We start from the raw sequence: 55,868 nt of genomic DNA on the forward strand, positions 1-55,868 counted from the left end.
CTCGCCGTGGGAGCGCTTGCCGTAGCCGGTACGGTCACCAATGGCGGGCGTGGGGCCGCCGAAGGAGGGACACAGTGGACAGCAGCGCCTGGGACACCCGGTACGCCAGCACACCGGGTCTGGTCTGGAGCGCCGAACCGAACCGGTTCGTGGTCGAGTCGGTCACGGGGCTCACTCCGGGCGCCGCCCTGGACCTCGCCGCGGGCGAGGGGCGCAACGCGGTCTGGCTGGCCGAGCAGGGCTGGCGGGTGACCGCGGTGGACTTCTCGCCGGTCGCCGTCGCCCGGGGACGCGAGCTGGCCGCCGGCCGGGACGTCCCGGTCGAGTGGCGGGTCGCCGACGTCACGGCGTACCGGCCGGTGCCGGGCAGCTACGACCTGGTGCTGATCAGCTACCTGCACCTGCCCGCCGACGACCTCGCCGGGGTGCTGGCCGCGGCCAGGCAGGCCCTGCGCCCCGGCGGCACCCTCGTCGTGGTCGGCCACGACCTGGCGAACCTGACCGGCGGCACCGGCGGGCCGCAGGACCCGGCCGTCCTGCTCACCCCGGAGGCGGTGGTCGACGGCCTCGCCGGGCTGCACATCCGGCGCGCCGAGACGGCCCGCCGACCGGTGTCCACCACCGACGGCGGCACCGTCGACGCGCTCGACACGGTCGTCGTGGCCACCCGGCCCGCCGACTGACCCGCCCCACCGGCCGGCGTGGGCGCGGACGGGTAGCCGGCGGCCGGCTCACGGACGCAGGATCAGCCGGATCGGGTTGCCCTCCTTCTCGTGCACCCGTCGCACCGCCTCGGGCGCGTCCGCCAGCGGCAGCACGTCGCTGACCGACCCGGACAGGTCGAGACGGCCCAGCCCGGTGAGCGTCACCAACTGCCCGACGTGCTCGGCCTCGGAGCCGTAGTGGCCGAGCACCGCCTGCCGGTTGTAGGTGAACCGGCTGTCCGAGGGGATGCTGATCGGCTGGTTGGCGATGCCGGCGAGCACCAGCCGGCCGTGCCGCCCGAGCACGGTCATGGCCTGCTCCCGGACCGCGTTGACGCCGGCGAAGTCGAACGCCACGTCGAGCCCCCGGGTGCCGACCAGTTCGAGCACGGCGTCCTTGAAGCCGTCGTCCGCCGGGTCGATGGCCAGGTCCGCGCCGAGGGCGAGCGCCCGGTCCCGGGCCGCGGGCAGCGGGTCCACGGCGATCACCGGCGCCGCGCCGACCAGCAGCAGCAACTGCACCGCGTGCGCGCCGAGGCCACCGACGCCCCACACGGCGACCGCCTCCGCCGGCCGCACCCGCCCGGTCTCGGTCACCGCCGCCCATGGCGTGGAGACCGCGTCGGGGATGATGCAGGCCTGCTCGAACGAAATCAGATCGGGAACCGGGACCAGGGTGTCCTCGCGGGCCAGGGCGTATTCGGCCCAGCCGCCGTCGTAGTCGACGCCGCGGGTGAGCACGAGCCCGAACCGGTCCCGCTCCCCCGCCTGGAGCAGCACCCGCTGGCCCGGATCCCAGCCCCGCACCCCGTCACCGAGCGCGTCCACCGTCCCGGCCACCTCGTGGCCGAGGGTCACCACGTCCCCCGCCAGGTGGAGCGGGGTCAGGGTCCCGTCGATCAGGTGCACGTCCGACAGGCACACCCCGGCCGTGGCGACCCGGATCCGCACCTGGCCGCGCTCCGGCTCGGGCACCGGCACCGATTCCATCCGCAGCGCCCGCTCCGCCACGTGCAGCCGTCCGGCCAGCATCTCCGCCACGCTCGCTCCCCTCCCCGGGTCCTCGACCGGCGACGGCTCCAGTGGGGCACGCCGAGCCGGAGTCGTCGGGGGGCGTACCCGCCGCCGGCCCGCCGATGCGCCCCACCGGGAAAAACGCCCCGCGCCGCCCATAACCGCGGGCCGCCGGGCGGCCGGCCGGTAGCATCCGGTCACGGACCGGCGGAGAGGACACCCGTGGGCACACGCTTCGAGGAACTGGCCTGGCGGGAGACGCCGATCGGTGAGATAAGCCTGCGCCGGCGCCGCGACCCGTCGCTCGACGTCGACGTGTACGAGGTGAAGCTCGACGACGAGTTCCTGATGTCCAGCCTCTTCCCGGTCGCGGAGATCGAACTCGCCCGGCTCGGGCTGGCCCCGCTGACCGCCGGGGACCTGGACGTGGTGGTGGGCGGGCTCGGCCTCGGTTACACGGCGCGCACCGCGCTGGAGGATCCCCGGGTGCGCTCGCTGCTGGTGGTCGAGGCGATCGAGGACGTCATCGACTGGCACCGGCGGGACCTGCTGCCGTTCGCCGCCGGGCTGGCCGCCGACCCGCGTACCCGGTTCGTCCGGGCGGACTTCTTCGCGGCGGTCGCGAGCGGCGCGGGGTTCGATCCGGAGGCGCCGGAGCGGCGGTTCCACGCGGTGCTGCTCGACGTGGACCACTCACCGCGCCAGGTGCTGCACCCCAGCCACGCCGACTTCTACACGGTGGAGGGGCTGCGCCGGCTCGCCGCGCTGCTGCACCCGGAGGGGGTGTTCGCGCTCTGGTCGAACGATCCGCCGGACCCGGCCTTCCAGCGGACGCTGACCGAGGTGTTCCCGACGTCGGTGGCGCACGTCGTCCGCTTCCCCAACCCGTTGCAGGGCCGGGAGGCCGCCAACACCGTGTACGTGGCCCGGCACTGACGGGGCCGGGGCAGGCATGGCGGGAGCCGGAGCGGGAAAGCGGGCGGCCAACCGTACTCCCGGGAGGGTGACATGCGGGCGTTGCTCTGGATCGTCGGCGTCGTGGCCGGCGTGCTCATCCTGCTCGGGCTGCTCCTGGAGGCAGCCCGCTGGCTGATCATCATCGGCGCCATCGCGGTGGTCGTCCTCCTCGTGCTGGCCTTCCTGCGGGGGCGCGGAGTGGCGCAGCGCCAGGGCGGCCCACGTCGCTGACCCACTGCCGTGTGACGAAGTCAGCAACTTACGCCGGCGTAGGTTACCGGTTGGTTAAGTTAGGCTGAGGACCGTCATCCGGCAGCGAGGAGACGGTGATGGACGCGACCGCGGAGCGGCCCTGGACGCGCAGCTACGCCCCCGGCGTACCGGCCGAGATCGCGGAGCCGACCGGCTCGCTCGTGGACCTGCTGACCGACGCGGCCCGCAACTTCGGCCCCCGGGTGGCCCTGGACTTCTACGGCGCCACCACCACCTACGCCGACCTGGCCGATCAGGTCGCCCGGGCGGCCGAGGCGCTGCGCCGGCTCGGTGTCGGCGCCGGCGACCGGGTGGCGCTGGTGCTGCCGAACTGCCCGCAGCACGTGGTCGCCTTCTACGCGGTGCTGCGCCTCGGCGCGGTGGTGGTCGAGCACAACCCCCTCTACACCGCCGACGAGCTGGCCCACCAGCTCACCGACCACGGCGCCCGGGTCGCGGTGGTCTGGGACAAGGTCGCCCCGCTGGTCGCGGGGCGGGGCGCGGTGGAGACGGTGCTGGCCGTCGACCTGACCGGGGCGCTGCCCCGGCTCAAGCGCTGGGCGCTGCGGCTGCCGCTGCCCAAGGTCCGCGCCGCGAGGGCCGCCATGACCGCCCCGGCCCCCGGCGCGCTCTCCTGGTCGGCACTGGTCGCCGACGCCGCCCCGCTGGCCGCCGACCACCCCGCGCCCCGGCCCGCCGACACCGCGCTGCTCCAGTACACCGGCGGCACCACAGGCGTCCCGAAGGGCGCCGTCCTGACCCACCGCAACCTGCGGGCCAACGCCGCGCAGGGCCGCGCCTGGGTGCCCGGCCTGCGCGACGGCGCGGAGACCGTGTACGCCGTGCTGCCGCTGTTCCACGCGTACGGGCTGACCCTCTGCCTGACCTTCTCGGTGAGCATCGGGGCCACCCTGGTGCTCTTCCCCCGCTTCGACCTCGACCAGGTGCTCGACGCGGCGCGCCGCCGCCCGCCGACCTTCCTGCCCGCCGTCCCGCCGATCTACGCGCGGCTCGCCACCGCGGCCCGGGAACGCGGCGTCGACCTCACCTCCGTCCGGTACGCCATCTCCGGCGCCATGGCGCTCCCGCCGGCCACCGTGCAGCTGTGGGAGTCGGTGACCGGTGGCCTGCTCGTGGAGGGCTACGGGATGACCGAGACCTCCCCCATCACCCTGGGCAACCCGGTCGCCCCGACCCGCCGGCCGGGCACGGTCGGGGTGCCGTTCCCCTCCACCGAGGTGCGCCTCGTCGACCCGGAGGACCCGACCCGGGACCGCGCCCCCGGCGAGGCCGGCGAGCTGCTGGTCCGCGGCCCACAGGTGTTCGCCGGCTACTGGAACCGCCCCGAGGAGACCGCCTGCGTGCTGCTGCCTGACGGCTGGCTGCGTACCGGGGACGTGGTCACCATGGACGCCGACGGCTTCGTCACCGTGGTCGACCGGATCAAGGAGCTGATCATCACGGGCGGGTTCAACGTCTACCCGTCCGAGGTGGAGGAGGCGCTGCGCCGCATCCCCGGTGTCCGCGAGGCCGCCGCGGTGGGCCTGCCCACCGCCGACGGCGAGGAGGTGGTGGCCGCCGTGGTGCTCGACCCGGGGGTGGGGGCCGACTGTGACTCGGTCCGCTCGGCCTGCCGCCGGCACCTCGCCGGCTACAAGGTGCCCCGCCGGGTGGTGGTGGTCGACGACCTGCCCCGCTCGCAGATCGGCAAGGTCCTCCGCCGCGAGGTCCGCGACCGCCTGCTCGCCGAGGGCTGACCCGGCCTCAGGACTCCCACAGCCGGCCGGGGCGACCGTCAGCGCGCGAGGCCGGCGTGCGTGCCGTGTTCCGAGGCCAGGATGGCGGCGCTCAGCTCGCTCACGAATTCCCGGACCTCGTCGCCCCGGCCCGGATCGGTGTCCGGACCAGACCCGTACCACCAGTCGCGTGCCCAGACGATGAGGTCCGCCCACCGGGGGCGGGCGGCGACGGTCTCGTCGGCGGCCCGCCGCTTGGACAGCTGCCTGCCGTGCTCAAGGCGCTGCAGGGCCCGGCAGAGGGTGAGCACCGCGTAGGACTGGGCTCCGGGAGTGGTCATCCGGGTCACCCAGGTCGGCCAGTCGCGGACGTGGTCCAGCAGGGCCGAGCGGACGAGGTCGGCGTCGACCGCGGGCAGCAGTTCCTCGGCCGGCGGTCCCAGCAGGCTGCGGCCGTGGTCGTGCACCGTGGACCAGGTCACCACGCGGTGCCTGGTGGCGGGCAGCAGGTGCAGCGACTCACCGGGGCTGACCCGGGCGATGACGTGGTCGTGACCGGTGCGCCCCTGCGCGGCGTCGCGCACGGCGGCCAGTGACACGTACTCCACCTCGATCCTGCCGGCCCACCGCGGATGCCGCCCGTCGAGGTCCGCGTGCAGGCCGGCGAGCACGTCGAGAAGGCTCTCGTCCGGGTCGGCGCCCAGCACCGCGAGCAGATCAAGGTCGCTGCGGTCCGCCGCGAAGTCGCCGGCGATCAGCGAGCCGTGCAGGTAGAGGCCCAGGAGCCTGCCGGCCAGGGCAGCGTTCCACGCGTCACGCAGATCCGACAGGACCGTCTCGGGCGTCGTCACCGGGTCATCCTGCGCCGCAGGCGGCCGCTCCGCCACCGGGTAAACGCGCGCGACCGCTCACCAGACCCGGAGGCCCGCGGCGCCGCCACCACGGCCCTGGACGACATCGAGCTGTTCCTCCATCCCCGACGTGCCAGGTGGCGGGGCCGCCTGTGGAGAGTTCTCCGTCCCTGGACCTGGATCTGACGTCACCCCGGTCCGGTGCCGGCCATCGGTGCCACGGCGAACAGGGGCGGCGCCGGATCGGCTGCCTGGATCGCCGCGACGACCTCCGTCAGCTGCTGGTAGCCGCCGCCGGCCGCCCTGATGAGGGCGTCGGCGTCGGCGTGGTTGCCGAGGTGGCACTCGGCGACGGCCCGCAGGAGGAACGCGACGCCGCACAGGTCCGGCGGGTCGACGCCCGGCCGGACGTCGACAAGCAGCGACCGAGCCGGCTCCGGCCGGTGGTTGAGCAGGTGAGCCAGGCTCATGGCGACCCGAGCGGACGACAGGTGCGGCTGCACGTGGAAGGCGATCTGCGCCAGCTCTTCGATCTCCAGCACCTCTCGGCGATCGACCGGCGAGCCGTTCACCACCGCGGCGTACAGGTACCACAACCCGAACTGGACGGTGAGCACCTGCCCGATCGCGGCGGCGACCACGGGATCGGTGGTGTCGGCGCGAGCCAGCGCCGCGAGCCGCTCGGCTTCGGCGACGAAGTCCGCCGCCGACTGCGCGCGTCCCGTGCCCCAGCGCTGCTGGAAGGCGGCGAGCGCGACCCGGGGGTCCTCGCCGTCGCCAACAGGATGGCCGAGCGGAGGGCTGATCGTTCGCAACGCCCTGCTGATCTCCTCCTGGTAGTAGGCCGCCCGCAACCCGGCGCGGGTGGCCGTCGGCGCCGAGAGCCAGCGGAGCAGGTTGCGGCCGTCGCTGCGGGGCGACGTCCCGGGGATGAGATTGACCAGCCCGAGCAGCGCCGCGACAAGCGCCGCCCCGAGCAGTGCGAGGCGTGTCGACGGAGTGCCCGTCGACGCCCCCGCGGCGGCGAGCGCCGCCGCGGCGCACAGGTTCGCCGTCGGGCCAGCGAGGTAGAACAGCACCATCCGCAGCGGCAACGCGGTCGCCGACGGCGCCGGCCGGACCGCCACCTCGTTCCGCCACCCGGTGAAAGGCGCGATTCGGACCGCGATGACCGGCAGGCGCAGCAGCTTCGCCGCGACGAGGTGCCCGCACTCATGCAGGACGACGTGCACCCACAACGACAGGCAGGTGAAGCCGACGGCGGCGATCGCACCCGTCACGGACTCCGTGACGAACAGCGCGAACGCCACCGCCTCCAGCACCAGGAGGACGGCCGCGGCGACCAGCCGGCGGGAGGAGATCACCGCCAGATGGTACGGCCGGACGAATAGAGCCGTGTAAGCACGGAGGGCACGACAACCCGGGTGCGGGCGTCGACGGACTGGTGTTGACTCTGCCGGTGGATCGTCAACGGCTCAGCAGCATCGCGCACACGCGCCACCCGATCGCGGCTCCGATCTTCGGCGTGAACGTCAACCGCCTCCTGCGCCGGGCGGGCCGCCAACCGACGGCTCGTGTCCTCGACCTCGGCTGCGGGGAAGGCGCCTGGGCGTTGCAGGCCCTCGCCCACTACCCCGACGGGCACGCGGACGGCGTGGACGTCAGCTCGTACGCCCTCGAACGTGCCGCCGGCGCCGCCGCCGCACGCGGCCTCGCCGACCGGCTCACGCTGCACGAGCGCGACGCCCGGACGTACGTGCCCGACGGCGACTACGACCTGGTGCTGTGCGTCGGGTCGACCCACGTGTTCGGCGGGTTCGGCCCGACGCTGGAGCTGGCCGGCCGCCACGTGAACCGCGACGGCATCCTCATGGTCGGTGAGGGGTTCTGGCAGGTGCCGCCGACCCCGGAGGCACTCGCGGCGCTCGACGCGAAGCCGGAGGAGTTCACCGACCTCGCCGGCCTGGTCGACGCCGCCGAGCGGGCCGGCTGGACGCCGGTGTACGCCCATGTCAGCGACGCCGCCGAGTGGGACGACTACGAATGGTCGTGGGTGGGCTCGCTCACCGAGTGGGCGTTGGACAACCCCGGCCACCCGGACGCCGCCGAGGCGCTCACCGTCGCCCGGGAGCACCGCGACCAGTGGTTGCGCGGGTACCGCAATGTCCTGGGCTTCGTGACGCTGGCGCTACGCCGCATCTGATGAAGGCAGCCGGTCGGGCTCGGGCAGAGAACGAACCAGTGCCGCCATGTCGCCATGCACGAGGGGAAGACCGTCCAGCTCGCTGATCCCGACCCAGGCGATGTCGTCATGCTCGTCAGGTGCGCGGTTGGTCGGAGCGCCAACCCAGTCTCGGATGTGCCAGACGCCCACCTGAACGGCGTCCTCACCACTGCCGGCATGCCAGTCGCCCACCCGTGAGGAGGACTCCGCCACAATCTGGACACCGAGCTCTTCGCGCATCTCACGCGCGAGGGCTTGGAGTTCCGACTCACCCGCTTCGACATGCCCCCCGGGCAGATCCCAGAGATCCGGGTATGCCCGGCGGGTCGGGCTGCGGTGGACCAGCAGGACCGCGCCGTTCTCCACGAGTGCGCCTGTGACGACGACATGCATGGCGGGATTAGAGCACAGGGATGGGACAAGCTCGCTCCGGCCAGAGGGGACGCGCAGGACAGTCAGCCGAGACCGCGGTGAGCGGCCCACAGCGCACCGGCGCGGCTGGCGGCCCCGTCGACCAGGGCCACCAGCTCGGACCGCTCGGGCACGGGGAACGAGACGTAGGTGCCCCGCCCGCCGGCGGTCGGCCGGCCGTAGGCCTTCGCCGCGAGGCGCCCGTCGGGCAGGAGCCGGACGTTGAGCGTGCTCAGCGTGAACTCCACACCGCGTCGGGTGTCGGTCCAGCGGAGCCCTTCGGGGATCGTGACGTTGATGGCCAGGGCGCTGACCTCGAGGGGGACGTCGCTGCTCATGGGACGCATGTTCGCATGCGGGCCGGCACACGGAATGCGGTGCTCACCACCGCTCCACGAGGTGCTCGCGGCCCTGCGGCGGCTCGTACGGTTCGGGCCAGTAGTCGACGATCCGGCTGATCAGTCCATGCTCGGTCACGTCGAGCCAGACGCACGCGTCCTGCCGCTCGTCGCCCACCCGGACGTCGAGCCACAGGGCGGCCATCGGGCCGTCCGCGACCAGCCGGCGCACCCGCAGGTGCCAGTCACCGGGGTATTCGACGTTGAACCGCAGGAACGCGTCCCTGCCACGGATGCGCTCCCGGGTCTGCGGCATCTCGTAGATCACGTCGTCGGTGAGCAGGCCGGCCAACCCGGGCCAGTCGCGGCTTTCCAGGCGGTCGACGTAGTCCTGGGCGGTCTGTCGGGTCATGGCGGTGTCGCTCACGGGGCGGACCCTACCGCCCGGCACCGACGACCCCGGACGGCGGGATTTGCCGAAACGGCAAGAAGGTTTGGCAGCCGAGGGGGAACATCGAATGCTGGTGGCGTGGACAGCAACGAGCCCGACGCGGAAGGAAGCCGCCGCATGAGTGGACACGGACACCAGCACGCCGAGGACGACGCGCAAGCCATCTTCGAGCCGCCGGCCTGGGACGAGCGGTACTCCGGTGCGGAGAAGATCTGGAGCGGGAACCCGAATCCGCAGCTCGTCGCCGAGGTGGCCGGGCTGACGCCGGGCACCGCGCTCGACGTCGGCTGCGGCGAGGGCGGCGACGTGATCTGGCTGGCTCGCCAGGGCTGGCGGGTCACCGGCGCCGACTTCTCCGCCAACGGCCTGGCCCGGGCCGCCCGGCACGCCGAGGAGGCCGGGGTCGCCGACCGCACCGACTGGTGGCAGGTCGACGCCCGGACCTTCACGGCGGACGGCCGGTCCTTCGACCTGGTCACCAGCCACTTCCTGCACCCGCCGGACGGCGGGATGGTGGAGGTGACCCGCCGGCTGGCCGGGGCCGTGGCGCCCGGCGGGCACCTGCTCGTCGTCGGCCACGCGCCGCACGAGGCGTTCAGCCACCTGACCGCGAGCCAGAGCCGGGCCATGTTCGTCGCCGAGGAGCTGCTGCCCGGCCTGCCGGACGGCTTCGAGGCCCTCGTGGTCGAGCAGCGGCCGCGGACGGTGACCCGCGACGGCGTGACGGTCGACATCGAGGACTCCACGCTGCTCGCTCGCCGCACGTCCTGATCGCCGCGCCCGAGACTGCAACACTCCCGAGCCGGTCCCGGAAGTTTCAGGGGATGCCACTGCGCGACACCCACCCTCCTCCCTTCACCACACTCGACGGTCTTCCCGCACGGAGTCAGCGGAACTGCTGGCGGACGGAGGAACTCACCGTCACGTAGCCGCGAAGCGGGTTTCGGAAGTGTTCCGGAACTTGTTGTTTCCGTGGTGTTGCCGTGCCAGCATGACGTGGCATTGAAGTCCATCGTTCATCGGTTCGGCTCGCGTGGTGCTCGGCGATCGGGACGCAGAACCGAGAGAGGAGGCCATCGTGGCAACGAGTTCCCCCGTCCACTCCCCCGGCTCCCCGCGGAGTCGCTCGTTACGGGTGCGACTGCTCATCAGCGGCACCGTCGCCGCCGTCGCGGCACTCGGTGTGGTGATGGTGATCCCGAACGCGAACGCCGCGGCGAGCACCCTGGGCGCGGCGGCCGCGCAGTCGGGCCGGTACTTCGGCACGGCGATCGCCGCGGGCCGGCTCGGCGACTCGACGTACACCACGATCGCCGGGCGCGAGTTCAACATGGTGACCGCCGAGAACGAGATGAAGCCGGACGCGACGGAGCCCCAGCGGGGCCAGTTCACGTTCAGTTCCGGCGACCAGATCTACAACTGGGCGACCCAGCGCGGCATGAAGGTCCGCGGTCACACCCTCGCGTGGCACTCGCAGCAGCCGGGCTGGATGCAGAGCCTCAGCGGCAGCAGCCTGCGCCAGGCGATGATCGATCACATCAACGGCGTGATGGCCCACTACAAGGGCAAGCTCGCCTACTGGGACGTCGTCAACGAGGCCTTCAACGAGGACGGCAGCCGCCGGCAGTCCAACCTGCAGGCCACCGGCAACGACTGGATCGAGGTGGCGTTCCGCACCGCCCGCACCGCCGACCCGTCGACCAAGCTCTGCTACAACGACTACAACATCGAGAACTGGTCCTACGGCAAGACGCAGGGCGTCTACCGCATGATCCAGGACTTCAAGTCCCGCGGCGTGCCGATCGACTGCGTCGGCCTGCAGACCCACTTCACCGGCGGCAGCTCGCTGCCGAGCAACTTCCAGACCACCCTGTCCAGCTTCGCCGCCCTCGGCGTCGACGTGGCCCTGACCGAGGTCGACGTCACCAACGCCTCCACCACGCAGTACGCCGGCCTGACCCAGGCCTGCATGAACGTGCCCCGCTGCGTCGGCATCACCGTGTGGGGCGTACGGGACAGCGACTCCTGGCGATCCAGCGAGAGCCCGCTGCTGTTCGACGGCGGCGGCAACAAGAAGGCCGCCTACACCTCGGTGCTCAACGCCCTCAACGCCGCCGGCCCGACGGCCACGTCCTCGCCCACCCCGACCGGTGGCACCGCCTCCCCGTCGCCCACGGTCACGCCGGGTGGGGCGAAGCGGATCATCGGCGCCCAGTCCGGCAGGTGCGTCGACGTGCCGAACGCGTCACGCAACAACGGCACGCGGGTCCAGCTCTACGACTGCAACGGCCAGATCAACCAGGCGTGGACCCTCACGTCGAGCAGGCAGCTGACCGTGTACGGCAGCATGTGCCTGGACGCCGCCGGGTCCGGCAACGGCTCGGCCGTGCAGATCTACAGCTGCAGCGGGCAGGCCAACCAGCAGTGGAACGTCAACGGCAACGGCACCATCACCGGTGTGCAGTCCGGACGCTGCCTGGACGTGTGGGGCACCGGCAACGGACAGCAGATCCAGATCTACGACTGCAACGGACAGGCCAACCAGCGGTTCAGCCTGAGCTGACCGGAGGCGTCGATCGCGGTGTGGCGGCGATTCCGTCGCCACACCGCGCCGCCGGTCAGAACCAGGCTTCCCGGGTGTCCAGGGTGGTCCGGTCGAGGCTCTCCAGCAGGTCGAACTGCGGGCCGGTGCGGGGCAGCTCGTAGCGGAAGAAGTACCGGGCGGCCTGCCGCTTGCCGGCGAGGAAGTCGGCGTCCGGGCCGTCCGGGTCGCCCAGCGCCTCGACGGCGAGAAGCTGCTCCAGCCACATCCAGGCGATCACCACGTGCCCGACCGCCTCCAGGTAGACGCTGGCGTTGGCCAGGGCCAGCTCCGGGTCGCCGGCGCCGTGCAGCCGCCGGGTGACCACGGCGATCCGGTCGACCGCCGCGCCGAGCCGGCCGGCCAGCTCGGCCGCCTCGCCCTCGGCCTTCCAGGCCCGGGTCACGGTGGCCCGGATGGTCTCCAGCAGCAGCTCCAGCCCGGCGCCCCCGCGCATGGTGACCTTGCGGCCGAGCAGGTCCAGCGCCTGGATGCCGTGGGTGCCCTCGTGGATGGGGTTGAGCCGGTTGTCCCGCCAGTGCTGCTCGACGTCGTAGTCGCGGGTGTAGCCGTACCCGCCGTGCACCTGGATGGCCAGGTCGTTCGCGGCCAGGCACCACTGCGACGGCCAGCTCTTGGCGATCGGGGTGAGCAGGTCCAGCAGCAGGTGCGCCCGGCCGCGGTCGGCCTCGGCCGGGGCGGTCTTCTCCTCGTCGAGCAGCCGCCCGCAGTAGAGGATGAGGGCGAGCGCGCCCTCCACGTAGCTCTTCTGCGCCAGCAGCATCCGGCGTACGTCGGGGTGCGCCACGATCGGCACCTGCGGCGCGGTGGGGTCCTTGTCGGCGACCGGGCGGCCCTGCGGGCGCTGCCGGGCGTACGCCACGGACTTCAGGTAGCCGGTGTAGCCGAGCGCGGTGGCGCCGGCGCCCACCCCGATGCGCGCCTCGTTCATCATGTGGAACATCTGCGCCAACCCCTGGTGCGGCTCCCCCACCAGGTAGCCGACCGCCCCGGCCCGCCCGTACGGGCGGTGCACGCCCTCGCCGAAGTTGAGCAGCGTGTTGGTGGTGCCCCGGTAGCCCAGCTTGTGGTTGAGGCCGACCAGCACCACGTCGTTGCGCGGACCGAGCGCGCCGTCGGCGTCGAGGAGCACCTTCGGGACGATGAACAGCGAGATGCCCTTGACGCCGGGCGGCCCGCCCGGGATCCGGGCGAGGACCAGGTGGACGATGTTCTCGGCCAGGTCGTGCTCACCGCCGGAGATCCACATCTTGGTGCCGACCAGCCGGTACGTCCCGTCGTCCTGCGGCTCGGCCCGGGTCGTGATGTCCGCCAGGGAACTGCCGGCCTGCGGCTCGGAGAGGCACATGGTGCCGAAGAACCGCCCCTCCACCATGGGCCGGACCCAGGTGTCGATCTGCTCGGCGCTGCCGTGGGCGAGCAGCAGGTTGGCGTTGCCGAGGGTGAGGAACGGGTAGGCGGCGGTGGCCACGTTGGCGGCCTGGAACCAGGCGAAGCAGGCGGCGGCCACGGCGTGCGGCAACTGCATCCCGCCGACCGACTCGTCCATGGTGGCGGCCAGCAGGCCGGTGCCGGCGAACACCTCCAGAGCGGCCTTGACCTGCGGGATCGTGCGTACCCGCTGCCCGTCGAAGCTCGGTTCGGTGGCGTCGGCGGCCCGGTTGTGCGTCGCGAACCGCTCGGCGGCGACCTGCGCGGCGAGGTCCAGCACCGCGTCGAAGGTCTCCCGCGAGTGCTCGGCGTAGCGGGGCCGCTCGGTCAGCCGGCCGACGTCCAGCCAGTCGTGCAGCAGGAACGCCAGATCGCGACGGGACAGCAGGGTGGACGACGACACGGGTCTCCTTCCGTGGGCCGTCGTCAGCCGCGGCGCAGCCCGGCGACGGCCTCTCGGAGGTCATCCTGACTGATCGGGGCGGGCGGCGCACCCTCCGTCGCCTCCCGGAGCGCCTTGGCGAGTTGCACCCGCCGCAGCACCTCCCGCAGGTCGGCGCCGGTGAGCCCGGGGGTGTCCGCGGCCAGCGCGGCCGGGTCGACGTCGGCGGCGAACATCCGGAAGCCGGGCCGCTCGTGCCTGTCGATCAGCTCCCGGATCATCTTGGCGAGGATCTCGGCGCGCCCGGACTCGTCCGGCGCCGGGATGGCGATCTTGAGGTCGAAGCGGCCGGAGCGGGTCAGCGAGGCGTCCACCCGCTGCGGGAAGTTGGTGGTGGCCACCACGATGACGTCGGGGTTCTCCTCGATCAGGGTGTTCATCTCCTGCTTGAAGATCCCGGCCACCGCGTTGACCGCCTGGCTGGCCGCGTCGCCACCGGCGCCGGCGTAGCTGATGATGCTGTCGAACTCGTCGAAGAGCATGACGGTGGGCCGCCGGTAGCGGCGCGCCTCCCGGAAGATCCGCTTGATGTTGCGCTCCGAGCCGCCGAGGAACTTGTCGAGGATCTCCGGGGTGCGGATCTCCACGAAGTCCGCGCCGATCTCGTTGGCCAGGGCCCGGGCCAGCATGGTCTTGCCGGTGCCGGGCGGGCCGTACAGCAGGATGCCCTGCGGCCGGCGGGCGCCCCAGCGGGCCATGGCCTGCGGGTGCCGGAACGACACCGCCACCTCGCGGAACCGGGCGACCACGTCGGCCAGGCCGCCGACCTGGTCGAGGGTCACCGCCGCGCTGCGCGGCGCCGCCGCGGCCACGCGCTGACCCACGGGGTACGACCGGCCGCGCAGCAGCGTCGGCTCGGGGGTGTCGCCGGTGAGTTCCCGGACGGTCTGCAGCACCACGCCGACCATGGCGGTCAGGTGCGCCGGCGTCACCTCGGCGCTGGGCACCTCGGCGCGCACCCGTACCGTCCCGCCCTCGTCGTGGGTCACCTCGGGGCGCAGGCCGGCCTCCTCGGCGGCGCGCAGCACCGCCCGGCCGGCCTGGTCGCGCGGCGGCTCGGCGAGCGCCGCCCCGGCGGGACGCAGGCCGAGGCGGCGGCCCGCCTCGGCCGCGACCCGGCCGACGGCGGCGGCCGGCCCGTCGCCGCCCCGGGCGGCGAGCCGCTGGGCCAGCAGCAGACCGACCGGCCCGGCCAGGCCGAGAGCGAACAGTCCGGCTCCCGGCAGCGGGGAGTCCGCCCGCAGGTACGCCTCGAAGCGGTGCACCGGCCGCCCGTCCCGGCTGTCGGCGCGCACGGTGCAGCGCACCTCCCGCACCGGCGCGGGGAAGTCACCGCCGGCCAGCAACTCCACCGGCCCGTCCTGGGCGGCGCTGAGCAGCGCGGCGGCCCCGGTGACGGTGACCCGCGCGCCGAGCAGCGTCACGGTCTCGACGTCCGGCCGGACCTCGTACCCGGTCATGCGACCACATCCCTCGCTGCGAGCGGTCTCCGCTGCCGAGTCTGACACCGGGTCACCGCCACGGCCACCGGCGCCGGTCAGGCCGCCCCCGCTAGGAGGCCGTCGACCAGGTCCCGGGGCAGCCCGTGGGTGTCGTGCAGCCAGTGGTAGTCGCGCTCGGTCAGCGGCCCGCGCGCGCGTACCCGGTCGACCAGCGGCCGGCCCCGGTCCAGCAGGCCGCGGAACCGCCGCTCCTCGTCCAGCAGCAGCTCCCGCAGCGGACCGACCTCCGCCTCCTGCCGGAACCGGCGCAGCGTGTCGCGGTACGCCTCCAGCGGCAGCCCGGTCAGGTCGCGCGCCGGTTCGTCGCGCCACAGCACGGTGAGCGCCCGCCGGACCAGCCGGCGCAGCACGTAGCCGCGGCCGGTGTTGCCGGGGCGTACCCCGTCGCCGAGGACGACCACCGCGGAGCGCAGGTGGTCGGCGACCACCCGCAGGTCCTCGCCGCGCAGGTCCCACCGGTCGCGCACCGCGCCCACCCACGGGGTCAGGCCCGCGCCCTCGAAGACGGACCGGCCGCCGCGCAGCACCATCTCCAGGCGTTCCAGCCCCATCCCGGTGTCGATGCTGGACATCGGCAGCGGCGTCAGCCGGCCGTCGGGGTGGCGGTGGTGACGCATCTGGACGTGGTTCCAGACCTCCATCCAGCGCTCGTCGGTGCCCGGGCTGCCGGACGGCGGGCCGTCCCCGGTCCACACGAAGATCTCCGAGTCGGGTCCGCACGGGCCGGTCGGGCCGTTGGACCACCAGTTCTCCGGGCCGTTGGACTCGACCGGCACGCCCAGCCCGGTCCAGGTGTCGAGCGCGGTCTCGTCCGGCCCGACCTGCTCGTCGCCGCCGAAGACGGTGGCGTGCAGTCGTCCCGGGTCGATGCCGAAGCCCTCGGTGAGCAGCTCGTGGCCCCAGCGGAGGCTGGTCGCGATGTCGTAGTCGCCGAGCGACCAGGAGCCGAGCATGTCGAAGACGGTCAGGTGGGTGCGGTCACCGACCTCGTCGAGGTCGGTGGTGCGCAGGCAGCGCTGCACGTTGACCAGCCGCCGGCCGCCGGGGTGCGGGCGCCCCAGCAGGTACGGCGTGAGCGGGTGCATGCCGGAGGTGGTGAAGAGCACCGGGTCGCCGGGTGGCGGGATCAACGAGCTCTCCGGCGCGTCCCGGTGGCCCCGGCGGCGGTAGTGGTCGACGAAGGTGCGGACGATCTCATCGGGTGTCATGGCACGGGCCTTCCGGTTCGATCGACGACCGGACGGTCCGCCGCGCGGGCGGTGGCGTGACACGACGACGCCGGCGGACCGTTTCCGGTCGCCGGCGGGGATGGGGCAGGTCAGGCGGCGGCAACCGGCGAGCGGGAAGCTCGCGCGGCCGCGGCGGTGGTGCTGCGCCTGAGGTCCATGCCGACAACGGTAGCCGGAAGGCGGGGTGTCGGCCACCGGAATACCCGGCGGGCCAGCCCGATGAATCGACGTATTGACATGTGAAGGCAACTCGTCGGTAACATTCCGGCACCTCGGACGGCCCCGGGCCACCCCCGTACCCGGGCCGATCCCCCACCGAGGCGCCGAACAGGCACGTGGACGGCTCGTGGGTGGTCCCCGCCGACCGGCGGGTCCGCCCGTCACCCCCGGAAGGAACCGCCCCCGTGAAATCGCTGATGACCCGTGCCCTGCTGGCCCTCGCCGTCGCCGTGGCGACGCTGGTCGGGCTCCCCTCCCCGGCCCGAGCGGGCACCTGGACGCCGTCGAGCAACCCGGTCCTCTTCGTGCACGGTTGGAACAGCAGCGCCTCGACCTGGAACACGATGATCGGCCGGTTCCAGGCCGACGGCTGGCCGTCGAGCCACCTGCGGGCCTTTTCCTACGACACCAGCAGGTCCAACGCCACCACCGCCCAGGTGGTGGCCCAGGAGGTCGACAAGCTGCTCGCCGCGACCGGGGCGACGAAGGTCGACATCGTCACCCACTCGATGGGCGCGCTCTCCTCGCGCTACTACCTGAAGTACCTGGCCAGCAGCGGGAAGGTGGACCGCTGGGTGTCGCTCGGCGGTCCGAACCACGGCACCAGCTCGGCGAACTCCTGCTACAGCACCGCCTGCGTGGAGATGCGGGTCGGCTCGACCTTCCTGGCCGACCTCAACACCGGCGACGAGACGCCGGGCGTCTTCGGCTACGGCACCTGGCGCTCCCCGTGCGACGGCGTGATCAACCCGGTGGACAGCACCGTCCTGGCCGGGGCGAGCAACACCCGGACCGCCTGCGTCTTCCACACCAACCTGCAGAACGACGCCACCATCTACGGCCAGGTGCGCGACTTCGTCAACTCGTGAGAGCGAGCCCGCCGGGCCGGCGTGCCGGGCCGGCGGGCGCCTCCTGTCGGCCGGTTCCGGTCAGGCCGCCCCGGAGGAGACCAGCGAGGCAGGGGCCACCGGCTGGCGGCGGTCGGCGCGCCGGTTCGGCAGCGACAGGCGGATCACCTTCCACCAGGCGGAGGCCACCTGCTTGGGCAGCGGGCCGGTGGTGTACTTCAGCCCGTACCTGTCGAACAGGGCCCGGACCTGCGGGGCGATCTCCTGGTAGCGGTTGCTCGGCAGGTCGGGGAAGAGGTGGTGCTCGATCTGGTACGACAGGTTGCCGGTCATGATGTGCAGCAGCCGGCTGCCGCTGATGTTGGCCGAGCCGAGCATCTGCCGCAGGTACCAATCGCCGCGGGTCTCGCCCTCGATGGAGGTCTTCTCGAAGGTCTCCACGCCGTTCGGGAAGTGCCCGCACATGATCACCGAGTGGCTCCACAGGTTGCGGAGCAGGTTCGCCGTGAAGGTGGCGGCGAGCGTGGACAGGAACGACGGGCCGGACAGCAGCGGGTGCAGCACGTAGTCCTTGAGCACCTGGCGGCGGATCTTGCGGCCGACCGCCTTGGCGCGGGCCCGGAACGCCGGGTCCTTGTGCTTGCCGTTCTTCAGGTTGTCCCCCAGCTCCAGGTCGTACGCGGCGATGCCGTATTCGAAGAAGCAGGCGTTGACGAAGTTGTAGAACGGCTGGCCCAGGTACGCGGGGTGCCACGGCTGGTCCTCGTCGACCCGCATGATGCCGTAGCCGAGGTCGTTGTCCTTGCCGAGCACGTTGGTGTACCGGTGGTGCAGCTCGTTGTGCGAGTGCTTCCACTGCTCGGGCGGGGAGACGTGGTCCCAGTCCCAGGTGGTGGAGTGGATCTTGGGGTCGCGCATCCAGTCCCACTGCCCGTGCAGGACGTTGTGCCCGATCTCCATGTTGTCGAGGATCTTGGCGACCGTGAGGCCGGCCGTGCCGACGATCCAGGCCGGCGGGAAGAGCGAGAAGAGCAGCACCGCGCGGCTGCTGATCTCCAGCGTCCGCTGGGTCTTGATCACCTTGCGGATGTAGCGGGCGTCCCGCTCACCCCGGTCGGCGATCACCCGGTCCCGGATCGCGTCCAGCTCCTTGCCGATGATCTCGATGTCCGCGGCGGAGAGGTGGGCGATCGGGTTGTCGGCCTTCTTCTGGATCACGGTCACGTCGGGTGGCCTCCTGTCAGAGTTCGATGTCGCAGGTACCGGCGGCCGCCGACACGCAGGTCTGGACGAGCACGCCGTCGCCGGGGACGGCGGTGGTGAGATCGCCGTTGCGCAGGTCGCGCACCGCGCCCTCCCGCAGCGGGACGACGCAGCCGAAGCAGATGCCCATCCGGCAGCCGGAGGGCATCAGCACGCCGGCCTGCTCGCCGGCGTCGAGGATCGGGGTGGCGCCGTCGGCCTCGACGGTCACGCCGGCCCCGGTGAACGTCACGGTGCCGCCCTCCCCCGGCGAGATCACGGTGGGCCGGAACCGCTCGGTGTGCAGCCGGTCGACCAGCCCGTTGGTCTCCCAGTACCCCTCGATCGCGTCGAGCATGCCGATCGGCCCGCAGGCCCAGGTCTGGCGGTCGAGGTGGTCGGGCACCAGGCCGGCCAGCTCGTCGACGCCGAGCAGCCCGTCGGTGTCGGTGTGCCGCTCGATCAGCCGCAGCGCGCCGGCCTCGGCGAGCGCCCGCAGTTCGGGTCCGAAGATGACGTCGTCGCGGGCCGGCGCCGAGTGCACCAGCACCACGTCGGCCCGCTCGTGCAGGCCGGCGCGGAGCATCCCCATGACCGGGGTGATGCCGCTGCCGGCGGTGAGGAACAGGACCCGTCCGGGGGTCTCCGCCGGCACGACGAAGTCGCCCTGCGCCTGGTCGAGCTGGACGATCGTGCCGGGCCGGACCCGCCGCACCAGGTGGTTGCTGACCTTGCCGTCGGGGATCGCCTTCACGGTCACGGTGATCCGGCCGTCCGCGGCGCCCGGCACCGAGGTGACCGAGTAGGCCCGCCACTGGCGTACCCCGTCGACGTCCACGCCGAGGCGCACGTACTGTCCGGGCAGGTGCCCCTGCCAGCCGCGGCCCGGTTGGATGACCACGGTGGCGGCGTCCCGGGTCTCCGGGCGGACGGCGACGATCCGCCCGCGCAGCGGGGCGCCGGCGCGCAGCGGCGCCACGAGGTCGAGGTAGTCGCCCGGCAGCAGCGGGGTGGTGACCGCGCCGGCCAGCCGCAGCAACCTGTCCCGGAAGGAGACCTTCTGCGGGCGGCGGGAGGCAGTTGTGGTCATATGACCAGCTTGACTGCGTGATCGCATAACATCTTGACCGGCAAAGGTGAAACAGTCGCAGGTTCTTGTTCGGGGAGAACAAAATGTCGGACGCAACGCACCCTCGCGCCCATCTCGAACTCGACGAGCAGGTGGCGGCCCGGCTGCGGGACCGGCTGCCCGTGGTCGCCGAACGGACGGTCACCGCGATCACCGCCGAGGTTCCCGACTACTCCGGCGCGCTCACCGGCACCATGCGCGAGAAGATCGAGAACGCGGTACGCATCGCGCTGGGCACCTTCCTCCAGCTCATCGAGGGCGCCCAGGCCATCGACCCGAGCACCCCGCTGGCGCCGGCCCTGGAGGCCGCGTACGCGCTGGGCAGCGGCGAGGCCCGCTCCGGGCGCAGCATGGACGCGCTGCTGGCCGCGTACCGGGTGGGGGCGCGGGTGGCCTGGCGGGAGGTGTCCGCCACCACGGTGCGCAGCGGGCTGGCCGCCGAGACGGTGGCCGAGTTCGCCGAGCTCATGTTCGCGTACATCGACGAGCTGTCGGCGGCCAGCGTGGCCGGGCACTCCGACGAGCTGGCCAGCGCCGGCCGGGTCCGTCGCCGCGACCTGGAACGCCTCACCCAGCAGCTGCTCGCCGGGGAACCCGAGGAGATCCTGCGGCGCAGCGCGGAACGGGCCGACTGGCCGCTGCCCCAGACCCTCACCGTCGTCCTGCTGCCCCGCCGCAACCTGCGCGCGGTGCTCGCCCTGCTCGGCCCGTACACCCTGGAGAGCGGCGAGGACATGCCCGGCATGGAGCCCGCCGACGACCTGGCCGTCCTGCTGGTGCCGGACATGCACGGGGTCCGGCGCCGCCAGCTCACCCGGCTGCTGCACGGGCACCGGGCGGTGCTCGGGCCGGCCCGGTCATGGCACCGGGTCGCCGCCTCCTACGAGCGGGCGACCCGGGCCCTCGCCCTCGGCCTCGGCGAACCGGACGCCGGACCTGTCGACACCGAGCAGCACCTGGCCGAGCTGCTGCTCAGCATGGACCCGGAGTGCCTGGCCGACCTGCGCGCCCAGGCCCTCGCGCCGCTCGCCGACCTGCCGCCGGCCACCGCGCACCGGCTCGCCGAGACGCTGCGCTCCTGGCTGCTGCACCAGGGCCGCCGCGACGACGTGGCGGCCGACCTGTTCGTCCACCCGCAGACCGTCCGCTACCGGATGGGCAAGCTCCGCGAGTTGTACGGCGACCGCCTCCACGAACCGGCCACGGTCCTCGACCTGACCATCGCGCTGGCCGTCCCGCCCGCCCCGCCCGAGGCGGAGTCCCCTGCCGGGTGAGGGCGGCGTGCCGGCCGTCAGGCGGCGACGTAGACGAGGTCCATGGTGTCGGTGCGCCCGGACCAGCGGAGTTCGAGGTGCCAGCAGCCGGCCCGCGGCACGTCGACGATGGACGGGCCGGGGCCGCCGGCGACCTCCTGGGTCACCCGGGTCGTGGTGCCGTCCAGGGTCGCGGTGATGACGAGGGTGGCCGGCGCGCCCGGGTCGGGCGACGGCGTGGCCGCCGGCCGGGCGACCCACAGGATCTTGTTGTTGGGTCCCTCCGTCCGGCCGACCGCCAGCGGATGGCCGAACAGCACGGCGACGATCTCGCCCTTCGCGCCGAACACGTGCGGCATACGGGTGTCCCCGCTGAACCCGGCGTCCGCCCAGTCGGGCAGCCGGCCCTCCTCGACCCGGGCCGCACAGCCGGTCGGCGCGCTCACCGCCCGGGTGGCCGGTGTGGCCGGCGCGCCCGCGGCGGTGCAACCCGCCAGCAGGGCCACCGGCGCCAGCAGGAGTCTGCCCCATGAACCCATCCCGCACCTCCGGGCCCGACGTGTCGGTGCCGGTCGACGGCACCTTTGCCCTGACGACACCGGCCGGGCAGCGCAGGTTCCTTCGTGGCGGCCGTCCCGGTCGCCGGGCACGAGCCGCGCCTAGTCCAGGGACCCGGCGATCCCGACCGCCGCGTCCCTGGTGAGCTCGCCCTCCAGCCGGTAACTGACACCGGCGTCCTCCCAGATCAGGGTGGCGGCGGCGAGCCGCGCGGTCTCCACGCGTTCCACACCGGCCCGGTCGATGTACGCGAGCTCGTGCGGACCGCCGATCCAGACGGCGAAGTCGCCGTCGACGGTGACCCACTCCACGCCCGGCCCGCCGCCGAGTTGCTTGTGGAAGACCGGGTCGAGGCGACCGTCGAAGGCGTCGAGGCGCAGCGCGCCGCCGCGGTAGAGCAGCGTCGCCACCCGGTACGTGCCGGTGCCGTCCGGATCGGCGACCAGCACCTGCTCCGGGGCGCCCAGGGCGGCGGGCACGCGGATCGGGAAGCGCACGTGCCGCCGCGCCTCGTCGAGGGAGACGGACCGCTGCGACGGCAGCGCTGACGGCACCCCGGTGGGCGGGTCCGGCGCCGGGGTGGTCTCGACGACGACCCCGGAGAAGCGGAGCAGCCCCGCCACGGCGTCGGCGATGGCGGCCCGCCCCGGCGGCAGCGCGGCGAGGAGCAGGGCGGCCAGCGCCGCGGCGAGCCAGCGACGCCAGCGACGCCGCCGTCGGGCCGGCGCGGCCAGGCGGGCGCGTACCGGGCCGCGCACGTCGGGGACGTCGGGGGTCTCCAGCCAGGTGGCGAGGTCGCGCAGCTCGCGTTCGAGGTCATCCACGGCGCACCTCCTCGCGGTCGAGCAGGCCGCGGAGCTTGGCCAACGCCCGGTACGTCCGTGACTTCACGGTGCCCCTGGGCCAGCCGAGCGTCGTCACGGTCTCCTCCTCGGTCAGGTCGAGGAGGAACCGGCACACGATCACCTCGCGGTCCTTCACCGGCAGCTGCCGCAGCGCCGCCACCAGCGCGGCCCGTCGCTCCGCGGCGAGGACTCCGCCGACGGCGCCGTCCTCGCCGGCCTCGGACCCGTCCCGCACCGCCGCGGCCCGCAGGGCGAGCCCGTCCCGCCGGCTGCGGGACCGGTGCAGGTTGCGGGTCTCGTTGGCGACGATCGCGAGCAGCCACGACCGGAAGGACGACTCGCCGCGGTAGCGGGACAGGTTGCGGAACCCCTTCACGAACGCCTCCTGGATGACGTCCTCCGCGTCCGACCCGGCACCGAGCAGCACCGCCGTCCGGTAAGCGGACGCGGTGTGCCGGGCGACCAGGAGTTCGTACCCCTCCAGGTCACCGGCCCGAGCGCGGGTCACAAGCTCGTCGTCGTCCAGTGGAGACCTCCGCTTCGATCACCCTCATGACACCGGCCACCCCGCGCGGGTTCCATCCTCGCCGCACGGAACCCCGCCGGCGTCGACGGTGTCACCCGGGCATGGCCGTCACCATGTCCCGTCGCCGCATCCTGACCCTGCTGGCCGGCGCCGGCGCCGCAGCGCTGGCCGGGTGCGAGCCGGCCCGGGGCCGAGCGCCCGCACCGGCCGTACCCGATCCCTTGCTCGTCCGGGTCGACGAAGGGCTGGGCCTCCTGCGCGGGGCCGACCGGCGGACGATCCCGCGTGCCGTGGCCAGCGCGGACGGGACGTGGGTGTTCGCGACCGCCCCCGCGGGCCCCGACACCGCCTGCTGGCGGTTCGACACCGCGACCAGCCACACCTCCCCGAGGACGGTGCTGCCCGGGCGGTGGGTGCCCCGGGCGGTCTCGGCCGACGGTACGAGGGTGGCGCTCACGCCGACCGGGATGCCGGTGGACGGCGGCCGACCGCCGGGGCGGGAGATGACGCCGGTGCTGGTCGCCGACGCCGGTGGGGTGCGCCACCGGCTGGACCTGCGCGGCGCCGTCGTTCCGGAGGCGTTCACCGCGGACGGCACCGGGCTGTTCGTCCTGGACTGGCTCCCGGCGACCGCACCCGACCGCTACCGGGTCCGGGTCGTCGACCTCGCCACCGGCGCGCCCGGCCCGCTGTCCACCCGCGACAAGGCGCCGGTCCCACCCGGCGCCGAGGAGGAGATGCGCGGCGACGGGCGCCAGGCGGTGCTCGCGCCGGACCGCACCGTCCTCTACACGCTCTACACCCACCAGCCCGGCCACCAGCACACCCGGGACCTCGTCAGCGGTCGACCCGGCGACGCGCACGCGTTCGTCCACACCCTGAACCTGCGGGAGCGGTGGGCGTACTGCGTCGACCTGCCGCACCCGTTCGGCGAGTCCGCCGCGGTCGGCCACGCCATGGCGATCAGCCCCGACGGCGGCCGGCTCCTCGTCGCCGACGTCTCGTCGGGCACCGTCGCGGACATCGCCACCGAGGACCTGACGGTACGCCGCACGGTCCCCCAGCCGCCCGGCACGGGCGCCGCGTACGCCGCCGCCGGCGACGACCGCCTCTTCCTCGCCGCCGGCACGACGGTCCGGGCCCTCGACCTCACCCGCCTGACCGGCACGGTGGACTGGCCGGTACGCGAACCGGTCACCGGCCTGGTGGCCAGCCGCGACGGCGGCCGCCTCTACGTGGGCCAGCGCGACGCGGTGAGCTGGCACGATCCCGCCACCGGCCGGGAACTCGGCCGCGTCCCGGTCCCCGGTCTGGTCGGCGTGCACGGCCTGGCCGGATCCGCCTGACCCGCTGCTCGGCCGCACCATCGCGGGCGGGCGTCCCGCCCCGCCGGAGGCGGACCGACCACCGGCCCACCGGCCCGGGCATCCCGGGTCCTCCGGCCCTGTCCGCCACCGGTCGGGCCGGGAATGGTCGAAGGGGGACCAGCAACGAGGAGGCGACACCATGAGCCAGCCGGCGACCCGGGCGGAGCAGACCCCGACGGTACGGATGCTGGAGGCGGCGGCCCGGCAGGCCCTGCATGCCCCGTCGGTGTTCAACACCCAGCCCTGGCGCTGGCGGATCACCACGGACAGTCTCGAACTGCGCGCCGACCAGGACCGGCAGCTCGCCGCCACCGACCCGGACGGCCGGCTGCTCACCCTCAGCTGCGGCGCGGCCCTGCACCACGCCCGGGTGTTCCTCGCCGCCGCCGGCTGGGCGGTCACCGTCGAGCGGCGGCCCGACCCGGCCGACCCGGCGCTGCTGGCCCGGCTCCGCGCCACCGGCCCCGCCCACCTCGACGTCGCCGCCGCGCGCCTGGTCGACGCCATCCCGCGCCGCCGCACCGACCGCCGCGCCTACGGCGACCGCCCGGTGCCCGAGCCGGTGCTGGCCCGGCTGCGCGCCGCCGTCGAGGCCGAGGACGCCCACCTGCACATCGTCCGGCCCGACCAGATGCCGATGCTGGCCGTGTCCACCGGCCGCGCCGCCGACGCCGAACTCGCCGACCCCGCGTACCGGGAGGAGCTGCGCCGGTGGACCGACCGGCCGGCGGGCAGCGGCGACGGCGTGCCCACCGCCACCGCCGTCCGGCCCGGGCCGCGCCGGGTGCCGCTGCGCGACTACGCCCCGGGCGGGGCCGCCGGGCTGAGCGCCGGCGCGGACTTCGACCGCGGCGCGGCGTACCTGATCCTGTTCGGCGAGCAGGACGAGCCGGCGGCCTGGCTGTGCGGCGGCGAGGCGCTGTCCGCGCTGCTGCTCACCGCCACCGCCGAGGGCCTGGCCAGCGCCCCGCTCAGCGACGCCGTCGAGGTCGCCTGGCCGCGCCGGATGATGCGCGACCTGCTCGCCGGGATCGGCGACCCCTACCTGGTGGTGCGGGTCGGCTGGGGACCCGACGACGACCTGCCGCCGGCACCGCGCCGGACGCCGGCCGACGTGATCGAGACGACCGGCTGACGGCCGCCGCGTATCGTCGGTCCCGTGTCCTCTTCGGATCCACCCGGCGACCTGCCGTTCGTCGACGAGCACCGCACCCTCGTGGCCGCGCCGCCGGCCGACGTGTGGCGGTCGCTCGGTGCGCAGTTCACCCACCACCGCGCGACCGGCGCCGACCTCGTGGCGCACCTGCTGGGCACCGTCCCCCGCCGCGCCGGCGGCCCGCCGCTCACCGAGGGTGCCGCCGTGCCGGGGTTCGCCGTGGCGGAGTCGGTGCCGGGGCGGCGGCTCCGGCTCGCCGGGCGGCACCGGTTCTCCCGGTACGTGCTCCAGTTCGACCTCGCCGACCGGGCCGACGGGACGCTGGTGAGCGCCCGGACGTACGCCGCGTTCCCCGGGCCGCACGGGGGTCTCTACCGGCTGCTGGTGATCGGGTCGGGCGGCCACCGGCTCGCGGTCCGGCGGATGCTGCGCGACATCCGCGACCGCGCCGAACGCGGCAGGGCCTAGCTCGCGCCAGCGGCGCGGCGCGCCGGCTCGCCGAGGACGGCGTAGGCGGCCAGCGCGGCGGCGAGAACGGCGCTCACCGCGATGACGAAGCCGCGGTCCGCCCCGTCCGGGGCGAGCACGAGCCCGGTCGCCAGGGCGGCCACCGCTGAGAGCAGCGTCGCGCCTCTCGCCACCCGGCGCGCGGCCCTGCCGGCCGCGGCCGGCAGGAGACCCGTGACGGCCGAGAGCGCCCGCACCGCCCCCGCGACACCGACGATCAACGAGGGTACGGCCAGCGCGGGCACGTCCTGAGCGAGCCCGACCACGCCCGACCAGGCGAGCAGCCCGAAGATCACCACGGCGAGGACGTGCAGGGGGACGTCACGGACGAGGCGGGAGCTCTCCCGCCGCACCGGCGGATCACCGCGCTCTGCCACGAGGAGCCTCCATCCGCCGCCGGCCCATCGAGTATCACCCCGGCACCCGCAGATCACCTACCCCTCAGGACCGACGGCCCACCGCGGCCGGCTTCGCTGGCTATCGTGTCGCCATGATCCTTCGCCACCTGACGATCGACTGTGCCGATCCCTACCGGCTGGCCACGTTCTGGAGCGAGGCGACGGGATGGCCGGTGTCCGACGTGGACGAACCCGGCGACGACGAGGTGCTGGTCGAAGCTCCCTCCCCCGTGCCCGGCATCCTGTTCATCCGGGTGCCGGAGGCCAAGACGGTGAAGAACCGCGTGCACTTCGACTGGCAGCCGACCGAACGCGGCCGCGACGAGGAGGTGAAGCGCCTCATGGCCCTCGGCGCGACGCTCCACGAGGACCACCGCACCGCGGACGGACGCGGCTGGGTGACGCTGCTCGACCCCGAGGGCAACGAGTTCTGCATCGAGCAGGGCAGGGGCCAGCCGACGGCACAAGCCTGACCGGCCGAACGCCGCAGCCCGCGTGGTCGCCTGTCGGGAGTGGGGCGAAAAGGGGCGCCCGGACCTGCCGGGCGCCCCTCCCGCCGGCCGGCGGTCAGTGACGGGACGCTGATCCGACCGACACCGGGGCGGCCGACTCGCGCGGCGGTTCCGGCTTCCTCCGCCCACGCAGCACGGTCAGCGCCACGGTGACCACGGCGGCGACGCCGACGCCGGTCCACAACAGCGGGCTGGTCCGCAGTTCGTCGGGCAGCTGCTGGCCGAGGACGAAGACGCCCATCACCACGACGAACCAGCCGAACGCCTTGCGCAGGATCTCGGCGGGGATCCGTCCGGCGAGCCGCCCGCCGACGAAGCTGCCGGCCACGGCGGCGACGACCACCGCTCCCGCGAGGCCCCAGTCGATGCTCACGCTGGACAGGTAGCCGGCCAGGCCGGCGAAGGACTTCATCGCGATGACCACCAGTGAGGTGCCGACCGCGACCGGCATGGGCAGGCCGCCGAGCAGCGCCAGGGCGGGCACCACCAGGAAGCCACCACCGGCGCCGACCAGACCGGTGACCAGTCCGACCACCACGCCGTCGAGGACCACCCGCGGCACCGGCAGTTCGTGCGGCACCGGCCGGCCCTCGGCGCCGCGCCGGCCGCGGATCATCGCGACCGCGGTGGCCAGCATCATCACGGCGAAGCCGGTGAGCAGGAACCCGGCCGGGATGAACTCGGCCAGGCGGCCGCCGGCGTAGGCGCCGGTCATGCCGGCGAAGCCGAAGATCAGGCCGGTGCGCCAGCGCACCCGGTGGGCCCGGGCGTGCGGGATGACGCCCACCGCGCTGGTGGCGCCCACGACGAGCAGCGAGGTCGCGATGGCCTCCTTCGGGGGCAGGTCGGCGACGTAGACCAGCAGCGGCACCGCGAGGATCGACCCGCCCCCGCCGAGCAGGCCGAGGCTGACGCCGATCAGGACGGCCAGTCCGACGGTCAGCGCCAGCGTCGGGGTCATGCCCGCCCCCCGGTCTCGCGCAACTGGCCCACGATGGTGTCCAGGTCGCAGCTGGCGCCCCGGTTGTAGGGCAGCTTGCCGAGCATCATGCCCATGGCGCAGGTGTTGGTGACCGCCGCGAAGGTGAGGCCGGCGCCGATGAATCCGGCCACCCACTTCAGCTGCGGCACGAACACCGAGCCGAGGACGCTGGCCAGCACGATCGAGCCGGCGACGAGGCGGACCTGGCGTTCGAGGTCCCAGCGGGGGGCGCCCCGCTTGATCGGCGCGTTGGCCGCCTGCCAGGCCATGATGCCGCCGTCGAGGACCTTGAGGTTCGGCAGGCCGGCCCCGGCGAGGGCCTGCTCGGCCTGGGTGGCGCGGGCGCCGGAGCGACAGACCAGCACGACGTCCTCGTCGAGGTGGTTGCGCAGCTCCTCGCGGTGCTCCTTGAGCAGGTCCAGCGGCACGTTGTAGGAGCCGGGGATGTGGGACGTCTCGAACTCCGCCGGGGTACGCACATCCAGCAGGCGCGGCGCGTGGCCGGCGTCGATCAGCTCCCGCAGGCTGATGGCATCGAGGGTGGCGGGGCGGGCGGTCTCGGAAGTGCTCATTTCTCCTCTTTCACGGACGAAGCGCCACTGGTGAGGACGCGGGGATGCCGGCCGGCGCCGGGCGGCGCCGGCCGGGTCGTGCTGGTGCGGTCAGGCTTCGGTGACGATCTCCAGGCCGACGGACCCGGCCTGGTCGAACTTGTCGTCGATGACGACGACGTCGCGGCCGGTGTTGGCCAGCAGCGACGCGGCGACGGTGGCGCGATAGCCGGAGCCGCAGTGCACCCAGACCGCCCCGGCCGGTACGTCGGCCAGCCGGCTGGGCAGGTCCGGCAGTGGGATGTGCACCGCGCCGTCGAGGTGGCTCGCGCGCCATTCGTTGGTCATCCGTACGTCGAGCACGACGCCCGGGGCGGGCAGGCCCGCGGGCGGGCTCCCTTCGCGGGCCGCCACGAGGGCCGGGAAGTCGGCCATCCGCAGCTCGCGGAGCTGGTCGGGCGAGGCCGCCCACTGCTCGGGGGCGCCGGTGGCCTGGGCGGCAGGCCGGTCGATGCCGATCCGGACCAGCTCTCGCTGGGCGTCCGCGACCTGCTCCGGCGTCTCCGCCAGCAGGGTGATCGGCACGCCCCAGTCGATCAGCCAGCCGAGCCAGGTCGACATCGGGCCGTCCAGCCCGAGGGCGACCGTGCCGGCCAGGTGCGAGGCGGCGTACGCCTTGCGGTGCCGCAGGTCGACCACCCACTCGCCGGCGGCGATCCGGTCGCGGAGCTGGGCCGCGTCGGCGCGGGTGGCCGGGGTGAGGTCGACCGGCGCCGGCCCGGTGTTCGCCACGCCCATGTGGGCGTAGTAGGCCGGGAAGGCGTCGAGACCGGCGAGGGTCTCGGTGACGAACTGGTCCGCGGCCAGCTTGAGCACGGGGTTCGCCTGCTTCTCCCGACCGATGGTGGAGTCGGGGGCGTCGGCCTGGCTGGCCGAGCAGAAGCTGCCGAAGCCGTGCGTCGGCCAGACCTGCCCACCGTCGGGCAGCAGGTCGGCCAGCCGCTTCGCGGAAGCGTGCTGGTGGTGGGCCAGCTCGTGAGCGTGCTCCTTGCCGAGCAGGTCGGTGCGGCCGGTCGTGCCGAACAGCAGCGAGCCGCCGGTGAAGACGCCCGCCGGCTGCCAGGCGCCGTCGGCGGCCTCGTCGAGGACGTAGGACAGGTGGTGGAAGGTGTGACCCGGCGTGCCGATCACCCGCAGCCGCAACGAGCCGGAGACCGGCACCACGTCACCGTCGGAGACCGGCACCCGGTCGAAACCCACCTCATCGGCCGCCGCCACCAGGTAGCGGGCACCGGTGATCCGAGCAAGCTCCAGGCCGCCGGAGACGTAGTCGTTGTGGATGTGCGTCTCCACCACGTGGGTGACCCGCACACCCTTCTCTCCGGCGAGGTACAGGACCCGGTCGATGTCCCGCTGCGGATCCACCACCACCGCCACCCGCCCGTCCGACACCAGGTAACTGCGGTCACCCAGCGACGACGTCGCAATCACGGAAACCTCGACTGCCATGTGCGCTGCTCCTTTCGACGTCCTGCAAAATCCTATATACCCCGGGGGGTATGTAGCGGACACACTGCCGCCCTGCTCTTCGCGTCAGCACGGCTGACCACTCACCGCCGCAGCCATGCGGCGCGAGTGGCACCGTTGCGTGTCAGGCGAGGGCCAGGAAGAGCTTCTCCAGCTCCTCCTCGGTCATCTCCGGCTCCTCGCCCCGGTCGCGGGCGGCCTCACAGTGCCGCATGCCCGACGCGATGATCTTGTAGCCCGCGCGGTCGATCGCCTTCGACACGGCGGCGAGCTGGGTCAGCGCCTCGCGGCAGTCCTGACCGCTCTCCATCATCTCGATGACCGCGTTGAGCTGCCCGCGGGCCCGCTTGAGCCGGGTCAGCGCATCCGACGTCATCTCCGGTCGAAGCTTCATCGGCACCTCCTACCTCCAGCATACCCCGGGGGGTACATTCCTCACGCGGAGATACCCCCACGGGTATCTTCAACCCTGCCCGCGCGAGCCACATTCCCCGGTCGAGCCGGGCCCGGCCCCGCCACAGCGGGGCGGTTTGCCGATTCACCCACGCCGGTCGCGTCGCGGCCGGCACCATCTCACCGGAGGGAGAGCAGAGACCATGAGCTACGCGATCACCATCCGACTGCCGGCCGGGTTCGCTCCGACCGTCGACCGGGTCCGGGCGGCACTGAAGGAGCAGGGCTTCGGCGTGCTGACCGAGATCGACATGCGGTCCACGCTGCGGGAGAAGCTCGGGGTCGAGATCGAGGACTACGTCATCCTCGGCGCCTGCAACCCGCCGCTGGCCCACCGGGCCCTGGAGGCCGACCGGAACATCGGCCTGCTCCTGCCGTGCAACGTCGTGGTACGCGCCGACGGGCCGGACGCCACGCTCGTGCAGGCGCTCGATCCGCAGGTGATGGTGCGGTTGAGCGATGCGCCCGACCTGCCCGGGGTCGCCGACGACGCGACCCGGCGGCTGCGGGCGGCCCTGGACGCGCTCTCGGGCTGAAACTTCGCACGGACGGACATCCCGCCGCAGTCGCCCGGGGCGGGAATGCCACGCCGACCGGGCGCGCTATGGTCGACATGGATACCCCCGGGGGTATGTCGATCTGGAGGATGAGATGCACGAGGTGAACCTGGCGGACTTCGCCGCCGCACACGCCGAGGGCGCCGCCGTGGTGGACGTCCGGGAGCCGTTCGAATACGTCGCGGGCCACGTCCCCGGGGCCCGTTCGGTGCCACTTGCGCAACTGCCCGAGGCGGTCGGGGAACTCCCCCGCAACCGTCCGGTCTACGTCATCTGCGCCAGCGGCAACCGCAGCCTGGCCGCCGCGCAGTTCCTGGCCCGCGCCGGCATCGACGCCCGGTCGGTCGCCGGCGGAACCGGCGAGTGGCTCCGCACCGGCCGCACCGTCGCGACGGGGGCGGACGCCTGAACCTCCACCGGCCGGCCTGAGCCGACCCGGAGGGGCGCCCCGCACCACAGATCCCGGGGAGGACGGCGTTGTGGGCCCGTCGTATACCCCCGGGGGTATGAGCTATCGTCATCGTATCGCTGGTCATCACTGCGAAGGAGTTCGGCACATGCTGTTCACCCAGTACTACCTCGACTGCCTGTCCCAGGCGTCGTACCTGATCGCCGACGAGCGCACCGGCCGCGCCGTGCTGGTCGACCCACGCCGCGACATCGGCGAGTACCTGGCCGACGCGCGGTCGCACGGCCTCACCATCGAGGGCGTCATCAACACCCACTTCCACGCGGACTTCCTCGCCGGCCACCTCGAGGTCGCGGACGCGACCGGCGCGTGGATCGGCTACGGCCGCCGCGCCGAGACCGAGTACCCGATCCGCAAGCTCGCCGACGGTGAGCGGATCGGTCTCGGCGACGTCACCCTGGAGATCATGGAGACTCCGGGCCACACCCCGGAGTCGATCAGTGTGCTGGTGTACGAGCACGCCGGGGACGCCGTGCCGTACGGCGTGCTGACCGGCGACGCCCTGTTCATCGGCGACGTCGGCCGTCCCGACCTGCTCGCCTCCTTCGGCGTCACCGCCGACGAACTCGGCGCGATGCTCTACGACAGCGTGCAGCGCAAGCTGATGGGCCTGCCCGACGAGGTGCGTGTCTTCCCGGCCCACGGCGCCGGCTCCGCCTGCGGCAAGAACCTCTCCACCGAGCGGCAGTCCACCATCGGCGAGCAGCGCCGCACCAACTACGCCTGCACGCCCATGAGCCAGGACCAGTTCCTCGCCCTGGTCACCGGCGGCCAGCCGTCGGCCCCGGGCTACTTCGCCTTCGACGCCGTGCTCAACCGCAAGGCGCGCCAGCTGTTCGACTCCGACGCGGCCGCCCGTCCGCTGGCCACCGCCGAGTTCGCCCGCGCCCGCGCCGAGGGCGCCGTCGTCGTCGACGCCCGCGACCCGCAGGAGTTCGCCGCCGGGCACGTGGCCGGGGCGATCAACATTCCGGCCGACGGCCGCTTCGCCGAAACCGCCGGCAGCGTGGTCGCCCCGGACCGCGCGGTGCTCGTGGTGGCGCCGCACGACCGCGAGGAGGAGATCGTCGTACGGCTCGCCCGGATCGGCTTCGACCAGGTGGCCGGTTACCTCCGCGACGCGGAGACCGCGCTGGTCGAGCTGGCGGCCGAGCTGATCCCGGCCAGCCGCCTCACCGCCACGGAGCTGCGCGAGCGGCTCGACGGCGCCGAGCCGCCGGTGGTGCTCGACGTGCGCAACGCCGGCGAACGCGAGCAGGGCTTCGTCACCGGGTCGCTGCACATCCCTCTCGCGGAGCTGACCCGCCGCCTCGACGAGGTGCCGGCGGACCGGCCGGTGGTCGTGCACTGCGCCGGCGGCTACCGCTCCTCGGTCGCCGCCAGCCTGCTGCGCAACGCGGGCCGGCAGGACGTCTCCGACCTGCTCGGCGGCTACGGCGCCTGGCAGACGATGCTCGACCCGGCCGCCGCCTGAGCCGAGCGGCCGACATCCCGGGGACAGGTGACCGCGGGCCGCCCGCGGCCACCTGTCCCCCTCGTCGCCCCGGAGAGAACCGGAGGGATCTGTGACCACGTCGGCACTCCGGCTGGGCCTGCGGGCCAACGCCGCCCAGTTCACCCTGCTCGTCGCGGTCAACGCCCTCGTCGGCGGGCTGCTCGGCTCCGAGCGCACCGTCCTGCCCCTGCTCGCCGAGCAGGAATTCCACCTCACCGCGTACACCGCGGCGCTCACGTACATCCTCGCCTTCGGCGCCACCAAGGCCGTCACCAACTTCTTCGCCGGCGCCCTGTCCGACCGGTACGGACGCAAGCCGGTCCTGATCGCCGGGTGGCTCGCCGGCATCCCCGTACCCCTGATGATCATCTGGGCGCCGTCCTGGGGCTGGGTGGTCGGCGCGAACGTCCTGCTCGGCGTCAGCCAGGGCCTGGCCTGGTCGACCACCGTCATCATGAAGATCGACCTCGCCGGTCCCGCCCGACGGGGACTGGCCATGGGGCTCAACGAGGCGGCCGGCTACCTGGCCGTGGCCACCACCGCCCTGGCCACCGGCTGGCTCGCGGCCGCGCACGGGCTGCGTCCCGCCCCGTTCCTGCTCGCCCTCGCCTACGCCGGCCTCGGCCTCGGCCTGTCCCTGGCCTCCGTACGCGAGACCCGCGGTCACGCCCGACTGGAAGCGGCCACCCACGTCACCGGAAGAGCCGAGCACCACCACGGGCTCTCCACCGGCCGGGTCGCCGCCCTGACCTCCTGGCGGGAACCGGCGCTCTCCGCGGCCAGCCAGGCCGGCATGGTCAACAACCTCAACGACGGCCTCGCCTGGGGTCTGTTCCCGCTGCTGTTCGCCACCGCCGGGCTGTCCCTGACCCAGATCGGGATCCTCGCCGCGCTCTACCCCGCGGTGTGGGGGCTCGGGCAGCTCGTCACCGGGCAGGCATCCGACCGCTACGGCCGCAAGCCGTTCATCGTCGCCGGCATGCTCGCCCAGGCCGTCGCCCTCGCCTGGATCGCCCGCGCCGACGGCTTCGCCGGCTGGGCTGCCGCCGCGGTGCTGCTCGGCGCCGGCACCGCCGCCGTCTACCCCACCCTGCTCGCGACCGTCGGCGACGTCGCCCACCCGGCCTGGCGGGCCCGCGCCGTCGGCGTCTACCGGCTGTGGCGCGACGGCGGCTTCGCCGTCGGCGCCCTGCTCGCCGGCGCCGTCGCCGACCTCGCCGGCGTCCGCGCGGCCGTCTGGGTCGTCGCAGCCCTCACCGCCGCCTCCGGCCTCCTGGCCTGGGTCCGCATGTACGAGACGCACCCGCGAGCGGCTCGGCTGCCGCGGCCGGACGTGGCCCGCCCGGGGCCGGGTCCGGTCGCGTGAATCACCCGGGCCCGTTCGTGCGAATCACCCGGGCCCGTCCGTGCGCGGCAACCGGCTCAGGGCTGATCCGGGTGCCGTCCGGCCAGGTGCGCCCGGGCCCGCCCGTGCTCCTCGGCGTCGATCTCGCCCAGCGCGTACCGGCGGTCGAGGATCTCCTGCGGCGTCTCCCGCACCTGCCGCCCGTGGTCGGCGGGGCGTTGGACGAGCCTCGCCACCGCCCAGACGGTCACGGCGATGAGGGCGATCCACACCACCGGCATGAGTGTCATCCAGATCCAGCCGGAGCCGTATCCGTACATCATCGTGTCACCTCCGCCAGGTAATCCCCTCTCCGTAGAGCGTCGCTCGCCGTAGGTGCTCCGGCCAGAGACTTACGGCCCCTCCCGTCAGGCCCTCCGGCAGCGGGTGGGGCGCCTGCCGTCGGCGGTGGGACGATGACCACCGTCCACTTGCTCCGCCACCGGTCGGGCGGTTGCTGTCCGGCAAGTTTTGCCTGCTCCGGGCGGGGGTAGCGGTCGCGTGAGTCAGGGACGACTGGCATCGAACAGACGGGGACGATCCGGTGGACGAGATGACCGCACGCCTGGATCTTCCGGTCGGGGCCGACGCCCTCGCCGCCGCCCGCCAGGTCGTGCAGTCGGCCCTGGTCGGGTGGGGGTTCGAGGACCTCGAGGACGTGGCGGACGCGGTGCTGGTCGCCGACGAGCTGGTCGCCAACGCGGTGCGCCACGGCGGCGGCTGCCTGAGCCTGCACGTCCACGCCCGCGGCGACGAGGTCACCGTCTGCGCGGTGGACGGCTCGGCAGTCGTTCCGCGTCGCCGCGAGCCGGACGGCGACGGCGGCCGTGGCTTGAGGATCATCGAGGCCCTCTGCCAGGCGTGGGGAGTCGAGGACCTTCCCGACGGCGGCAAACGGGTGTGGGTCCGCCTTGCCGGGTCGAGGTAGCGGGCGTTCCCTGTCCACCGCGCTTTCCTCTTCCGTCCGGCCTTCCTACTGTGAGGGACCACCGCCCCCGACGATCGCGAGAGTCACATGAGCATCCGCGTCTACCGCAACGCCGCCATCCACACGGGAGACAGCGGCAACCCGCTGGCCACGGCCATGGCCGTGGACGGCGACCACCTGCTGGCCGTCGGCGGAGAGGCGCAGGTACGCGAGGCGGCGGGCCGGGGCGCGGAGCTGATCGACCTGGACGGCGCCGCGGTGCTTCCCGGGCTCTACGACGCCCACATCCACACCGCCCAGTACGCGCAGAGCCTGGGCGCCGTGGACCTGCGCGGCGTGCGCGGCCTGGACGAGGCCCTGTCGACGGTGGCCGCGCACGCGGCGCGGCTGCGGCCTGGCGCCTGGCTGTTCGGCGGCCGGTGGAACAGCAACGCCTGGGACCCGCCGGCGCAGCCGGACCGGTACGCGCTGGACACGGTCTGCCCCGAGCTGCCGGTCGTGCTGCCCAGCGTGGACGGCCACACGGTGTGGGCCAACTCCGCGGCGCTGCGACTGGCCGGGATCGACGCGAGCACCCCCGACCCGGCGGGCGGCGAGATCGTCCGGGACGCCGACGGCGAGCCGACCGGCATCCTCCGCGAGACGGCCTCGGACCCGCTGCGCGACCTCATGGTCTCCCCCGATCTGCGCGAGCTGCTGAAGGCCGGGCAGGAGGAGCTGCTCGCGCTCGGCCTGACCAGCGTGCACGACATCGACGGCGAGGACTGCCGGGCCGCCTACCTGGCCCTGCGCGACGCCGGCGAGCTCAAGCTGCGCGTCCACAAGGCGATCCCCATGGGTCACCTGGAGGCGGCCATCGCCGAGGGCCGCCGGACCGGGCAGGGCGACGACTGGTTCCGCACCGGGCCCGTGAAGATCTTCAGCGACGGAGCGCTCGGCTCGCACACCTGCCACATGAGCCGGTCCTTCGCCGGCGAGCAGGGCAACGTGGGCATCGCGGTCACCCCGTACGAGGAACTGGTCAGGCTGTTCGCCCGGGCCGCGGGAGCCGGCATCGCGGTGGCCACGCACGCCATCGGCGACCGCGCGAACCACCTGGTCATCGACGCCTACGAGGCGGTCGGGCGTACGCCGGGGCTGCGGCACCGCATCGAGCACGCGCAGCACCTGCGGCCCGCCGACCTGGCCCGCATGGCCGGCCTGGGCATCGCCGCCTCGATGCAGCCGGTGCACTGCACCAGCGACATCGACCTCGTCGACTCCCTGCTGGCCGGCCACGACCTGGCCTCCTACGCCTGGCGCGGGATGCTGGACGCCGGCGTCCCGCTGGCGTTCGGCTCCGACGCCCCCGTCGAGAGCCCCGACCCCTTCGCCGCGCTGTACGCCGCGGTGACCCGTGCCCGTCCCGACGGCACCCCCGCCGGCGGCTGGCAGCCGGAGCAGCGGCTGAGCATGGCCGAGGCCGTCAGCGCCCACACCGTGGGCGCTGCCCGCGCCGCCGGCGAGGACGACCGCAAGGGCGTCCTCGCGCCCGGCAAGCTCGCCGACTTCATCGCGGTGGACACCGACCCCTACCGCGAATCGCCGGAGGCGGTGCTGCGTACCAGGGTAATGACGACCGTGGTCGGCGGCGAGATCCGCTGGCAACGGACGTAGCCACGCCGCGGCACCCGGTCAGCGGCCCAGGGCAAGATCCGCCACCTCGGTGGCGCACCCCCAGCACAGGGTGACCCCCGCCCCACCGTGGCCGTACGCGTGCACGAGCCGGCCGCCGCGCGGGCCCGCCGGGTCCGGGTCCACCTCGACCCGCGGGCCGCCGTGCCGCGCCGGCCGCAGCCCGATCCGCTCGCCGAGCACGGGCGCGCCGGCCAGCTCCGGCACCAGCGCCACACAGCGGGCCCGGATGGCCGCCGCCGTGTCCGGGTCGGGCCGGGTGTCCCCCACCCCCGGCTCGTACGTGCCACCGAGCACGACGTCGTGCCGGCGCGGGTGCACGTACGTGATCCCGGCCGGGTCGTCCTCGTCGCGCACCGACACGGTCAGGCCCGGGTTCGCCACCAGCACCACGTGCCCGCGTGCCGGGTGCACGGCCGGGTCGGCGGCGAGCCGGCCGGCGGCCAGGCCGGTGGCGTTGACGGCGGTCGGGGCGATGTCGAACGCGTCGGCGAGCCGCCCCACCGGGTGGCGCAACACCCGCCCGCCGCCGGCCTCCAGCCGCTGCCGCAGCCAGGCCAGGTAGGGCGTCATCTCCACCGTCGGCGCGGTGAACCTCAGCACCGCCGTGTACGGGGGCGCCAGCGGCTCGGCCACCACGCTCCCGCACGCCTCCGCCCACCACAGCGGGCCGTCGTACGGGTGGCGCAGCAGCATCCGGGTCGGCCGGTCGACCACCCCCGGCACGCCGTCCGCCGCCTGGCGGCTCAGCTCCGTGTGGGTCTCCCGCGCCCAGCGCAGCACCCGCGGGTCCTGGTCGGTGTGGCTCGGATACCAGACCGCCGCGGCCACCGTGGACACCGTGTCCGCCGGGTCGTGGGCGGTCAGCACCGTCACCCGCGCGCCCCGCCGCTGGAGCGTGAGGGCCGCCGTCATCCCGACGATCCCACCGCCGACCACCACCACGTCCGGCCCTGCCGTCGTCGTCCGCACACGTGCCAGTGTCCGACGTGCTTCCTACCCCCGACAAGATCGCGGGCCAGGCAGATCAGTCGAGCACCTGCACGGTGTCGCCGACGCTGACCGTACGACCGTCGCCCGGCCCGGCCCGCACCGTCAGCTGAAGACCGAAAAGGAGCTTCTGGCCGACCCTCCGCCGCGCGGCGAGCATCCACAGCGGCTCCCGCCCCCGCTCCCCCGTCTCCTGGTCGATCGTCGCCACCAGACAGCGCCCACACTCGCCGACGCCGTGGAAAACGGCCCCGCCGATGCTGATCCGCCGGCCGACCCACTCGCCCTCGGCCCACGGGGCGGCGCCGCTGACCACCACGTTGGGGCGGAACCGGTCCATCGGCAGCGGCCCCTCGGTGCTGCCCGACTCCAGCAGCCAGCCGTTGAACGCGTCCAGCGACGCGGCGTTGGCCAGCAGCAGCGGGCTGCCGTCGGCGAAGCTCAGCTCGGCGCCGGAGCCGGCCGGAACCGGCCAGGGAACGCGGTTGCCGGTGGGGTCACCGAGCCAGACCAGCCGGGCCGTGCGCCCCAACAGCCGCCTGAGCCAGTCGTCGGCCTCCGGGCCTGCGGCGCGTACCGGTGCCGGCGGGCGCCCCCGGAACACCCTGACCTGGATCTCCTCGCCGCCGGTCGGATCGGCCAGATCCAGCTGGGCCAGACCCGGCGCGTCCAGGGTCAGCCCACCCGGCCGGGACACCGCCCGCACCGTCACCAGCTCCCGGTGCTGGCGCTGGGTCAGGCCGATCCCCTGCTCGTCCACGATCAGCCAGCGCCGGTCACCGTCCAGGCCCCACGGCTCGACCCGTGCCGTGTCGCGGTCCGTCCGGCGGCACCCCTTCACGGGGTACGTGTGAATCGACGCGACTCGCATCCCGCCAGGATCACACGACCCGACTGCGGACGGAAGCGGGCCGAGTACCCGACGTCGCCGCCCTTGCCCGACTGCGGTGGCCGCCGCGGCGCTGGTAGCGTGCGTCTGCATTCCAGCCAGCCCACAGCGGCGGAGTGTTTAGGAGCAACGCGTGGTCGTGATCCTCCCCGAGGTTTCCCGCACCCTCAACGAGTACCTGCTCGTGCCGAACCTCACCACCGAGGACTGCACCCCGGACAACGTCGACCTGTCCGCCCCCGTCGTGCGGCACCCGGTCGGCGGGACCTCCCCGATACGCATCGCCGTGCCGCTCGTCAGCGCGATCATGCAAGCGGTCTCCTCGCCCCGGCTCGCCATCGCGCTCGCGCAGACCGGCGGGCTGAGCTTCATCCACCAGAACCAGACCGTCGAGGCGCAGGCCGGGTCCGTCAGCGCGGTGAAACGCCACAAGGCGGGCTTCCGGCACTCCGACATCAACACGAAGCCGTCCGCAACGCTCGGCGAGGTCAGCCGCCTGCTCAAGGCCGCCGAGCGGGACGTCGCGGTCGTCACCGACGACGGCACTTCCAGCGGCCTGTTCGTCGGCCTGATCTCCACGGCCGACTTCCATCCCCATCGTCACGACCTCAACGACACGGTCGAGTCCCGGATGCGCCCGGCCGGCGGTCTGGTGACCGCGCCGCCAACGATCTCGCTGTCCGACGCGAACACCCTCATCTGGGACCACCGCCTCGACCTGCTGCCGATCGTCACCGCCGACGGCCACCTCGCCTCGATCGTGCTGCGCCGGGACTACGAGCTGCACAAGCAGTTCCGCAACGAATCCATCGACGGCGACAAGCGGTTCCGGGTCGGCGCCGGGATCAACACCCGCGACTACCGCGACCGGATCCCCGCCCTCGTCGAGGCCGGCGCGGACGTGCTGTGCATCGACTCCTCCGACGGCTACTCCGTCTGGCAGCAGAAGACGTTGCAGTACGCCGTCGACCAGTGCAACGGCGCTGTCCCCGTCGGCGCGGGGAATGTCGTCGACGGCCGCGGATTCCGCTACCTCGCCGATGCCGGCGCCGCGTTCGTCAAGGTCGGTATCGGCGGCGGGTCAATCTGCATCACCCGCGACCAGAAGGGCATCGGGCGGGGGCAGGCATCCGCGCTCATCGACGTGGTCGCCGAACGCGACCGCTACGCGGACGAGACCGGCATCTACGTGCCGATCTGCTGCGACGGCGGTCTCCTCGCCGACTACCACATGGCGATCGCGCTCGCCCTCGGCGCCGACTTCATCATGCTCGGGCGCTACTTCGCCCGATTCGACGAGAGCCCCTCCAACCTCGTCAACCTCGACGGGCAGATGTTCAAGGAGTACTGGGGTGAGGGCTCCCAGCGGGCCCGGAACGTCGCCCGCTACGACCAGGGCGAGACCGAGCTGCCGTTCGAGGAAGGCGTCGACGGCTACGTCCCGTACGCCGGCAGCCTCTACCCCAACATCGCCCGTACGGTCGCGAAACTGCGCGCCACCATGGTCAGCTGCGGCGCCGTCACGCTGCCGGACTTCCACCGCGACGCGACGCTCGTCCAGGTGTCGCAGCAGAGCTACGAACAGAATGGCGCCGAAGTGCGGTTGCGCAGCGGCTCGGGCGGCAGCGGACAGTAGACGGCCGCTGCGTCATCCTCCCAAGGGCAGGCACATCACAGGCTGTCGAGGCTGACCTCGTGCATCGTCCCGTCCGGGCCCATCCGGAACAGCCGCGGTGGGCCCATGAGCCGTCGTGCCTCCGCGTACTCGGCTTCCCGCGCAGCCTGTTCCGCGCCGGATGGGTCGGTCACGCGGAACCCGTGCAGGTGAACGGCTTCCGTGTCGATGTCGTCCGGATGGGGGTGGCCCTCGATGACGAAGCCGAACAACGCCCGCAGGGCCTCCTCACCCAGCTCAAGAGGGTGGAACGGCAACGGGTACGGCCCCGGGCTGGGCCAGCCCGGTACAAGTTCGACCGGATGCTCGCCCGCCCAGTACGGCAGCTCGAAGTCGTACGGCTCGCCGATGTTCTCCTGGATGCCGGCGTCCGGCGTCAGGCTCAGCGACCTGACGAGCTCGCCGTCCTCCCACACCGCGAAACCGAGCCAGTCCACCGTCGAGTGCATCCCGTGCATGACGATCCGCCGGCCCGCACCCGCCCGGCGCAGGTGTTCCGGCAGCTCGGACGGCCGATCCAGCATCAACCGCCGGTCGCAGTACAGCTCCACCCCGGCCAGCTTCGTGGCGTACGTGATGTCGTCCGGCGGGTACACGTCCTCGAACAGCGAGCCGTCGTCGACGGCCTCCACGACGTGGCCCGGGTGGACCTGACGTACCAGCGCCTCGGTCTCGGATCGCTCCGCGCGCGACGCGCCGAGCAACGCAGGACGGATGTCGCCATCGGCGAACGCCAGCAGGGCCGTCTTCGCGCCCACGTCGCACCTCCCGGTCTTCAGCTGCGGACAAGCGCCCGCACACTACCGGCCAGCCGGCGGGTGCGCCGGACCGCTCGCCGGTTCAGACGATCCGGTCGAGGAACTGACGGACGAACCCGAGGATGTCGCCCCGGGTGAAATCCAGCTCGCCGTGGCCGCCATCGGTGGTCAAGGCGTGGACCCGATGTCCGGCGCGGCACAGCGCGGCGGCGAGGTCGAGGCTCTGCGTCGGCGGCACTGCCGTGTCGTCGAGGCCGTGCAGGAGCAGCACGGGAGTAGCCCCACCGACGTGGGTGGTCACCGTGCAGTCACGGGTGGCCGCGTCACCGGGCGCCGGCACGTGTCCGAGCAGCCGGTGCCAGGGGTTGCCTTCGGCCCGTGCGCGAGGCCAGTCCTCGGCCAGCGGATCGATCGGAGGCTCGAAGGCCATGACGGCGTCCACATCGCCCGGACGGTCGATGCCGCGCAGTCCGAGGTGCAGCGCCAGGTGGCCGCCGGAGGAGTCGCCGGCCACGATGAACGGCACCCCCGCCACCCGGGCGGCACGCGCCGCGGCCCGCACGTCGTCGAGCTGTGCCGGCCAGAGCGCTTCGCCACTGAGCCGGTACTGCGCGGGAACGACGTGCAGTCCGAGCCGCTCCAGCCATGACACGTCAGAGGTCTCACGCGAGTACCAGCCGCCTCCGTGCAGCCAGAGAACCACCGCTTCGCGCGTCATGATCGTTGATCATAAGAGGCGCCGCTGAGGCAGGGTCACCCGGCGAGACGGCCGGCTACGACAAGAGGGCACATCCATCGACTGGATGCGCTTTGAGCTGGGGGTCGGGACGCCGGAATGGAATCGACGACCCCTTGGCCCCCCGGGACGTTGGGTCAAGAGTTGCTGCGCGCCACGCACTCGCCGGGTTGTCTTGGACCATAAATGGTTCGCGGTGACTGCACTCGCGCTGATCGCGTGGTCCCCGCATGGTCCCTACGCATCAGCTATGGCCGCTCTCTCTGAAGGCATGATCCTGCGCGTTGCTACGAAGACGATCATGTGAGGCGTCGAGGGCGGCCATTCTCGCCGTCCCCCTACTCGGCTGACCGGTGCTCGCTTCGGGAACGAGATGACCAACGAGTGTCTTCCACTACCCCCAGAGTGAGCGCCCCCGCGACGAACGCCATGCCTGCACCGGCTCCAAGTCCTGGAAGCTTGACGAGCCCCCCGAGCTTGCCGCCCACCGAGCCCGCGACGATCAATACAACCGGCCACAGCCACGGCGTCGCATCCGCGAGGCGTCGAGTCGTCCTGCGCAGGCGCGGCCAATGATCAAGGATCCTCACATCGAGGACAATACTGATCGCGCGTACGGCTGATGCTACAAGTCCCGCTGACATGGCATGGTTGTCGAAATGACGCTTTCGTAGGTGCGGAGGAGGAAGCCAGGATGTCCTCGCCGGGCTCTATCCCGCCTGGCTTTACCCCGCAGGGTGGGCTTGTTCTCCAGTGTCCTCACTGCCGTGGGGGAGCGCGAAGCGTAGAAGGCGCCCTGTACGGATGTAGCAGCGGGCACCAGTTTCGGGGCGGCCGCTGTGACGACTGTGGCGCCCCAGCGGTGGAAGAGGTGTCCCGCCGGTGGACGTGTACGGAGCCAACCTGCGAGCAGTATCGGCCCTAGTGACGGTGAGCCATGGCCGGAGGCGGCGAGTCCTCAATGTCCGGAGTCATGTCCGTCGGCCGCTACTTCGTGGTCGTGAGCCTAGTGCCGTCAACCGTCTTCGCCGCATATCTCCTACTGCTCTCAAGGACTGGCACTTGGGGCTCCGACGAGGTAGACCTTGCGCTCGCATTCCGGTCAGTTGATCTCAAAGCAATCGCAGGACTCGGCGTGCTAAGCGTGACCCTGGCCGTGGCTCTGCATCCTCTTCAGTTCGCCTTGATTCAAGCACTAGAGGGCTACTGGGGGCTGTCGTGGTTGGGCCGCTGGCTTGCTGTGGCCGGCGTAATGCGCCACCGCCGGCTTGCGCAGCGGTTGCTTGCGCGAAACATGGACGACGACCTTGCGGCTAGACCTAGGCCCGACCAACCACCCTGGGCGCGGAGCTGGCAGGCGAATCGATCACAGGTGTCGTATGTGTGGTCAAGCAGGGAAGCAAGCCGGTTGTACAACGCGTATCCTCATCAGGCCGAAGATGTGATGCCGACTCGTCTCGGTAACGTCTTGCGGCGGTACGAGATGCTGGCCGGCAGCATGTACGGCACCGATGCGATCACCTTCGTTCCGCGCTTGCTGCAAGTCGCAGATCAGAGGGATGTGGACTACGTCAGGAACCAACGGATGCAACTCGAGCTCGCGATACGCAGCTGCGTGCTCGGGCTGGTGGCGACCGCGGTCACCGTCATCGCCATGTGGACCGATGGTTGGCATCTACTTCTAGCGCTCGCCCCATACCTCGTGGCATTCCTCTCCTACCGTGGCGCCGTGGTTCTGGCGCACGAGTATGGCACGGCCCTTGCGGTTGTAATCGAACTCAACCGCTTCAGCCTCTACGAACGTCTGCGCCTGCCGGTTCCGAGAAATCTCTCAGGAGAACGCCGAACGGCCGCGCAGCTAACCAAACTCATGCGCTTGGACGGATTCGAGGTAACCAACCGGTACCGCGAAGCACGACTCAGTTTCGTTCATCCGCCACCGCCGAACGCACCTCCACCGCCCATGCAAACTCCCCCAGAGACAGACCGGGAAGGGCGGCGTAGCGAAGCCTGAGCCATCTGGTCATGACGCCAGGCCGTTGACCCGTGGCTTTGGCCGGGGCTAGCTCCACCGGCTACAGGGCCAGCTGCTGTACCGGCCACTAGGACGGAGGCACTCGACGCTCCCGCTGCCGGCGATCTGCGCCACCGCGCTGCAGCACTCCCAAGCGGCAACATGAGGCAGCCAGGGAGAGAACCGGAGAGGTCTCGCACGGCACCGGCATCGTCGTCACGACCCGCTACGGGTTGCCGGTTGAGCCGCGGAACTTCAACCGCTCCTACGACAGCCGCATCGCCCGCGCGGGCGTCCCGAAGATCACGGTCCACGACGCCCGGCGCACCTGCGGTTCCCTGCTGGTCGACCTGGACGTGCATCCCCGGGTCGCCATGGCGATCCTGAGACACGCCGACTTCTCGATCACGAAGGAGATCTACAGCCAGGTCTAGTCCAAGGCGAGCCGGGAGGCCCTACGGAAGCTCGGTCAGAGCCTCGATCAATGAGCCGTTGCTGTACTCCACTGCTTTACAAGATCAGAAAAGGCCATCCGGAGATTCCCGAATGGCCTTTGACCTGCGTCGGGACGGCCGGATTCGAACCGACGACCCCTTGACCCCCAGTCAAGTGCGCTACCAAACTGCGCCACGTCCCGATGCCCCCGCGCGGTGTTCCCCGCGGCAGCCGGTACAGCTTAGCGCAAGATCCTCAGCCCTGCGCACAGGCCCCACCGGGTGCCACGCCGCACTCCCCCTAGAGCGTCCTAGGAAAGAAGCCGCCGGGGATTGGACCCCGGCGGCTTCTTCCGGGACGGCTCAGCCGTGGGCCTTGCCCCGGCCGCCCGGGCCGAGCTTCTTACGCGGGCGGACCGAGATGTCGATCGGGGTGCCCTCGAAGCCGAACTCCTCGCGGAGCTTGCGCTCCACGAAGCGCTGGTAGCCGGCGTCGAGCGGGCCGGTGGTGAACAGCACGAAGCGCGGCGGGGACACGCCGGCCTGGGTGGCGAAGAGGATGCGCGGGGCCCGGCCGCCGCGCACCGGGTGCGGGGTGGCCTGGACCAGGGCGGTGAGCCACTGGTTGAGCTGCGCCGTCGGGATGCGGGTCTCCCAGCTGGCCAGGGCCTTGCGCAGCGCCGGGGCGAGCTTGTCGACCGCCCGGCCGGTCTTCGCCGACAGGTTCAGCCGGATCGCCCAGGGGATGCGGCGCAGCTCCCGGTCGATCTCCTTGTCGAGGTAGTAGCGGCGGTCGCCGTCGACCAGGTCCCACTTGTTGAAGGCGATCACCAGGGCCCGGCCGGCCTCGACCACCATGGTGAGGACGCGCTGGTCCTGCTCGCTGATCACCTCGCTGGAGTCGAGCAGCACCACGGCCACCTCGGCCGCCTCGATCGCCGAGGCGGTGCGCAGGCTGGCGTAGTACTCGGTGCCGCTGGCCTTGCCGACCCGCTTGCGCAGGCCGGCGGTGTCGACCAGCTGCCAGGTCTCGCCGCCGATCTCCACGAGACTGTCGACCGGGTCGACGGTGGTGCCGGCGACCGCGTCGACCACCGCCCGATCCTCGCCCGAGAAGCGGTTGAGCAGGCTGGACTTGCCGACGTTGGGGCGACCGACCAGGGCGACGCGGCGCGGGCCGCGCGGGCGGTTCTCCACGATCTTCGGCGCCTCGGGCAGCGCCGCCATGATGGCGTCGAGCAGGTCGCCGGAGCCGCGGCCGTGCAGCGCGGAGACCGGGAACGGCTCACCGAGGCCGAGCGACCACAGCGCGGTCGACTCCATCTCGATGGCCGTGTTGTCGGCCTTGTTGGCCACCAGGATCACCGGCTTGGCGCTGCGCCGCAGCATCTTCACGGCGGCCTCGTCCACATCGGTCGAGCCGACCATGGCGTCGACCACGAAGAGCACCACGTCGGCGGTGACGACGGCCGTCTCGGCCTGGGCGGCGATGGCCGCGGCCCGGTCCTTGGCGTCCGGCTCCCAGCCGCCGGTGTCCACCACGGTGAACGCCCGGCCGTTCCACTGCGCGTCGTACGGCACCCGGTCCCGGGTCACGCCGGGGATGTCCTCGACGACCGCCTGCCGGCGGCCAATGATGCGGTTGACCAGTGTGGACTTGCCCACGTTGGGGCGGCCGACCACGGCCACCACCGGCTGCGGGCCGGTCGGCTCGCCGGGCTCGAGCTCCGGCTCGCGCAGCTCGACCCAGCCTCCGAATTCGTCGCTCACGCCACACCCCGCTCGGTGAGCAGCGCGCGCAGCCGGTCGACGACCTCGTCGATGCCCAGCTCGGTGGTGTCCAGCACGACCGCGTCGGCGGCCTGCTGGAGCGGGTTGACCTTGCGGGTCGAGTCCAGCTTGTCCCGGCGGGCCAGGTCGGCGGCGGTCGCCGAGACGTCGGCGGCGTCCTCGGCGCTGCGCCGCTGGGCGCGGGCCGCCTCGGACGCGGTCAGGTAGACCTTCAGGTCGGCGTCGGGCGCCACCACGGAACCGATGTCGCGACCCTCGACCACGATCCGGCCGGCGTCGGCGATCAGCTGCCGCTGCCGGGCGACCAGCAGCTCGCGGACGGCGCCCACGGCGGCCACCGCGGAGACCGCGCCGGTCACCTCGGGGCCGCGGATCTCCGTGGCCACGTCGACGCCGTCGGCGGTCACGCCGTACCCCTGGGGGTCGGTGCCGATGCGCAGGTCGACCTCGCCGGCGACCTTGGCCACCGACTCGATATCGGTCAGGTCGACGCCGGAGCGCAGCACCGCCCAGGTGAGCGCCCGGTACATGGCGCCGGTGTCGAGGTAGCGGGCGCCCAGGCTGACCGCGAGCCGCCGCGACACGGTGGACTTACCCGAACCGGACGGCCCGTCCACAGCGACCACGCAGCGCCCGGCCCGTACGTTTTCCTCCACCGTTGTCCTCCTCAGCCCGTACCTCGCGGGTCGCCGGTGTCTCCGGCGCCGTTGAGCGGTTGTCCTGTCGTCAATCATCCCGCGCCGCGCGGGGTGGCCGCACGGGACGCCGCCGGGGGCGTCCCACGCCACCCGCCGGCCCGCGGGCCGCGTCGAAGCCTACCGGGAGCGGTACCCGATCGGCCGGGTCAGTCACCCACCGCCTTGAACAGGGCGGCGACCTCCGCGTTGGTCAGCCGCCGCAGCCGCCCGGTGCGCAGGTCGCCGAGCTTGATCGGACCGATCGAGGTACGGATCAGCCGGGACACCGGGTGTCCCACCTCGGCCATCAGACGCCGGACGATGTGCTTGCGCCCCTCGTGCAGGCTCAGCTCCACCTGGGCGGTTTTGCCCAGGGTGCCCACCACTCTGAAGGAGTCGACCTTCACCGGCCCGTCCTCCAGCTCGACGCCGGCCGTCAGCCGCTTGCTCAGGTTGCGCGGGATCGGCCCGGCCACCTCGGCGAGGTAGGTCTTGAGCACCTCGTACGACGGGTGCATGAGCTTGTGGGCCAGGGTGCCGTCGTTGGTGAGCAGCAGCAGGCCCTCGCTGTCCGCGTCGAGCCGCCCGACGTGGTAGACCCGCTGCTCCAGCCGCGCGCCGATGAAGTCGGCGAGCTCGGTGCGGCCCTTCTCGTCGGCCATGGTGGTGACCACCCCGCGCGGCTTGTTCATCGCCACGTAGACCAGGCGGACGTCGGCCTGGAGCCGCTCGCCGTCGACGTGGATGACGTCGCGCGCCGGGTCGGCCTTGTCGCCGAGCTGGGCGACCCGGCCGTTGACGGTGACCCGGCGCCGGAAGATCAGGTCCTCGCAGGCGCGCCGCGAACCCACCCCCGCGGCGGCGAGCACCTTCTGGAGGCGCTCGGCGCCCTCGTACACGGGAGCGTCGGGCTTCGGGGCACGGTCATCGCGTCGCATCGGCAAGCTCTTCTACGTCGTCGGGGAGGAAGGGGGCCAGGGGCGGCAGGTCGTCCACCGAGTTCAGCCCCAGCTTCTCCAGGAACATCGTGGTGGTCCGGTAGAGGAACGCCCCACTGTCGGCCTCGGTGCCGCACTCCTCGACCAGGCCCCGGGAGACCAGGGTACGGATCACGCCGTCGCAGTTGACACCCCGGATCGCGGAGATCCGCGACCGGGTCACCGGCTGCTTGTAGGCGATCACCGCGAGGGTCTCCAGCGCGGCCTGGGTCAGCCGCACCGACTGGCCCTCCAGCACGAACCGCTCGACGTAGGTCGCGTATTCCGGGCGGGTGTAGAGACGCCAACCACCCGCGGCCCGGCGCAGCTCGAAGCCGTGCCCCGCGGTCGTGTAGCCGGCGGCGATCTCGTCGAGCATCGGGCCGATCCGCTCCGGGGACTGCTCCAGCACCTGGGCCAGGGTCAGCTCGCTGACCGGCTGGTCCACCACCAGCAGGATGGCCTCCAGGGCGCCGCGCAGCTCGGCGTCGTCGAGCACGGGCGCGGGCTCCGGCGGCGGCGTGGGCCGCCGCCGTCCCCGCTTCCCGGGTACGCCGACGCCGCCCTCCCCCTCCGGCTCGCCGGCGTCGGCCCCGGCCGGGGCGTCGAGGTCGATCACCTCGCCGGCGCGCGGGGTCGCCGCGGCCGGCTCCCCCGCTCCGGGGGCCGCATCCGGCCCGGCCGTCGGCTCCGTCGCGCTCTCCCCCACCGGATCGTGGAGGGTTTCCGTTCGAGACGAACGGTCAGCGTCCAAGATCTCCGGCTCGGCGAGCGACTCGGGCTCGGCGGGCGGCTCGTCGGGGCCCTCGGGCTTCGGTGGGGTGGGGCGTTCCCACGGGGGGATCCAGGCGGCGGCCTGGTCGGCCAGCGAGTCGCGGCGTTCCTCGTCGCTCATCGGGTCACTCCTGCGGGGTTGCCGGGGTCGTCCGCCGCCGGGGCGGGCGGGGTGGCCGGCTCCGGGTTGCCGGCGTACTCGTCGATGGTCAGCTCGGTGCCGCCGTCGGCGGAGCCGGTCCAGCGCACGGTCAGCTCCTCCAGCGCCTGCTCCTGGACGAAGGCCACGAGGCCCTGCCGGTAGAGCTCCAGCAGCGCCAGGAAGCGGGCCACCACCTCCAGGGTGATCTCGCAGTCGGCGCAGAGCAGCGAGAAGCTGGCGGTGCCGGCGCGGCGCAGCCGCTCGGAGATGATCTCGGCGTGCTCCCGGACGCTGACCCGGACCATGTGCACGTGCGCGATGGACACCTCGGGCACCGGCTTCGGGGTCATCGCCTTGAGCGCCAGTTTGAGCAGCCGCTCCGGGCCGATGCCGAGCACCAGGTCGGGCAGCGCCTCGGCGTACCGGGGTTCCAGGGTGACCGCGCGCGGGTAGCGCCGCCCGCCGACCGACTCCAGCTCGGCGATGTGCGCCGCCGCCTCCTTGTACGCCTTGTACTGCAGCAGCCGGGCGAAGAGCAGGTCCCGGGCCTCCAGCAGGGCCAGGTCCTCCTCGTCCTCCACCTCGGCGGCGGGCAGCAGCCGGGCCGCCTTGAGGTCCAACAGGGTAGCGGCGACCAGCAGGAACTCGCTGGTCTCGTCCAGGTCCCACTGGTCGCCCATGGCCCGCAGGTACGCGATGAACTCGTCGGTGACCTTGTGCAGGGCCACCTCGGTGACGTCCAGCTTGTGCTTGCTGATGAGCTGGAGCAGCAGGTCGAACGGGCCGGTGAAGTTGTCCAGCCGGACGGTGAAGCCGCTGGTCTCCTCGACGGCGGCCGGGGCGGCGGGCACCACGCCGTCGACCTCGGCGGCCAGCTCTGCGGCGGCCACCGGATCGGCGGCGCCGTGCGGCGGGTCGAGGGGCGGTGCGGTCACCGGCAAACCGTAGTCCACGACCCGGGCACCCGGCGGACGGCCTACCGCTCCGCCTGGGCGGCGATCACCTCGCGGGCGAGCTGGCGGTAGTTGCGCGCGCCCGAGGAGGCCGGGTCGAGGGTGGTGATCGGGGCGCCGGCCACCGTCGACTCGGGGAACTTGACGGTCTTGGTGATCACCGTCTGGTAGACCTTGTCGCCGAACGCCTCCACCACCCGCTGGAGCACCTGGCGGCAGTGGGTGGTGCGGCTGTCGTACATGGTGGCGAGGATGCCCTCGAGCTCAAGGTCGAAGTTGAGGCGCTCGCGCACCTTGTCGATGGTGTCCAGCAGCAGCGCGACACCACGCAGGCTGAAGAACTCGCACTCCAGCGGGATGAGCACGCCGTGCGCCACGGTCAGCGCGTTGATCGCCAGCAGGCCCAGCGAGGGCTGGCAGTCGATCAGGATGAAGTCGTACTCCTTGCGGACCGTGCGGAGCACCCGCGCCAGGGCCATCTCCCGGGCGACCTCGTTGACCAGCTGGATCTCGGCGGCGGAGAGGTCGATGTTGGCCGGCAGCAGGTGCAGCCCGGCCACGTCCGTCTTGATGAGGACGTCCTCGGCGGTGACGTCGTCCTGCATGAGCAGGTTGTAGACCGACAGGTCGAGGTTGTGCGGGTTGACGCCGAGGCCCACGGAGAGGGCGCCCTGCGGGTCGAAGTCGACGAGCAGCACCTTGCGGCCGTACTCGGCGAGCGCGGCGCCCAGGTTGATGGTGGTCGTGGTCTTGCCGACGCCACCCTTCTGGTTGGCCATCGCGATGATCCGCGCCGGGCCGTGCCGGTCGGTCGGCATCGGCTCCGGGATCGGCTTGCGCATGGTGTACGCGGCCGGGTCGGCGGGGCCGAGGTCGGCGCCGAGCGTCGCCTGCTGCTCACGGAGCTCCGACGTCCAGGTCTCGGCACGGTCACCGTTTCCTGCCATGTCCTCGTTGCCCCCTCCCGACGACCACCCGGCGTCGGAGCCGTCCGACGTCCCTCGCGGCGCCGCTGCGCACCCCCGGTCCGTCACCCCTGGAGGCCCGCGCCGATGCCGACTGTACGCCACGTGCCAGCAGCGCGTTCGGTAGCGGGTCGGCGTGTCGGGGGCGGGTGGTCGGCCGGGACGCTGTTTCGTTCGCGACTGCGGGGCGCGCAACCCCGGCCCACTCCTCGCGCTCAGCCGCGCGCCCGTGGGTGGGCGGTCGCGTAGACCTCCCGCAGCCGCTCCACGGTGACCAACGTGTACACCTGGGTGGTGGTCACCGAGGCGTGGCCGAGCAGTTCCTGCACGACCCGCACGTCGGCCCCGCCGTCGAGCAGGTGGGTGGCGTACGAGTGGCGCAGGGTGTGCGGGGAGACCGCGTCGGGCCCGTCGACCGGCAGGCCGGCCCGTCCGGCCGCGGCGCGCAGCACGGTCCAGGCGCCCTGCCGGGTGAGCGGTCCGCCGCGGGCGTTGACGAAGACCGCCGGGGTGCCCCGGCCCGCGGCGAGCAGCGCCGGGCGGCCCCGGACCAGCCACGCGCGCAGCGCCTCGGCCGCGTACCCGCCGACCGGCACGAGCCTGGTCTTGCCGCCCTTGCCGTGCAGCAGCACGGTCCCGGCGTCGAGGTCGAGGTCGTCCACGACCGCGCCGACCGCCTCGGAGATGCGCGCGCCGGTGCCGTACAGGAATTCCAGCAGCGCCCGGTCGCGCAGGGCGCGGGGCGCGTCCTCGCCGGTGGCGGCGACCGGGCCGGCGGTCTCCAGCAGCCGGACCACGGCGTCGACCGGCAGCGCCCGGGGCAACCGGCGCGGCGGGGTGGGCGGGCGGACGTCGCGGCTGGGGTCGGCGCCGGCCGTACCCTCGCGCAGCGCGAAGCGGTGCAGGCCGCGCACGGCGCTGGCCGCGCGGGCGGCGGAGGAGACGGCGAGCGGCGGGTGGTCGGCGTCGCCGGCGCGCAGGCGGGCCAGGTGCGCCTCGATCTCGGCGGGCCCGACGGCGGCCAGGTCGGTCACCCCGGCGGCGGCCAGGGTGGACAGGTAGCGGTCCAGGTCCCGGCGGTACGAGGCGAGGGTGTTCGTGGACAGTCCCCGCTCGACGGTGAGGTGGTCCAGGTAGCCCCGGACGGCACGGCGCAGGGCCGGCGCGGGCTCGACGCCCGCACCGGCCCCTTCGACCGTGGAGTCGGTCAGCCCAGCACCTTCGCCAGCGGCAGCGTCTCCATGCCGTGTGCCTCGGCGACCGGGCCGTAGACGACCTGACCGGCGTGCGTGTTCAGGCCGAGCGCCAGCGCCGGGTCGTTGCGCAGCGCCTGCTGCCAGCCCTGGTTGGCCAGTTCGAGGGCGTACGGCAGGGTGACGTTGGTCAGCGCGTAGGTGCTGGTGTTCGGCACCGCGCCGGGCATGTTCGCCACGCAGTAGAAGATCGAGTCGTGCACCTTGTAGACCGGGTCGGCGTGCGTGGTCGGACGCGAGTCCTCGAAGCAGCCGCCCTGGTCGATGGCGATGTCGACGAGCACGCTGCCCGGCTTCATCCGGGAGACCAGCTCGTTGGAGATGAGCTTCGGGGCCTTCGCGCCCGGCACCAGCACCGCGCCGATGACCAGGTCGGCGTCGAGCACGGCCCGCTCGATCTCGTACGCGTTGGAGGCGACGGTCTGCAGGTGGCCCCGGTAGATGGCGTCGGCCTGGCGCAGCCGGGCGACGTTCTTGTCCAGCAGCAGCACCTCGGACTGCAGGCCGAGCGCGATGGCGGCGGCGTTCAGGCCGGAGACGCCGGCGCCGATGACCACGGTCTTGGCCGCGTACACGCCGGAGACGCCGCCGGGCAGCACGCCCCGGCCGCCGCCGGTGCGCATCATGTAGAAGGCGCCCACCTGCGGGGCGAGCCGGCCGGCCACCTCGGACATCGGGGCGAGCAGCGGCAGCGAGCGGTCGGGCATCTCGACGGTCTCGTACGCGATGCCGGTGACCTTGCGGTCCAGCAGCGCGTCGGTGCACTCCTTCGAGGCGGCCAGGTGCAGGTAGGTGAAGAGCACCTGCCCCTCGCGCATCCGGTGGTACTCCTCGGCGATCGGCTCCTTGACCTTGAGCACCAGCTCGGCGGTGTCCCAGACCTCGTCGGCGGTGGCCAGGATCTTCGCGCCGGCGGCGGCGAACTCGTCGTCGGTGATGCTGGAGCCGACGCCCGCGCCGGACTCGACGAAGACCTCGTGGCCGTGGCGGGTGAACTCGTTGACGCCCGCGGGCGTGATCGCCACGCGGTACTCGTGGTTCTTGACCTCGCGTGGGATTCCGACCTTCACGATGCAGACACCTTCCTCGGGGCAGCTCACCCCCGACTGCGCGGCGCCGCGACGGCCCCTTTGCCGACGCGGTCCACCGGTCCCGCCGGCGGCAGTCTAGGCGCGTGGGAACCCCACGGAGGCCAACACAGTGACATCCGGTGCCCGGTCGTGCTGACGGTGTGTCAGGCATCGACCGGGCTGGGCGGTGGAGACCGCCTCAGCCGTCAGGACAATGTTCGGTAAATATCCTTCCACCGTATGGGCGTCGGTGCGGACAGGACGCCAGTCGATCACTAAGGTGTCCGCTCATGACCACTCCTCCTTACCAGCAGTACCCGCAGGGCGTCTCGGACAAGAGCAAGGTCGTCGCGGGCATCCTGGGCATCCTGCTCGGCTTCTTCGGCGCCGGGCGCTTCTACATGGGCGACACCAAGACTGGCGTGCTCCAGCTCGTGGTGAGCGTCGTGACCTGCGGCGCCGGCGCCCTGTGGGGCACCATCGACGGCATCCTGATCCTGGTCAACGGTGGCGTTGACGGGCAGGGCCGCCCGCTGCGCGACTGATCGTCGACAGCGGAAAGGGGCCGCGCGGTGTACGCACCGCGCGGCCCCTTCGTCGTCCGTACCGGTCAGCGGGGCAGCGGAGCCTCCGCGCGGCGCAGCTCCGCGAACCCGGTCTCCCGGGCGCGGGCGGCGGCGAGCAGCCCGGCCACGCAGGAGGCGTTGGTGATCTCGCCGGCCAGGACCATCCGGACCGCCTCGTCGAGGTCGACCCGGACCACCTGGAGGTCGGCCTCCTCGTCGCGCCGGTCGTGGCGCTCCCCGGCGGGCACGTCGGCGAGGTCGCGGGCCAGGAAGACCCGGACCACCTCGTTGCTGAACCCGGGCGAGCTGTGCAGGTCGACCAGGACGTCCATGCTGCCGGCGGTCAGGTCGGCCTCCTCGGCCAGCTCCCGGGCCGCCGCGGCGGCCAGGTCCTCGCCCCGGACGTCCATCAGCCCGGCCGGCAGCTCCCACAGGTGCCGGCCCACCGGGTGCCGGTACTGCCGGATGAGCACCACCTGGCCGGCGTCGTCGAGCGCCACCACGGCCACCGCGCCGACGTGCGTCACGTAGTCGCGGGTGGCCGTGCCCCCGCCCGGCATGGTCACGTCGTCGCTGACCACCGAGAAGATCCGGCCCGACCAGATCTCCCGGTGCCCGGTCACCTCGTACCGGTGCTCGACGGCGCTCACGCCACCGACTCGCTTCGCTCGACGGCGGCGCGAGGCGCCGCGCTGCTGAGCCGAATGGTTCGCTCGCTCCGCTCGCTCACGACGCGGACGCCGCCTTCGCCGCCGCCGCGCCGCCGTTGCGGGCCGCCTTCTTCGCCGCGGCGGCCTCCGCCGGGGCGTCCAGGTCGACCGGGAGCTGGTCGGCCTCGGAGTACGCCACGGCCGCCTTCACGAACGCGGCGAAGAGCGGGTGCGGCCGGGTCGGCCGGCTCTTCAGCTCGGGGTGCGCCTGGGTGGCCACGAAGAACGGGTGCAGGTCCCGGTCCAGCTCGACGAACTCGACCAGCCGGCCGTCCGGCGAGGTGCCGGAGATGGTGAGGCCGGCCTTGGTGAGCTGGTCGCGGTAGGCGTTGTTCACCTCGTACCGGTGCCGGTGCCGCTCGCTGACCTCGGTGCTGCCGTACGCCTCGGCGACCAGCGAGCCCTCGGCCAGCTTCGCCGGGTACGCGCCGAGCCGCATGGTGCCGCCGAGGTCGCCCTTGCCGGCGACGATGTCCTCCTGGTCGGCCATGGTGGCGATGACCGGGTGGGTGGCCTCCTCGTCGAACTCCAGGGAGTTCGCCCCGTCCAGGCCGGCCAGGTGGCGGGCCACCTCGATGGTCATGCACTGCAGGCCGAGGCAGAGGCCGAGCAGCGGGACGCCGTTCTCCCGGGCGTACCGGGCGGTGCCGATCTTGCCCTCGATGCCCCGGACGCCGAAGCCGCCGGGAATCACGATGCCGTCGACGCCGGCCAGGGCGGCCGCCGCGCCGGCCGGGGTGCCGCAGTCGTCGCTGGGCACCCAGCGCAGCTGCACCCGGGCCCGGTGGCCGAAGCCGGCGGCCCGGATGGCCTCGCTGACCGACAGGTAGGCGTCGGGCAGGTCGACGTACTTGCCGACCAGCGCCACGGTCACCGTGTGGCGCGGCTGGTGCACCCGGTCGAGCAGGTCGTCCCAGCGGGTCCAGTCCACGTCCCGGAAGGAGAGGCCGAGCCGGCGCACCACGTACGCGTCGAGGCCCTCGCGGTGCAGCACCTTCGGGATGTCGTAGATGCTCGGCGCGTCCGGGGCGGCGGTGACCGCCTCCCGGTCGACGTCGCAGTAGAGCGAGAGCTTCTCCTTGACCTTGTCCGGGATCTCCCGGTCGCAGCGCAGCACCAGGGCGTCCGGCTGGATGCCGATGCTGCGCAGCTGGGCCACCGAGTGCTGGGTCGGCTTGGTCTTCAGCTCGCCGGACGGCGCCAGGTAGGGCACCAGCGACACGTGCAGGTAGAAGCAGTTGTCCCGGCCCAGGTCGTGCCGGACCTGGCGGATCGCCTCCAGGAACGGCAGCGACTCGATGTCGCCGACCGTGCCGCCGACCTCGGTGATCACCACGTCGGGGACCTGGCCGTCGGCGTCCGGGTCGGCCATGCCGAGGATCCGCGCCTTGATCTCGTTGGTGATGTGCGGGATGACCTGGACGGTGTCGCCCAGGTACTCGCCGCGCCGCTCCTTGGCGATCACCGCCGAGTAGATCTGCCCGGTGGTGACGTTCGCCTTGCCGGACAGGTCCCGGTCGAGGAACCGCTCGTAGTGGCCGACGTCGAGGTCGGTCTCGGCGCCGTCCTCGGTGACGAAGACCTCGCCGTGCTGGAACGGGTTCATCGTCCCGGGGTCGACGTTGAGGTACGGGTCGAGCTTCTGCATCACCACGCGCAGCCCGCGCGCGCTGAGCAGGTTGCCGAGGCTGGAGGCGGTGAGGCCCTTACCCAGCGAGGAGGCGACGCCCCCGGTGACGAAAATGTGCCTGGTCGTCCGTGCTGAAGGGG

Annotated in this window: 57 protein-coding genes and 1 tRNA gene (1 of these 58 only partly in view); 23 read left to right on the top strand and 35 right to left on the bottom strand. The window is 73.0% G+C overall.

Annotation, left to right across the window (positions count from 1 at the left end; translation table 11 throughout):
• The first annotated feature begins 74 nt into the window (after positions 1–74).
• Positions 75–683, top strand: coding sequence for a class I SAM-dependent methyltransferase (locus NLX85_RS33335; RefSeq protein ID WP_308210888.1), 609 nt, complete (start codon positions 75–77; stop codon positions 681–683).
• 48 nt (positions 684–731) lie between these two features.
• Here the strand turns inward: NLX85_RS33335 and NLX85_RS31890 are convergent, their stop codons facing one another.
• Complete coding sequence (locus tag NLX85_RS31890) at positions 732–1,736, bottom strand: zinc-binding dehydrogenase (protein ID WP_254341588.1); 1,005 nt, start codon at positions 1,734–1,736, stop codon at positions 732–734.
• 204 nt (positions 1,737–1,940) lie between these two features.
• Here NLX85_RS31890 and NLX85_RS31895 point away from each other — a divergent pair, with 204 nt between their 5' ends.
• The 3 genes from NLX85_RS31895 to NLX85_RS31905 all read left to right on the top strand — a co-directional run bounded on the left by NLX85_RS31895 (position 1,941) and on the right by NLX85_RS31905 (position 4,684).
• Positions 1,941–2,654 carry a spermidine synthase gene (locus tag NLX85_RS31895; protein ID WP_091309317.1) on the top strand — a complete coding sequence of 238 codons (714 nt, stop codon included), beginning with the start codon at positions 1,941–1,943 and terminating at the stop codon, positions 2,652–2,654.
• 72 nt (positions 2,655–2,726) lie between these two features.
• Positions 2,727–2,906, top strand: a complete 180-nt coding sequence (locus NLX85_RS31900; RefSeq protein ID WP_254341489.1) for a hypothetical protein — start codon at positions 2,727–2,729, stop codon at positions 2,904–2,906.
• 95 nt (positions 2,907–3,001) lie between these two features.
• On the top strand, positions 3,002–4,684 hold the full coding sequence (locus tag NLX85_RS31905) for a long-chain-fatty-acid--CoA ligase (RefSeq protein WP_308210889.1): 1,683 nt from the start codon (positions 3,002–3,004) through the stop codon (positions 4,682–4,684).
• A gap of 38 nt (positions 4,685–4,722) precedes the next feature.
• On the opposite strand, the gene NLX85_RS31910 is transcribed toward NLX85_RS31905, so the two are convergent.
• Positions 4,723–5,514, bottom strand: a complete 792-nt coding sequence (locus NLX85_RS31910; RefSeq protein ID WP_254341493.1) for an aminoglycoside adenylyltransferase domain-containing protein — start codon at positions 5,512–5,514, stop codon at positions 4,723–4,725.
• A 188-nt stretch (positions 5,515–5,702) separates the two neighbouring features.
• Positions 5,703–6,878, bottom strand: a complete 1,176-nt coding sequence (locus tag NLX85_RS31915) for a hypothetical protein (RefSeq protein ID WP_254341495.1) — start codon at positions 6,876–6,878, stop codon at positions 5,703–5,705.
• A gap of 161 nt (positions 6,879–7,039) precedes the next feature.
• Here NLX85_RS31915 and NLX85_RS31920 point away from each other — a divergent pair, with 161 nt between their 5' ends.
• Positions 7,040–7,717: a class I SAM-dependent methyltransferase gene (locus tag NLX85_RS31920; RefSeq protein WP_254341497.1), complete on the top strand. Its 678-nt coding sequence runs from the start codon at positions 7,040–7,042 to the stop codon at positions 7,715–7,717.
• Here the strand turns inward: NLX85_RS31920 and NLX85_RS31925 are convergent.
• The 3 genes from NLX85_RS31925 to NLX85_RS31935 form a co-directional block, all read right to left on the bottom strand.
• Entirely contained in the window at positions 7,703–8,131 is a 429-nt protein-coding gene (locus NLX85_RS31925) for an NUDIX domain-containing protein (protein ID WP_254341498.1), read from the bottom strand. The two genes, NLX85_RS31920 and NLX85_RS31925, sit on opposite strands and share 15 nt — an antisense overlap.
• A gap of 62 nt (positions 8,132–8,193) precedes the next feature.
• Positions 8,194–8,487: a hypothetical protein gene (locus tag NLX85_RS31930; RefSeq protein ID WP_254341499.1), complete on the bottom strand. Its 294-nt coding sequence runs from the start codon at positions 8,485–8,487 to the stop codon at positions 8,194–8,196.
• Positions 8,488–8,530: 43 nt separating this feature from the next.
• Positions 8,531–8,899: a nuclear transport factor 2 family protein gene (locus NLX85_RS31935; RefSeq protein WP_256567872.1), complete on the bottom strand. Its 369-nt coding sequence runs from the start codon at positions 8,897–8,899 to the stop codon at positions 8,531–8,533.
• A 156-nt stretch (positions 8,900–9,055) separates the two neighbouring features.
• On the opposite strand from NLX85_RS31935, the gene NLX85_RS31940 reads away from it, so the two are divergent.
• A complete protein-coding gene (locus tag NLX85_RS31940) occupies positions 9,056–9,709 on the top strand; it encodes a cyclopropane-fatty-acyl-phospholipid synthase family protein (protein WP_254341501.1) in 654 nt (217 codons plus the stop codon).
• A gap of 418 nt (positions 9,710–10,127) precedes the next feature.
• Positions 10,128–11,501, top strand: a complete 1,374-nt coding sequence (locus NLX85_RS31945; RefSeq protein WP_256567873.1) for an endo-1,4-beta-xylanase — start codon at positions 10,128–10,130, stop codon at positions 11,499–11,501.
• A gap of 55 nt (positions 11,502–11,556) precedes the next feature.
• Here the strand turns inward: NLX85_RS31945 and NLX85_RS31950 are convergent, their stop codons facing one another.
• From NLX85_RS31950 to NLX85_RS31960, 3 genes are all read right to left on the bottom strand, one after another.
• Positions 11,557–13,374 carry an acyl-CoA dehydrogenase gene (locus NLX85_RS31950; protein WP_254341503.1) on the bottom strand — a complete coding sequence of 606 codons (1,818 nt, stop codon included), beginning with the start codon at positions 13,372–13,374 and terminating at the stop codon, positions 11,557–11,559.
• A gap of 23 nt (positions 13,375–13,397) precedes the next feature.
• Positions 13,398–14,873 (bottom strand): 26S protease regulatory subunit, encoded by a 1,476-nt coding sequence (locus NLX85_RS31955; RefSeq protein WP_254341505.1) that lies wholly within the window; start codon positions 14,871–14,873, stop codon positions 13,398–13,400.
• Positions 14,874–14,950: 77 nt separating this feature from the next.
• A complete protein-coding gene (locus NLX85_RS31960) occupies positions 14,951–16,123 on the bottom strand; it encodes an alanine--tRNA ligase-related protein (RefSeq protein WP_254341507.1) in 1,173 nt (390 codons plus the stop codon).
• A 425-nt stretch (positions 16,124–16,548) separates the two neighbouring features.
• Here NLX85_RS31960 and NLX85_RS31965 point away from each other — a divergent pair, with 425 nt between their 5' ends.
• Entirely contained in the window at positions 16,549–17,232 is a 684-nt protein-coding gene (locus NLX85_RS31965) for a triacylglycerol lipase (RefSeq protein ID WP_254341509.1), read from the top strand.
• 60 nt (positions 17,233–17,292) lie between these two features.
• Here NLX85_RS31965 and NLX85_RS31970 read toward each other — a convergent pair whose 3' ends face one another.
• Positions 17,293–18,435, bottom strand: a complete 1,143-nt coding sequence (locus NLX85_RS31970; RefSeq protein WP_254341511.1) for an acyl-CoA desaturase — start codon at positions 18,433–18,435, stop codon at positions 17,293–17,295.
• Positions 18,436–18,451: 16 nt separating this feature from the next.
• A complete protein-coding gene (locus tag NLX85_RS31975; RefSeq protein ID WP_254341513.1) occupies positions 18,452–19,543 on the bottom strand; it encodes a ferredoxin reductase in 1,092 nt (363 codons plus the stop codon).
• 83 nt (positions 19,544–19,626) lie between these two features.
• Between NLX85_RS31975 and NLX85_RS31980 the strand changes: the two genes are divergently transcribed.
• Positions 19,627–20,856 carry a CdaR family transcriptional regulator gene (locus NLX85_RS31980; protein WP_254341514.1) on the top strand — a complete coding sequence of 410 codons (1,230 nt, stop codon included), beginning with the start codon at positions 19,627–19,629 and terminating at the stop codon, positions 20,854–20,856.
• Positions 20,857–20,873: 17 nt separating this feature from the next.
• Here NLX85_RS31980 and NLX85_RS31985 read toward each other — a convergent pair whose 3' ends face one another.
• From NLX85_RS31985 to NLX85_RS31995, 3 genes are all read right to left on the bottom strand, one after another.
• Positions 20,874–21,374 carry a hypothetical protein gene (locus tag NLX85_RS31985; protein WP_254341516.1) on the bottom strand — a complete coding sequence of 167 codons (501 nt, stop codon included), beginning with the start codon at positions 21,372–21,374 and terminating at the stop codon, positions 20,874–20,876.
• A gap of 120 nt (positions 21,375–21,494) precedes the next feature.
• A complete protein-coding gene (locus tag NLX85_RS31990) occupies positions 21,495–22,217 on the bottom strand; it encodes a hypothetical protein (RefSeq protein ID WP_254341518.1) in 723 nt (240 codons plus the stop codon).
• Positions 22,210–22,746 carry an RNA polymerase sigma factor gene (locus tag NLX85_RS31995; protein WP_254341519.1) on the bottom strand — a complete coding sequence of 179 codons (537 nt, stop codon included), beginning with the start codon at positions 22,744–22,746 and terminating at the stop codon, positions 22,210–22,212. The genes NLX85_RS31990 and NLX85_RS31995 overlap by 8 nt, the downstream gene beginning before the upstream one ends.
• A gap of 119 nt (positions 22,747–22,865) precedes the next feature.
• Between NLX85_RS31995 and NLX85_RS32000 the strand changes: the two genes are divergently transcribed.
• The 3 genes from NLX85_RS32000 (at position 22,866) to NLX85_RS32010 (ending at position 25,755) form a co-directional block, all read left to right on the top strand.
• The gene (locus NLX85_RS32000; RefSeq protein ID WP_254341520.1) at positions 22,866–24,110 is read left to right on the top strand and encodes a YncE family protein; all 1,245 of its coding nucleotides are present in this window, start codon (positions 22,866–22,868) and stop codon (positions 24,108–24,110) included.
• A 160-nt stretch (positions 24,111–24,270) separates the two neighbouring features.
• Positions 24,271–25,266, top strand: coding sequence for a nitroreductase (locus NLX85_RS32005; RefSeq protein ID WP_254341521.1), 996 nt, complete (start codon positions 24,271–24,273; stop codon positions 25,264–25,266).
• A 24-nt stretch (positions 25,267–25,290) separates the two neighbouring features.
• Positions 25,291–25,755, top strand: a complete 465-nt coding sequence (locus tag NLX85_RS32010; RefSeq protein WP_254341522.1) for a hypothetical protein — start codon at positions 25,291–25,293, stop codon at positions 25,753–25,755.
• On the opposite strand, the gene NLX85_RS32015 is transcribed toward NLX85_RS32010, so the two are convergent.
• Positions 25,752–26,171, bottom strand: coding sequence for a hypothetical protein (locus NLX85_RS32015; RefSeq protein WP_254341523.1), 420 nt, complete (start codon positions 26,169–26,171; stop codon positions 25,752–25,754). The genes NLX85_RS32010 and NLX85_RS32015 overlap by 4 nt on opposite strands.
• A 113-nt stretch (positions 26,172–26,284) precedes the next feature.
• Between NLX85_RS32015 and NLX85_RS32020 the strand changes: the two genes are divergently transcribed.
• Positions 26,285–26,665, top strand: a complete 381-nt coding sequence (locus tag NLX85_RS32020; protein ID WP_254341524.1) for a VOC family protein — start codon at positions 26,285–26,287, stop codon at positions 26,663–26,665.
• A gap of 94 nt (positions 26,666–26,759) precedes the next feature.
• Here the strand turns inward: NLX85_RS32020 and NLX85_RS32025 are convergent, their stop codons facing one another.
• From NLX85_RS32025 to NLX85_RS32040, 4 genes are all read right to left on the bottom strand, one after another.
• Positions 26,760–27,665 (bottom strand): sulfite exporter TauE/SafE family protein, encoded by a 906-nt coding sequence (locus tag NLX85_RS32025; protein ID WP_254341526.1) that lies wholly within the window; start codon positions 27,663–27,665, stop codon positions 26,760–26,762.
• Positions 27,662–28,258, bottom strand: a complete 597-nt coding sequence (locus tag NLX85_RS32030) for a rhodanese-like domain-containing protein (RefSeq protein ID WP_254341528.1) — start codon at positions 28,256–28,258, stop codon at positions 27,662–27,664. Before NLX85_RS32030 ends, NLX85_RS32025 begins: the two co-directional genes overlap by 4 nt.
• A gap of 90 nt (positions 28,259–28,348) precedes the next feature.
• Positions 28,349–29,746, bottom strand: coding sequence for an MBL fold metallo-hydrolase (locus NLX85_RS32035; RefSeq protein ID WP_254341530.1), 1,398 nt, complete (start codon positions 29,744–29,746; stop codon positions 28,349–28,351).
• 142 nt (positions 29,747–29,888) lie between these two features.
• Positions 29,889–30,158, bottom strand: a complete 270-nt coding sequence (locus tag NLX85_RS32040) for a metal-sensitive transcriptional regulator (RefSeq protein WP_254341532.1) — start codon at positions 30,156–30,158, stop codon at positions 29,889–29,891.
• A 202-nt stretch (positions 30,159–30,360) separates the two neighbouring features.
• On the opposite strand from NLX85_RS32040, the gene NLX85_RS32045 reads away from it, so the two are divergent.
• The 4 genes from NLX85_RS32045 (at position 30,361) to NLX85_RS32060 (ending at position 34,104) form a co-directional block, all read left to right on the top strand.
• A complete protein-coding gene (locus NLX85_RS32045; RefSeq protein ID WP_254341534.1) occupies positions 30,361–30,753 on the top strand; it encodes a DUF302 domain-containing protein in 393 nt (130 codons plus the stop codon).
• Between the two features lie 115 nt (positions 30,754–30,868).
• Positions 30,869–31,183 (top strand): rhodanese-like domain-containing protein, encoded by a 315-nt coding sequence (locus NLX85_RS32050; RefSeq protein WP_254341535.1) that lies wholly within the window; start codon positions 30,869–30,871, stop codon positions 31,181–31,183.
• 148 nt (positions 31,184–31,331) lie between these two features.
• Entirely contained in the window at positions 31,332–32,717 is a 1,386-nt protein-coding gene (locus tag NLX85_RS32055) for a rhodanese-like domain-containing protein (protein ID WP_254341536.1), read from the top strand.
• Positions 32,718–32,808: 91 nt separating this feature from the next.
• Positions 32,809–34,104: an MFS transporter gene (locus tag NLX85_RS32060; protein ID WP_254341537.1), complete on the top strand. Its 1,296-nt coding sequence runs from the start codon at positions 32,809–32,811 to the stop codon at positions 34,102–34,104.
• Positions 34,105–34,160: 56 nt separating this feature from the next.
• Here NLX85_RS32060 and NLX85_RS32065 read toward each other — a convergent pair whose 3' ends face one another.
• Positions 34,161–34,406 (bottom strand): SHOCT domain-containing protein, encoded by a 246-nt coding sequence (locus NLX85_RS32065; protein WP_254341538.1) that lies wholly within the window; start codon positions 34,404–34,406, stop codon positions 34,161–34,163.
• Positions 34,407–34,675: 269 nt separating this feature from the next.
• Here NLX85_RS32065 and NLX85_RS32070 point away from each other — a divergent pair, with 269 nt between their 5' ends.
• Positions 34,676–35,050 carry an ATP-binding protein gene (locus NLX85_RS32070; protein ID WP_254341539.1) on the top strand — a complete coding sequence of 125 codons (375 nt, stop codon included), beginning with the start codon at positions 34,676–34,678 and terminating at the stop codon, positions 35,048–35,050.
• An 87-nt stretch (positions 35,051–35,137) separates the two neighbouring features.
• Positions 35,138–36,706 (top strand): amidohydrolase, encoded by a 1,569-nt coding sequence (locus NLX85_RS32075; RefSeq protein WP_254341540.1) that lies wholly within the window; start codon positions 35,138–35,140, stop codon positions 36,704–36,706.
• An 18-nt stretch (positions 36,707–36,724) separates the two neighbouring features.
• On the opposite strand, the gene NLX85_RS32080 is transcribed toward NLX85_RS32075, so the two are convergent.
• On the bottom strand, positions 36,725–37,696 hold the full coding sequence (locus tag NLX85_RS32080) for an FAD-dependent oxidoreductase (RefSeq protein WP_254341541.1): 972 nt from the start codon (positions 37,694–37,696) through the stop codon (positions 36,725–36,727).
• A 55-nt stretch (positions 37,697–37,751) separates the two neighbouring features.
• Positions 37,752–38,585 carry an MOSC domain-containing protein gene (locus NLX85_RS32085; protein WP_254341543.1) on the bottom strand — a complete coding sequence of 278 codons (834 nt, stop codon included), beginning with the start codon at positions 38,583–38,585 and terminating at the stop codon, positions 37,752–37,754.
• A gap of 151 nt (positions 38,586–38,736) precedes the next feature.
• On the opposite strand from NLX85_RS32085, the gene NLX85_RS32090 reads away from it, so the two are divergent.
• Complete coding sequence (locus NLX85_RS32090) at positions 38,737–40,239, top strand: IMP dehydrogenase (protein WP_254341545.1); 1,503 nt, start codon at positions 38,737–38,739, stop codon at positions 40,237–40,239.
• Positions 40,240–40,274: 35 nt separating this feature from the next.
• Here the strand turns inward: NLX85_RS32090 and NLX85_RS32095 are convergent, their stop codons facing one another.
• Both NLX85_RS32095 and NLX85_RS32100 read right to left on the bottom strand, forming a co-directional pair.
• Positions 40,275–41,036, bottom strand: coding sequence for a hypothetical protein (locus tag NLX85_RS32095; protein ID WP_254341546.1), 762 nt, complete (start codon positions 41,034–41,036; stop codon positions 40,275–40,277).
• 82 nt (positions 41,037–41,118) lie between these two features.
• Positions 41,119–41,754: an alpha/beta hydrolase gene (locus NLX85_RS32100; RefSeq protein ID WP_254341548.1), complete on the bottom strand. Its 636-nt coding sequence runs from the start codon at positions 41,752–41,754 to the stop codon at positions 41,119–41,121.
• Positions 41,755–42,916: 1,162 nt separating this feature from the next.
• Here NLX85_RS32100 and NLX85_RS32105 point away from each other — a divergent pair.
• Entirely contained in the window at positions 42,917–43,786 is an 870-nt protein-coding gene (locus tag NLX85_RS32105) for a hypothetical protein (protein ID WP_254341550.1), read from the top strand.
• A gap of 233 nt (positions 43,787–44,019) precedes the next feature.
• On the top strand, positions 44,020–44,220 hold the full coding sequence (locus NLX85_RS32110) for a hypothetical protein (protein WP_254341552.1): 201 nt from the start codon (positions 44,020–44,022) through the stop codon (positions 44,218–44,220).
• A 129-nt stretch (positions 44,221–44,349) separates the two neighbouring features.
• On the opposite strand, the gene NLX85_RS32115 is transcribed toward NLX85_RS32110, so the two are convergent.
• From NLX85_RS32115 to ald, 9 genes are all read right to left on the bottom strand, one after another.
• Positions 44,350–44,423: transfer RNA gene (locus NLX85_RS32115), tRNA-Pro, on the bottom strand.
• A gap of 160 nt (positions 44,424–44,583) precedes the next feature.
• The gene (gene der, locus NLX85_RS32120; protein ID WP_374628757.1) at positions 44,584–45,990 is read right to left on the bottom strand and encodes a ribosome biogenesis GTPase Der; all 1,407 of its coding nucleotides are present in this window, start codon (positions 45,988–45,990) and stop codon (positions 44,584–44,586) included.
• Entirely contained in the window at positions 45,987–46,667 is a 681-nt protein-coding gene (gene cmk / locus NLX85_RS32125; RefSeq protein ID WP_254341553.1) for a (d)CMP kinase, read from the bottom strand. Before cmk ends, der begins: the two co-directional genes overlap by 4 nt.
• A 188-nt stretch (positions 46,668–46,855) precedes the next feature.
• On the bottom strand, positions 46,856–47,626 hold the full coding sequence (locus NLX85_RS32130; protein WP_254341554.1) for a pseudouridine synthase: 771 nt from the start codon (positions 47,624–47,626) through the stop codon (positions 46,856–46,858).
• Positions 47,613–48,560 (bottom strand): SMC-Scp complex subunit ScpB, encoded by a 948-nt coding sequence (scpB, locus tag NLX85_RS32135; RefSeq protein WP_254341555.1) that lies wholly within the window; start codon positions 48,558–48,560, stop codon positions 47,613–47,615. Before scpB ends, NLX85_RS32130 begins: the two co-directional genes overlap by 14 nt.
• Positions 48,557–49,516, bottom strand: coding sequence for a ScpA family protein (locus NLX85_RS32140; protein ID WP_254341556.1), 960 nt, complete (start codon positions 49,514–49,516; stop codon positions 48,557–48,559). The genes scpB and NLX85_RS32140 overlap by 4 nt, the downstream gene beginning before the upstream one ends.
• Before the next feature lie 41 nt (positions 49,517–49,557).
• Positions 49,558–50,481, bottom strand: coding sequence for a ParA family protein (locus NLX85_RS32145; RefSeq protein WP_254341557.1), 924 nt, complete (start codon positions 50,479–50,481; stop codon positions 49,558–49,560).
• A gap of 233 nt (positions 50,482–50,714) precedes the next feature.
• Entirely contained in the window at positions 50,715–51,710 is a 996-nt protein-coding gene (locus tag NLX85_RS32150) for a site-specific tyrosine recombinase XerD (protein WP_254341592.1), read from the bottom strand.
• Positions 51,707–52,822: an alanine dehydrogenase gene (gene ald, locus NLX85_RS32155; RefSeq protein ID WP_254341558.1), complete on the bottom strand. Its 1,116-nt coding sequence runs from the start codon at positions 52,820–52,822 to the stop codon at positions 51,707–51,709. Before ald ends, NLX85_RS32150 begins: the two co-directional genes overlap by 4 nt.
• A gap of 227 nt (positions 52,823–53,049) precedes the next feature.
• On the opposite strand from ald, the gene NLX85_RS32160 reads away from it, so the two are divergent.
• A complete protein-coding gene (locus tag NLX85_RS32160) occupies positions 53,050–53,367 on the top strand; it encodes a TM2 domain-containing protein (RefSeq protein WP_308210894.1) in 318 nt (105 codons plus the stop codon).
• A 65-nt stretch (positions 53,368–53,432) separates the two neighbouring features.
• On the opposite strand, the gene NLX85_RS32165 is transcribed toward NLX85_RS32160, so the two are convergent.
• Both NLX85_RS32165 and NLX85_RS32170 read right to left on the bottom strand, forming a co-directional pair.
• Complete coding sequence (locus tag NLX85_RS32165; protein ID WP_254341560.1) at positions 53,433–54,038, bottom strand: NUDIX domain-containing protein; 606 nt, start codon at positions 54,036–54,038, stop codon at positions 53,433–53,435.
• Between the two features lie 76 nt (positions 54,039–54,114).
• Positions 54,115–55,868, bottom strand: partial view of a CTP synthase gene (locus NLX85_RS32170; protein WP_254341562.1) — the 3' portion only. Its footprint extends 4 nt past the window's final position; 1,754 of the gene's 1,758 nt are visible here — the last part of the coding sequence; its start codon lies off the right edge, out of view — the gene reads right to left on this strand; its stop codon occupies positions 54,115–54,117.

The sequence above is a fragment of the Micromonospora sp. A3M-1-15 genome (genome assembly GCF_024213425.1).
Classification (GTDB): domain Bacteria; phylum Actinomycetota; class Actinomycetes; order Mycobacteriales; family Micromonosporaceae; genus Micromonospora; species Micromonospora chersina.

Coding starts and splice junctions, on each gene's coding strand:
- scpB (WP_254341555.1), bottom strand. CDS start 48,560: ATGAGCGACGAGGAACGCCGCGACTCGCTGGCCGACCAGGCCGCCGCC.
- NLX85_RS32055 (WP_254341536.1), top strand. CDS start 31,332: ATGCTGTTCACCCAGTACTACCTCGACTGCCTGTCCCAGGCGTCGTAC.
- NLX85_RS31900 (WP_254341489.1), top strand. CDS start 2,727: ATGCGGGCGTTGCTCTGGATCGTCGGCGTCGTGGCCGGCGTGCTCATC.
- NLX85_RS32130 (WP_254341554.1), bottom strand. CDS start 47,626: ATGCGACGCGATGACCGTGCCCCGAAGCCCGACGCTCCCGTGTACGAG.
- NLX85_RS32035 (WP_254341530.1), bottom strand. CDS start 29,746: ATGGCAGTCGAGGTTTCCGTGATTGCGACGTCGTCGCTGGGTGACCGC.
- NLX85_RS32000 (WP_254341520.1), top strand. CDS start 22,866: ATGGCCGTCACCATGTCCCGTCGCCGCATCCTGACCCTGCTGGCCGGC.
- NLX85_RS31925 (WP_254341498.1), bottom strand. CDS start 8,131: ATGCATGTCGTCGTCACAGGCGCACTCGTGGAGAACGGCGCGGTCCTG.
- NLX85_RS32070 (WP_254341539.1), top strand. CDS start 34,676: ATGACCGCACGCCTGGATCTTCCGGTCGGGGCCGACGCCCTCGCCGCC.
- NLX85_RS32075 (WP_254341540.1), top strand. CDS start 35,138: ATGAGCATCCGCGTCTACCGCAACGCCGCCATCCACACGGGAGACAGC.
- NLX85_RS31955 (WP_254341505.1), bottom strand. CDS start 14,873: ATGACCGGGTACGAGGTCCGGCCGGACGTCGAGACCGTGACGCTGCTC.
- NLX85_RS31985 (WP_254341516.1), bottom strand. CDS start 21,374: ATGGGTTCATGGGGCAGACTCCTGCTGGCGCCGGTGGCCCTGCTGGCG.
- NLX85_RS31930 (WP_254341499.1), bottom strand. CDS start 8,487: ATGAGCAGCGACGTCCCCCTCGAGGTCAGCGCCCTGGCCATCAACGTC.
- NLX85_RS32085 (WP_254341543.1), bottom strand. CDS start 38,585: ATGCGAGTCGCGTCGATTCACACGTACCCCGTGAAGGGGTGCCGCCGG.
- NLX85_RS32050 (WP_254341535.1), top strand. CDS start 30,869: ATGCACGAGGTGAACCTGGCGGACTTCGCCGCCGCACACGCCGAGGGC.
- NLX85_RS31980 (WP_254341514.1), top strand. CDS start 19,627: ATGTCGGACGCAACGCACCCTCGCGCCCATCTCGAACTCGACGAGCAG.
- NLX85_RS32020 (WP_254341524.1), top strand. CDS start 26,285: ATGATCCTTCGCCACCTGACGATCGACTGTGCCGATCCCTACCGGCTG.
- NLX85_RS31940 (WP_254341501.1), top strand. CDS start 9,056: ATGAGTGGACACGGACACCAGCACGCCGAGGACGACGCGCAAGCCATC.
- NLX85_RS32040 (WP_254341532.1), bottom strand. CDS start 30,158: ATGAAGCTTCGACCGGAGATGACGTCGGATGCGCTGACCCGGCTCAAG.
- NLX85_RS31975 (WP_254341513.1), bottom strand. CDS start 19,543: ATGACCACAACTGCCTCCCGCCGCCCGCAGAAGGTCTCCTTCCGGGAC.
- NLX85_RS31935 (WP_256567872.1), bottom strand. CDS start 8,899: ATGACCCGACAGACCGCCCAGGACTACGTCGACCGCCTGGAAAGCCGC.
- NLX85_RS32025 (WP_254341526.1), bottom strand. CDS start 27,665: ATGACCCCGACGCTGGCGCTGACCGTCGGACTGGCCGTCCTGATCGGC.
- NLX85_RS31945 (WP_256567873.1), top strand. CDS start 10,128: ATGGTGATCCCGAACGCGAACGCCGCGGCGAGCACCCTGGGCGCGGCG.
- NLX85_RS32005 (WP_254341521.1), top strand. CDS start 24,271: ATGAGCCAGCCGGCGACCCGGGCGGAGCAGACCCCGACGGTACGGATG.
- NLX85_RS31960 (WP_254341507.1), bottom strand. CDS start 16,123: ATGACACCCGATGAGATCGTCCGCACCTTCGTCGACCACTACCGCCGC.
- NLX85_RS32145 (WP_254341557.1), bottom strand. CDS start 50,481: ATGGCAGGAAACGGTGACCGTGCCGAGACCTGGACGTCGGAGCTCCGT.
- NLX85_RS32065 (WP_254341538.1), bottom strand. CDS start 34,406: ATGATGTACGGATACGGCTCCGGCTGGATCTGGATGACACTCATGCCG.
- NLX85_RS32030 (WP_254341528.1), bottom strand. CDS start 28,258: ATGAGCACTTCCGAGACCGCCCGCCCCGCCACCCTCGATGCCATCAGC.
- NLX85_RS32045 (WP_254341534.1), top strand. CDS start 30,361: ATGAGCTACGCGATCACCATCCGACTGCCGGCCGGGTTCGCTCCGACC.
- NLX85_RS32100 (WP_254341548.1), bottom strand. CDS start 41,754: ATGACGCGCGAAGCGGTGGTTCTCTGGCTGCACGGAGGCGGCTGGTAC.
- NLX85_RS31890 (WP_254341588.1), bottom strand. CDS start 1,736: ATGCTGGCCGGACGGCTGCACGTGGCGGAGCGGGCGCTGCGGATGGAA.